Annotated in this window: 50 protein-coding genes (1 of these 50 running past the window's edge); 22 read left to right on the top strand and 28 right to left on the bottom strand. The window is 37.1% G+C overall.

The window, feature by feature from the left end; translation table 11 throughout:
• The first annotated feature begins 674 nt into the window (after positions 1 to 674).
• The 6 genes from IW20_RS07620 to IW20_RS07645 all read left to right on the top strand — a co-directional run bounded on the left by IW20_RS07620 (position 675) and on the right by IW20_RS07645 (position 12,251).
• Positions 675 to 887, top strand: a complete 213-nt coding sequence (locus IW20_RS07620; RefSeq protein ID WP_035620570.1) for a helix-turn-helix domain-containing protein — start codon at positions 675 to 677, stop codon at positions 885 to 887.
• A 71-nt stretch (positions 888 to 958) separates the two neighbouring features.
• Positions 959 to 2,701 carry a DNA phosphorothioation-dependent restriction protein DptF gene (gene dptF / locus IW20_RS07625; protein WP_035620572.1) on the top strand — a complete coding sequence of 581 codons (1,743 nt, stop codon included), beginning with the start codon at positions 959 to 961 and terminating at the stop codon, positions 2,699 to 2,701.
• A complete protein-coding gene (gene dptG / locus IW20_RS07630; RefSeq protein WP_035620574.1) occupies positions 2,698 to 4,170 on the top strand; it encodes a DNA phosphorothioation-dependent restriction protein DptG in 1,473 nt (490 codons plus the stop codon). Before dptF ends, dptG begins: the two co-directional genes overlap by 4 nt.
• On the top strand, positions 4,142 to 9,310 hold the full coding sequence (dptH, locus tag IW20_RS26575; RefSeq protein WP_035620577.1) for a DNA phosphorothioation-dependent restriction protein DptH: 5,169 nt from the start codon (positions 4,142 to 4,144) through the stop codon (positions 9,308 to 9,310). Before dptG ends, dptH begins: the two co-directional genes overlap by 29 nt.
• 41 nt (positions 9,311 to 9,351) lie before the next feature.
• Complete coding sequence (locus tag IW20_RS07640; protein ID WP_051885634.1) at positions 9,352 to 11,163, top strand: DUF262 domain-containing protein; 1,812 nt, start codon at positions 9,352 to 9,354, stop codon at positions 11,161 to 11,163.
• A complete protein-coding gene (locus tag IW20_RS07645) occupies positions 11,163 to 12,251 on the top strand; it encodes an HNH endonuclease domain-containing protein (RefSeq protein ID WP_035620579.1) in 1,089 nt (362 codons plus the stop codon). The genes IW20_RS07640 and IW20_RS07645 overlap by 1 nt, the downstream gene beginning before the upstream one ends.
• Here the strand turns inward: IW20_RS07645 and IW20_RS07650 are convergent.
• Genes IW20_RS07650 through dndC form a run of 3 tightly spaced genes read right to left on the bottom strand, consistent with a single transcriptional unit; the run spans position 12,223 to position 16,062 of the window.
• Positions 12,223 to 12,618: a DndE family protein gene (locus tag IW20_RS07650; RefSeq protein ID WP_035620581.1), complete on the bottom strand. Its 396-nt coding sequence runs from the start codon at positions 12,616 to 12,618 to the stop codon at positions 12,223 to 12,225. The genes IW20_RS07645 and IW20_RS07650 overlap by 29 nt on opposite strands.
• Positions 12,602 to 14,701 (bottom strand): DNA sulfur modification protein DndD, encoded by a 2,100-nt coding sequence (gene dndD, locus IW20_RS07655; protein WP_051885635.1) that lies wholly within the window; start codon positions 14,699 to 14,701, stop codon positions 12,602 to 12,604. Before dndD ends, IW20_RS07650 begins: the two co-directional genes overlap by 17 nt.
• Entirely contained in the window at positions 14,698 to 16,062 is a 1,365-nt protein-coding gene (gene dndC, locus IW20_RS07660) for a DNA phosphorothioation system sulfurtransferase DndC (RefSeq protein WP_205625904.1), read from the bottom strand. The genes dndD and dndC overlap by 4 nt, the downstream gene beginning before the upstream one ends.
• Positions 16,063 to 16,769: 707 nt before the next feature.
• Between dndC and IW20_RS07665 the strand changes: the two genes are divergently transcribed.
• The 9 genes from IW20_RS07665 to IW20_RS07705 are packed head-to-tail and all read left to right on the top strand — an operon-like array spanning position 16,770 to position 22,296.
• The gene (locus IW20_RS07665; protein ID WP_035620826.1) at positions 16,770 to 17,147 is read left to right on the top strand and encodes a single-stranded DNA-binding protein; all 378 of its coding nucleotides are present in this window, start codon (positions 16,770 to 16,772) and stop codon (positions 17,145 to 17,147) included.
• A gap of 44 nt (positions 17,148 to 17,191) precedes the next feature.
• Positions 17,192 to 18,265, top strand: a complete 1,074-nt coding sequence (locus IW20_RS07670) for a DUF932 domain-containing protein (RefSeq protein ID WP_035620582.1) — start codon at positions 17,192 to 17,194, stop codon at positions 18,263 to 18,265.
• A 53-nt stretch (positions 18,266 to 18,318) separates the two neighbouring features.
• Entirely contained in the window at positions 18,319 to 18,516 is a 198-nt protein-coding gene (locus tag IW20_RS07675; RefSeq protein ID WP_035620584.1) for a hypothetical protein, read from the top strand.
• 11 nt (positions 18,517 to 18,527) lie between these two features.
• Positions 18,528 to 18,722: a hypothetical protein gene (locus IW20_RS07680; RefSeq protein ID WP_035620587.1), complete on the top strand. Its 195-nt coding sequence runs from the start codon at positions 18,528 to 18,530 to the stop codon at positions 18,720 to 18,722.
• A 12-nt stretch (positions 18,723 to 18,734) separates the two neighbouring features.
• Positions 18,735 to 19,334 (top strand): PRTRC system protein E, encoded by a 600-nt coding sequence (locus IW20_RS07685; RefSeq protein ID WP_035620588.1) that lies wholly within the window; start codon positions 18,735 to 18,737, stop codon positions 19,332 to 19,334.
• Positions 19,335 to 19,359: 25 nt separating this feature from the next.
• The gene (locus IW20_RS07690; protein ID WP_008464599.1) at positions 19,360 to 19,578 is read left to right on the top strand and encodes a PRTRC system protein C; all 219 of its coding nucleotides are present in this window, start codon (positions 19,360 to 19,362) and stop codon (positions 19,576 to 19,578) included.
• A 17-nt stretch (positions 19,579 to 19,595) separates the two neighbouring features.
• Entirely contained in the window at positions 19,596 to 20,771 is a 1,176-nt protein-coding gene (locus tag IW20_RS07695) for a hypothetical protein (RefSeq protein WP_035620590.1), read from the top strand.
• Positions 20,768 to 21,493, top strand: coding sequence for a PRTRC system protein B (locus IW20_RS07700; protein WP_035620591.1), 726 nt, complete (start codon positions 20,768 to 20,770; stop codon positions 21,491 to 21,493). The genes IW20_RS07695 and IW20_RS07700 overlap by 4 nt, the downstream gene beginning before the upstream one ends.
• Positions 21,490 to 22,296, top strand: a complete 807-nt coding sequence (locus IW20_RS07705; protein WP_035620593.1) for a PRTRC system ThiF family protein — start codon at positions 21,490 to 21,492, stop codon at positions 22,294 to 22,296. The genes IW20_RS07700 and IW20_RS07705 overlap by 4 nt, the downstream gene beginning before the upstream one ends.
• Positions 22,297 to 22,545: 249 nt before the next feature.
• On the opposite strand, the gene IW20_RS07710 is transcribed toward IW20_RS07705, so the two are convergent.
• The 18 genes from IW20_RS07710 to IW20_RS07795 form a co-directional block, all read right to left on the bottom strand.
• A complete protein-coding gene (locus IW20_RS07710; RefSeq protein ID WP_035620595.1) occupies positions 22,546 to 23,052 on the bottom strand; it encodes a sigma factor-like helix-turn-helix DNA-binding protein in 507 nt (168 codons plus the stop codon).
• 125 nt (positions 23,053 to 23,177) lie between these two features.
• Positions 23,178 to 23,630 (bottom strand): response regulator, encoded by a 453-nt coding sequence (locus IW20_RS07715; RefSeq protein ID WP_051885638.1) that lies wholly within the window; start codon positions 23,628 to 23,630, stop codon positions 23,178 to 23,180.
• A 522-nt stretch (positions 23,631 to 24,152) separates the two neighbouring features.
• Complete coding sequence (locus IW20_RS07720; protein ID WP_035620596.1) at positions 24,153 to 24,593, bottom strand: DUF3872 domain-containing protein; 441 nt, start codon at positions 24,591 to 24,593, stop codon at positions 24,153 to 24,155.
• 11 nt (positions 24,594 to 24,604) lie between these two features.
• On the bottom strand, positions 24,605 to 25,165 hold the full coding sequence (locus IW20_RS07725; protein WP_035620597.1) for a conjugal transfer protein TraO: 561 nt from the start codon (positions 25,163 to 25,165) through the stop codon (positions 24,605 to 24,607).
• Positions 25,166 to 25,186: 21 nt separating this feature from the next.
• Entirely contained in the window at positions 25,187 to 26,080 is an 894-nt protein-coding gene (traN, locus tag IW20_RS07730) for a conjugative transposon protein TraN (RefSeq protein ID WP_035620599.1), read from the bottom strand.
• Between the two features lie 23 nt (positions 26,081 to 26,103).
• A complete protein-coding gene (gene traM, locus IW20_RS07735; RefSeq protein WP_035620601.1) occupies positions 26,104 to 27,426 on the bottom strand; it encodes a conjugative transposon protein TraM in 1,323 nt (440 codons plus the stop codon).
• Positions 27,413 to 27,697: a hypothetical protein gene (locus tag IW20_RS07740; RefSeq protein WP_035620603.1), complete on the bottom strand. Its 285-nt coding sequence runs from the start codon at positions 27,695 to 27,697 to the stop codon at positions 27,413 to 27,415. Before IW20_RS07740 ends, traM begins: the two co-directional genes overlap by 14 nt.
• A 20-nt stretch (positions 27,698 to 27,717) precedes the next feature.
• A complete protein-coding gene (locus IW20_RS07745) occupies positions 27,718 to 28,155 on the bottom strand; it encodes a hypothetical protein (protein ID WP_035620605.1) in 438 nt (145 codons plus the stop codon).
• A gap of 12 nt (positions 28,156 to 28,167) precedes the next feature.
• Positions 28,168 to 28,791, bottom strand: a complete 624-nt coding sequence (gene traK, locus IW20_RS07750; protein WP_035620608.1) for a conjugative transposon protein TraK — start codon at positions 28,789 to 28,791, stop codon at positions 28,168 to 28,170.
• A 21-nt stretch (positions 28,792 to 28,812) separates the two neighbouring features.
• Positions 28,813 to 29,808, bottom strand: a complete 996-nt coding sequence (gene traJ, locus IW20_RS07755) for a conjugative transposon protein TraJ (protein ID WP_035620610.1) — start codon at positions 29,806 to 29,808, stop codon at positions 28,813 to 28,815.
• 3 nt (positions 29,809 to 29,811) lie between these two features.
• Positions 29,812 to 30,444, bottom strand: a complete 633-nt coding sequence (locus IW20_RS07760) for a DUF4141 domain-containing protein (RefSeq protein ID WP_035620613.1) — start codon at positions 30,442 to 30,444, stop codon at positions 29,812 to 29,814.
• A 29-nt stretch (positions 30,445 to 30,473) separates the two neighbouring features.
• A complete protein-coding gene (locus IW20_RS07765; protein WP_035620616.1) occupies positions 30,474 to 32,978 on the bottom strand; it encodes a TraG family conjugative transposon ATPase in 2,505 nt (834 codons plus the stop codon).
• Positions 32,975 to 33,307 carry a DUF4133 domain-containing protein gene (locus IW20_RS07770; protein ID WP_035620618.1) on the bottom strand — a complete coding sequence of 111 codons (333 nt, stop codon included), beginning with the start codon at positions 33,305 to 33,307 and terminating at the stop codon, positions 32,975 to 32,977. The genes IW20_RS07765 and IW20_RS07770 overlap by 4 nt, the downstream gene beginning before the upstream one ends.
• Before the next feature lie 12 nt (positions 33,308 to 33,319).
• Positions 33,320 to 33,625, bottom strand: coding sequence for a DUF4134 domain-containing protein (locus IW20_RS07775; RefSeq protein ID WP_035620828.1), 306 nt, complete (start codon positions 33,623 to 33,625; stop codon positions 33,320 to 33,322).
• Between the two features lie 197 nt (positions 33,626 to 33,822).
• The gene (locus IW20_RS07780; RefSeq protein ID WP_035620621.1) at positions 33,823 to 34,644 is read right to left on the bottom strand and encodes a hypothetical protein; all 822 of its coding nucleotides are present in this window, start codon (positions 34,642 to 34,644) and stop codon (positions 33,823 to 33,825) included.
• Between the two features lie 46 nt (positions 34,645 to 34,690).
• Entirely contained in the window at positions 34,691 to 35,326 is a 636-nt protein-coding gene (locus tag IW20_RS07785) for a hypothetical protein (RefSeq protein WP_035620624.1), read from the bottom strand.
• Between the two features lie 3 nt (positions 35,327 to 35,329).
• The gene (locus IW20_RS07790; RefSeq protein WP_035620627.1) at positions 35,330 to 35,734 is read right to left on the bottom strand and encodes a DUF3408 domain-containing protein; all 405 of its coding nucleotides are present in this window, start codon (positions 35,732 to 35,734) and stop codon (positions 35,330 to 35,332) included.
• An 11-nt stretch (positions 35,735 to 35,745) separates the two neighbouring features.
• On the bottom strand, positions 35,746 to 36,513 hold the full coding sequence (locus tag IW20_RS07795; RefSeq protein ID WP_035620628.1) for a ParA family protein: 768 nt from the start codon (positions 36,511 to 36,513) through the stop codon (positions 35,746 to 35,748).
• Between the two features lie 698 nt (positions 36,514 to 37,211).
• On the opposite strand from IW20_RS07795, the gene mobA reads away from it, so the two are divergent.
• The 7 genes from mobA to IW20_RS07830 all read left to right on the top strand — a co-directional run bounded on the left by mobA (position 37,212) and on the right by IW20_RS07830 (position 45,632).
• Positions 37,212 to 37,649, top strand: a complete 438-nt coding sequence (gene mobA, locus IW20_RS07800; RefSeq protein WP_035620629.1) for a conjugal transfer protein MobA — start codon at positions 37,212 to 37,214, stop codon at positions 37,647 to 37,649.
• 2 nt (positions 37,650 to 37,651) lie between these two features.
• Positions 37,652 to 38,941, top strand: coding sequence for a conjugal transfer protein MobB (gene mobB / locus IW20_RS07805; RefSeq protein WP_035620631.1), 1,290 nt, complete (start codon positions 37,652 to 37,654; stop codon positions 38,939 to 38,941).
• Positions 38,942 to 39,042: 101 nt separating this feature from the next.
• Complete coding sequence (gene mobC / locus IW20_RS07810; RefSeq protein WP_035620632.1) at positions 39,043 to 41,061, top strand: conjugal transfer protein MobC; 2,019 nt, start codon at positions 39,043 to 39,045, stop codon at positions 41,059 to 41,061.
• 215 nt (positions 41,062 to 41,276) lie between these two features.
• Entirely contained in the window at positions 41,277 to 42,431 is a 1,155-nt protein-coding gene (locus IW20_RS07815; protein WP_240478467.1) for a PDDEXK-like family protein, read from the top strand.
• Positions 42,432 to 42,583: 152 nt separating this feature from the next.
• Positions 42,584 to 43,375: a phospholipase D-like domain-containing protein gene (locus IW20_RS25300; protein WP_051885640.1), complete on the top strand. Its 792-nt coding sequence runs from the start codon at positions 42,584 to 42,586 to the stop codon at positions 43,373 to 43,375.
• Between the two features lie 169 nt (positions 43,376 to 43,544).
• Positions 43,545 to 44,723: a hypothetical protein gene (locus tag IW20_RS07825; RefSeq protein ID WP_035620635.1), complete on the top strand. Its 1,179-nt coding sequence runs from the start codon at positions 43,545 to 43,547 to the stop codon at positions 44,721 to 44,723.
• 153 nt (positions 44,724 to 44,876) lie between these two features.
• On the top strand, positions 44,877 to 45,632 hold the full coding sequence (locus tag IW20_RS07830; RefSeq protein ID WP_035620637.1) for a hypothetical protein: 756 nt from the start codon (positions 44,877 to 44,879) through the stop codon (positions 45,630 to 45,632).
• Positions 45,633 to 45,741: 109 nt separating this feature from the next.
• On the opposite strand, the gene IW20_RS07835 is transcribed toward IW20_RS07830, so the two are convergent.
• The 7 genes from IW20_RS07835 to IW20_RS07865 form a co-directional block, all read right to left on the bottom strand.
• The gene (locus IW20_RS07835; RefSeq protein WP_051885641.1) at positions 45,742 to 51,108 is read right to left on the bottom strand and encodes an N-6 DNA methylase; all 5,367 of its coding nucleotides are present in this window, start codon (positions 51,106 to 51,108) and stop codon (positions 45,742 to 45,744) included.
• The gene (locus tag IW20_RS07840) at positions 51,095 to 51,532 is read right to left on the bottom strand and encodes a DUF1896 domain-containing protein (RefSeq protein ID WP_035620639.1); all 438 of its coding nucleotides are present in this window, start codon (positions 51,530 to 51,532) and stop codon (positions 51,095 to 51,097) included. The genes IW20_RS07835 and IW20_RS07840 overlap by 14 nt, the downstream gene beginning before the upstream one ends.
• A gap of 233 nt (positions 51,533 to 51,765) precedes the next feature.
• Positions 51,766 to 53,850: a type IA DNA topoisomerase gene (locus IW20_RS07845; RefSeq protein WP_035620641.1), complete on the bottom strand. Its 2,085-nt coding sequence runs from the start codon at positions 53,848 to 53,850 to the stop codon at positions 51,766 to 51,768.
• A gap of 5 nt (positions 53,851 to 53,855) precedes the next feature.
• Positions 53,856 to 55,310: a DUF3945 domain-containing protein gene (locus IW20_RS07850; RefSeq protein ID WP_035620643.1), complete on the bottom strand. Its 1,455-nt coding sequence runs from the start codon at positions 55,308 to 55,310 to the stop codon at positions 53,856 to 53,858.
• Between the two features lie 76 nt (positions 55,311 to 55,386).
• Positions 55,387 to 55,701 carry a helix-turn-helix domain-containing protein gene (locus IW20_RS07855; RefSeq protein WP_035620645.1) on the bottom strand — a complete coding sequence of 105 codons (315 nt, stop codon included), beginning with the start codon at positions 55,699 to 55,701 and terminating at the stop codon, positions 55,387 to 55,389.
• Between the two features lie 246 nt (positions 55,702 to 55,947).
• Positions 55,948 to 56,790 carry an RteC domain-containing protein gene (locus IW20_RS07860; RefSeq protein WP_035620647.1) on the bottom strand — a complete coding sequence of 281 codons (843 nt, stop codon included), beginning with the start codon at positions 56,788 to 56,790 and terminating at the stop codon, positions 55,948 to 55,950.
• Between the two features lie 172 nt (positions 56,791 to 56,962).
• Positions 56,963 to 57,671 carry the 3' portion of a helix-turn-helix domain-containing protein gene (locus tag IW20_RS07865; RefSeq protein WP_035620649.1) on the bottom strand. It continues 140 nt past the right edge of the window, so the window shows 709 of its 849 coding nt (coding positions 141–849); its start codon lies beyond the right edge, outside the window; its stop codon occupies positions 56,963 to 56,965.

Raw genomic sequence — 57,671 nt, forward strand, 5'->3', positions numbered from 1 at the left:
CGCTATAACTGTTCTCTGATTTTATATTGTAAAGCTAAATAGCTTCATTTTTAGTTTATTGCAAAAAAAAAAAGTCCTTTCAAATAAATGAAAAGACTTTTGTCGGGGTGGCAGGATTCGAGTTTGCGTTCTTCCCGATTTTGAATCGGGACGCTATAACTGTTCTCTGATTTTATATTGTAAAGCTAAATAGCTTTATTTTCAGTTTATTGCAAAAAAAAAGTCTTTTCAAATAAATGAAAAGACTTTTGTCGGGGTGGCAGGACGACCTACCTATTCCTTAATTCGTTGATTTTATTGGTGTTTCCAAGTACTCCTTCCAAAAGGGGTAGCCGAATAGGTCTCATTTATAACAACTTACCTTATGGCGCTTTGTTTCCTTGATCAATTTAATCGCAGTCAGTCAATGTACTTTTATAGATGTAAATATATTAAAAATGCAGTTACGACACATTTAAAAATAGAGTTTTCTCTACTTTGTTTTTAATTTTTCTATTGGAATCCCTAGGTTAAATATAAAAGATGTTTAATTAGCTAATATTTCCTTAATGCATGCAAAACTCAAATCGGCGCTCAAAGTTTTTTTTAAAACAGTATTAATCTACAACATTAATTTATTAGATAGTTGACAGTCGTCTATTGTACAATTGTCTACTAAATCCGATTTTGGCTACATGGAAGATGTTAGAATAAAATTTGGCGCAAAAATCAAAGCATTAAGAATATCAAAAGGTTATTCTCAAGAAAAACTTGCTGAACTCGCTGATTTAGATAGAACTTACATTCCTGGTATAGAAAGCGGAAAGCGCAATGTTTCAATAATTGTAATTGAAAAAATAGCTAAAGCTTTTCAACTTTCCATCTCTGATTTGACAAACAGCATCTAAGCATTAGATCTTATTCTCAAAATTTGGGACTTATTCTACATTATAGCCACTTTTAATCTAATAAAAATTCGATGTCATTAAATCCATTACTAGAAGAATTAAAAAAACTGAGGGATTCATCAAAGTACGCAGTGGCGCAAGGTGCTTATTCAAACTTAAATGAATTTAAAAAGTATCTGCACATTGAGCGAGACGTTGAGAAAAAATTAAAAAAAATCATATCAGGAGCAAGTGTAAAAGATAATGCACAATTATTGCTGGTTTGTGGCAATGTTGGTGATGGAAAATCACATATACTTTCGCATCTCCATGATGAGCTAAAAAGTGTTATCGCACAATTTAAAATTCATAATGACGCGACAGAATCCCATAATCCAAATGAATCCTCCAATGAAACACTTTATAAGTTATTACAGGGATTTAATGATGAAAATATAAATGCTTCAAAAGACAAAATTATTCTAGCTATAAATCTTGGTACTTTAAGTAAGTTTATTGAAGAATTTGGTGAAGAATTTAAAATCTTAAAAAACTATATTTCATCCAGTAAAATATTAGATACAGATTTAATTCATGATGATGAATTTAATAGCGAAAGTAATTTTCATCATGTGAATTTTACTGATTATCACATGTATTCACTAACAGAAAATGGCCCTACCTCTCATGTCATTTCTACTCTCCTTGAAAAAATAGTTGCTGAAAATGAAGAAAACGCTATACACAAAGCATATCTAGAGTATAAAGTTATTAGTTCGGAAAAAGTATACTGTCCAATACTACACAATTATGAATTTCTCTTTAGTGAAAATAATAGAAATATCATATCACAACTCATAGTAAAGTCCATAATTAAAAGTAAAGAAATAGTTTCGATTCGTACTTTATTAAACTTTATATATGATATAATTGTCCCGGTTGATCTTTCTGTTCTTAATGATGTTGATTATTTCAAAGCAATTGAAAGAATGGGTGGTCCTCAATATATATCAAATTTAATTCCCAACTATTTATTTGAGCATCCAGAGCTTTCCAGTTTATTTGAAAAAATTGAAAGTTTAGACCCCTGTATCTATAGAGATGCTGCTACAGATGATGTTTTATTGACCTTGATAAATGCAGAGAATACACTTGATATTTTTTCAAAACATATTGATAAAAAATATTTGGAGAAAATTGAACCAAAACTAGTAAAGGCCACAATTTCAAAACCTGAACTCTCTCGTTTCTTTATGAGGTTAAACTATTTTAGTAATTATTTTGAAAAAAAATATTTAAAGGATGCTGATTATAATGAGTATTTAATTTGGCTCTTCCATTATAATAATCACAATCCTGTTTACATAAAAAAAATATATAACCTTGTTGAAAATGCGGCAAGGAATTGGAATGGAGACCCAAAAGCAGATGACAAAGTAGTTATAAATGTTGGAAAAAAACAGACTCAGTATAGAGTATTTAAAGATTTTGAAGTCCTTCCAGATGTGGATCCATTAAAAGAAAAAAATGATTCCGTCATTAATAAATTCACACAAGAATTTTCTTTATGCTTTAGAATAAATAATGAAAAAGAAACGATAAGAATTCATGTAGATTTCAGTTTGTTTAAAATATTAAAAATGATTTCGCAAGGATATAGGCCTAATAAAAAAGACAACAATAACTATGTCTATTTTGTTAATTCCATCAATACTTTAATCAATCAAAACAACAACAAAGCCGCATTGTATATTGACGAAGTTAATATTGGAAAACCGGTTGATTACAAATTTTCCAAAGACGCTTTTAGTGGTTATAAATTTCAAGTGATATGATGCAAATAGAATTAAATAAAGCCGGAACAAATAGTCTTGAAAAAAGATATTTAAAAAACAAGACCTTTAGTCATGTCACTGGTAATCAAATAAGATTATTGCCATTTAAAACCAATCCTAGCGGCGATACTTTTACTGAAGATTTCAAATCTTTTCAAGGTATAATTGGTGAATTGTTTAGAATTTTGAATAATAAAACTCAAGTTGAGTTAAAGCAAAGTAACAGTTCCTTTAAGATTGAACTTAAAGAAACTATTATACAGCAAGCCATATCTAAAGTCGAAACTCAAAATATTGAGGAATTAAAAAACATGCTTTCCAAAATATTCTTTGATGAAGAAAATGGATTGATAAAATTCAACATTAAGACTCTTTCTTACATGAATTTTATCAATTCTAATAATGCCATTAGAGAGGTTTCGAAATTTATTTTTGATGTTTTTTTAAATGACAATTTTGATCCAAATAGTTTTGATGAGGATACAAATAGCGAAAACATTTTACATCAATTAATGCTACAATGCTTACCTGAACTATCAGTTTTAACTTCTAAACCAAAGGGTCTAACTTATCAAAATTTATTTCCAGAAATAAAGGATAGATTTGTTGAAGACTTTGCATTTTTAGCACATAACAATTCTTTTCTATTAAAGCACGTTGAAGACTTTTTTAAATATTATTATTTTCATTATCTAAGCCAATTAAACCTCCGTTTTAATGATTTTGGAACTGCCAAAGCAAAAATAAAACCTATCTATTACACAATGGATTGGGAAACTATCTCAGAAGCAAGATTATTAAGTCATACTGTTGGTTGGAAACAATTAAATAAATCTTCGGAATCTATTTTTGCACATGTTAACACTTTAGAATTATTGAATTATATCTATGTTGATGGAAAACTGGTTCAAGACTATCAAAACATTAGAAGTATCTGCAATAGCTTTAATTCTGATGAAAAAGAAAAATTTCAAGGTTGTATCAGTGAATTAATAAATTTTTACACAGAAAATATTACCGTTTTTGACACAGGAAAAAATTGGATAGATTGTGATCGTCTATTAGAGCTTGATTTATTTTATAACAATCTTTCAGATAAGATATCTCAAGATATATATTCTCTTTGGTTTAAAATAAAATATCAGTTTGAAAACTCGTCCAGAAGCAAACCTTATAGCGACTATTCTAAGTGGTACTCCCAGTTTGGTAAAGTGAACTACACTAAGTTCAGAGGTAGATTAGGTAACACAACTGTTTTATCACAAGAACTTTTATTGTTCCTAACGAGATTATGCATCGGAAGCGATGATAAGATACGATTAAAAACATTATGGGATAAATTTAAGGACAGGGGAATTGTCTTTGATGAAACGACAAAATTGGAAATTACCAAATTGTATGAAAAAATTAATTTAATAGAGAAAAAAAGTGATAGCGGAGATGCACAATACGTCAAGTCAACTATATAAATATGTTTCAGATTTAATAATCGGATATTTTATTTCACAGAAAATCCAACCTGGTGATCGTTTTAATCTATATCTGGAAGACAAGGAAAATATTGAATTTCTTTATGAGTCGTTGCATCATTCTTCAACGGTAGCTATTGAACCATTTTCATATACTCATCCTGAAGGAGGCGAAGCTTATACTACTTTCTGCTTAGTAATCGATAATACGAAAGTAATCATTGCCTCCAGTACTTTTGCTTCTGAGGATTACTTCACCATGCTCAGAAATAAAGTCGCTGATCAAAATGATATTTTTGAAGGAACTGCCATTCTAATTTTATTTAGTGGAAAATTGGATAGCTTGTTAGGTGGTAGTGGTAGTTTAATTAAGGAAGGAATGCCTTTGCATTATTCAAGATTTAAAAATCAAATTGAATATGATATTGAAAATAATTCTACATTAAAAAAGTACGAGAAACTAATTTTAAAATCAGTATTAGATAGAAAAACAAAAAGTGTTGTTGAAGACAATAACTCTATTTTTGATTATGAACAGGTCATTAATTCACTGCAAAAAGGCACAATTGATTTAAAAGATTATCGGTTTTTAGGACTTTTCCCGCAAGAAGAATTAGGTAGTAAACATGGAGACCTTTCAAAAGATTTGACTAGTAACTTTAGTCTTTATGAAAAATTTGAAAATATTTTTTTAAACGGAAATCCTGCTTCGGATTTAGAGCAAGATTTACCGAGTACAGCTCTTACCAGAATTATAAAAGAGGACTGGCATGACTTTGATTATTCGGAAATAGTTAAATGGATGGATAAGGAGAAAGAAAAAGCTCCGCCAGTCTTTCAAAATATTGAAGGTGACAATTTACTGCAAACCATATGGTACAATACCGACGGTGATTCAGTATCTAAAAAGAGGAATGTAAACCTTATTGTGTTTAATCCTTCATTGGAACTTCCATTCAAAATAAATGTAAAATATGATCAATTTGTAAAAAAGGAAGGTCTTAGCATTAAGCACGGTTCAAAAAACATTAGTGCAACCACTAGCGGATTCAGTATTGTTTTAGAGTTTAAAGAATTCGATGCTCAGAATTTATTTACTTTGATTGAGTACAAAGATTCTGAAACCGATAAAAAGTATGTAATCAAGATATTGCACCTACCATTTAATCCAAATATCTTTTCGCAATTTGAAGGAAACTTTCAATTAAACATACAAAAATCGAACTCTTACCTCCAAATAAAAGAAAGTCCATCATTAGTTTTTAATCCAGATGGTGCAATACTTACTACGGAACTTTTAAGTTTGAATAGAACTTTTGAAATAAAAGAAGAAAATAAATTAATAATAAACAATGATTATTCACTAGCTCAGGAGGACCTAATTCATTTTAAAATAGAATTATTTGATGTTGTAATACCTATTGCTTTTAAGACAGATTTTGAGGCACCAAAACCAATATCAGGGCTTGATGTATGGAAAGAAAAAAGAGTTAATTGCCTTGATTTTAAATACAAAAAGGAAGGAAATATTATAAAATTGTTGTTTAAAAATAATGAAAAAACAGTTAGTGGTGAATTTAGAAATAATTTGATTCAAGAAGAACAGATTATAAACTCTGAAGGATATTCCTGGCTCTTAGGTAATGAAAATAGTATTTCAAATAATGAGTTAGAATTAAGTGATGACGTGAAATTAGCTTTTAATAAACTCAGGGCTTATTATAAAATTAAAGAAACCCAACCTAGTTTAGTATACTTGAATGAAGAATTGAAGCAAATTGCAATTGAATATGTTAGCTGCTTTATAATGCAATTGGAACAGTTAGAGGAAAACAAACCGTTGACGTTTAAACAAAAAAACCTCTTATGGTTAGGTGTGGTCAAGGAAATTGGAGGTGAAGAAAAAATTAAGTTTAGTCCCTTACATCCCCTCAATGTAGCTTATCAACTTCAATTAAATAATGATTTAAAAAATGAAGAAATTTACAATGCTATCTTAAAACGTTTAAGTCCTACTAATTTGATTCCTTATATCGAAGGAAAACCAAATGAAATCTATATACCGATTGAATCGAGTCATTCTCCGGAATGGCTTTATTACACCGTTTATTTAAATTCAGAGCAAGCTGTTCCAAAAAGTTTTGTATCTAATTTAGTTACTGATAAAATTAAAGACTTCACCACAAATTTTGAATTTCTTTTTGATCAATCTAAAAAATCCCCTATAAAAATCAACGTTATAAACCTTGGCGATTGTAGAGAAGTTGTAGATGGGATATTTGAATACTACAGAAAATACTTGAACAGCAACCTAACTAAACGTTTGACTGATTTGCTGCCTATTGAAGTAAGCATTTATGGCTCTGAAAAATTAGTTACTAAATTTGAAGAACTTACTTTTTACGAAAAGGTTGATGATATAGAAAAACATTTGAAAATAGAATTGAAAACGAAAAACTTTGAAAAGGAAGACCTTTTGAATTTCTTTCTCGAACGAGTAAAATTCTATTCTAAAAAGCAGCCGACAAAAGCAGAGAAGTACGAGTACGCCCATATTACTTTCTATCAGTTTGATGTGACTAAAACTGAAAAATCGTATGATGAAATGAGTTTGGTGAAAACAGGTATTTCATTTAATGGCTTAATGGCTGATGTAGCCTCTACTCCAGGACCGGAAAATTACAGGACCGGATTTGGTACTATGGATTTGCCTGAAAATCAAAATGAATTAATAAAACTTACTTCTTTATTTAATTCATTTGTTCGTGTTGCATCTAATAATCACCCGTATGGACGTAATAATGCACTTTGTACCACTATTGATTATGATATTAAAAAGCAATTAGAAAAGTTATATCATGACTCACAATGGGTAACATATATTGATCCTAAGGTTGACTTAGATTTTTTTAAGGAGAATAAGGATTTAGTTATTATTCATTATAGTGACCAATACAATAATTCTAATGGATATGATGCAATAACCGTTAGCCGTAAAACCAGTCAATATGAATTTGTAGTAAAAGAATTTTTAGAGAAACATCAAGTCCAATTTAATCCGGTTACAGATACAATTAATATTATTAATTTTTTCAATGCTATTAATGGCGAATGGCTATTAAAGCTAATACGTCAACATAGCCAGTTTCCACGAGAAAAATTAAGTCTTTTGTCTGGTATTAAAACTTCATTAACTTTTTTACATCATCCTAATATTATTTGGATTCCAATCTCATTGGAAGAAATTTTAAGAGTTTCCGGTAATGCCGGCTTAAATATGGGTGAAGGTTTATTTTCTACTAAAAATCTTGGTGCAATAGGTTCTTTTAGTGATGATTTATTATTTATTGGACTGGAAGAATTAGACAATCAATTACTAATGCATTTATACCCTGTTGAACTAAAAATTGGTGGGTTAGGTATTGTAAAAAAAGGGGTTGATCAAGGAAAACATACCGCTCAGTTACTTTATGAGCACTTAAATAAGGAAGGATTCTTAAGTGAGTTTTACAAAAATTTCTTTGCTAAAATTGCTCTCACTAATGCTGAAAAAATGAAACTTTTCCACGTATGGGATAATCAAAACTGGGATACTATAACCAAAAATTATCGTAATGATTTGTTGAATAATAACTTCAAAATAAGTAATCGATTAAAGAATACTATTGGGGTTTTTGGATTAATACACTTTGGAAATGATGTCTTTAAAAGAAAAATAAGCATTAACGAAGAGTACATGAGGGTAGATTTACAAGAAGCCGATGGTTATAACTTTCTTGTAAAATCAATCGACGATTTAATTCATCTCTTTCATAACACGGAAACTACAATCGAGAAAGACAGCTTGTTAGTAAATGCCTTTCCAAATGCAAATTTAGAAATATTTACACATGTTGCCCCGGTAGTTGATGGACCAATTAGGCAAGACTACCTTAGTACAGATGAGCAGGATATAGAACCTACAGAGAATTTTAAATCAGATGAAGACCCTTTACTTTATAACAGTGGTGAAGGAATCGAGATAGAATTTGGTACTGATTTAAATAGTTTAAAAACTATTTATTGGGAGCCTAATAATACCAACAAAGTAATGCACACTAATACTGGTATTATTGGTACAATGGGGACAGGGAAAACACAATTTACTAAATCGCTGATTACTCAATTAAATTCTGATTCAAATAAAAATATTGGGAATGAAAAGCTAGGGATTTTAATCTTCGACTATAAAGGTGATTATATTAAAGAGGACTTTGTCTCTAAAACTAATGCTACGGTATTAAATCCTTACCATTTGCCATACAATCCATTGGCACTCGACGCTACAGAGTCATCAAAACCTATGTTGCCTCTACATACAGCTAATGATTTAAAGGAGACTATTTCCAACGCTTTTAATTTAGGGAATGTGCAAAAACAAAGATTACGTGACGTTATAGTTGAAGCTTATGAAGAGAAAGGCATACTTAAAGCCAATAAAGACACCTGGACACGTAATCCTCCAACTTTAGGGGACGTCTGTGACATTTATTTGGGAAGTGAAAAAAACTCTCAGGACAGTTTGTATGCTGCAATCTCTAATCTTTCTGAATTTGAAATTTTTGAGCCAGATGTTACTAAAACACAATCGCTTTATTCTTTGATTGAAGGTGTCGTAGTAATTAATTTATCTGGTTATGATGAGTCTATTCAGAACCTAATTGTAGCTATTACCCTAGATGCTTTTTATACTCAAATGCAACGACATGGTCACAGTTTAATAAAAGGAAATAATCGACAGATTAAAAAGATGATTTTGGTAGATGAAGCGGATAATTTCTTGAGCAAGAATTTTAATTCTATTCGAAAAATATTAAAGGAGGGACGAGAATTTGGTGTTGGAACAATACTTTCTACCCAATTTTTAAATCATTTTGCTACCAGTGAAAATGAATACTCAAATTATATTCTGACTTGGGTTATTCACAGAGTAAACGAAATCAAAATGAAAGAGGTGGAATCCCTATTTTCATTAGACAGTAAATTGCAAAAAGAGAATTTAATTAAAACCATCAAAGGTTTAGAGAAGCACCAAAGTATTATTAATCTTGCAGGATCAGATCCTATATTAATTAAGGATAAAGCATTTTGGGAATTATAAAATAATGATTGAATATCAGTAAAATTCTAAAAGTCAAATTTATGAGAGTAGAACCAGAATATGCAGCTGTTGGAACTTTTTTTACAAATAACCCAATGTTTAGAGTGCCAAAGTATCAAAGAAGTTATGCATGGGAAATTTATGAAGTAGATGATTACGTAAAAGATCTATCAACTTGCTATGAAAAAAGAAAGGCTGGTACGCCAATAAATCATTTTTTTGGCGGAATGGTTAGTGTTGAAAAATCTGTTGTTGGAGTTGTTAGACAACACGAGTACGAATTGGTAGATGGTCAACAAAGATTGTCAACATTTGTACTAACAATTGGAGCCTTAATATCTGTTTACAAAGAAATATTAGTAGAAGCAGTAAATCTTGCAGATACTGTTAACGAAACAATTATAAATAGAAGAATAGATAGATTAACAAAAAGATTTATTGAGTTCGAACAAGAAGTAAATAGAGAGACCATAAATGTAGATGCATTAATTATGTCTACAGCGGATGAACAATTTTTCAAAGATATTATAAGACAAAATAATCCGACATCATCAAGAGTGTCCCACGATAGAATTGAATTTGCCTACAAAAAACTTAGAGAAAAAATATTATCAACTATTAGTACAGCTTCAACATTAATAGAAAAAATTGATAATTTGGAAATATTTGAGCATATAATTGATGATGATTTCTCCATGATACATATCATTACTTACGATAAAAAAGAAGCTTATAAATTATTTCAAGTTTTAAATGATCGAGGTAAAAGTTTGACAGAGGGAGATTTATTACGTGCCAAGACTTTAGAAATTTTAGAAAGCTATACCGCAAAGCAAGATTCTGCGGAAAGATTATGGGACGATATTTTAAAGGACCCTCCAAAAATAATTGATAATTATTTGAGGTGGATTTATTCTTCTCATAAAGGATCGAGAGCAGGTAGTAATACATTATTTGATGACTTCCTAAATCAATTTTATCCTCAGCATCTTCTTTCTGTAAACGCAACTAATGCACAAAAAATTTTAGATTCTACTTTATCTATACAAAAAGAAATAATAATATTAAGAAAATTATCCGAAGGTACCTGGCCGTTTCAATCGACAAATCCTATAACAGCTTGGGATAGAAACAGACTTACACTTTTAATTAGAGAATTAGGTTTTACTGTAACTATTCCATTATTACTTTCATGTTATTTATTAGGTGAAAGAAAATTTTCGGATATAGTTCAAATTTTAGAGAAATTTTTATTTAGATATAAAACAGTCTCTAACGAGCACATAGAAGCGGTGGTCACAATCTTTCACGCTCAGTCTGTTTTAATAAGGGCAAACCCTACAACATATAATGTTAATACTTTAAAAATCGCATTACGAGCATTACTTACTTCAAGAGTTAATGATGTTCACTTTAAAAGTTCTTTGGACACTATGTCTTATAAAGAGGGAGGTGGTAACAAGCCTTTAAAATATTTTTTAATGACTTTAGAACATTATAAAAGATGGTATAATGCAGGAGCAACTGGAGTACCTATCTGTAATGACAAAACTAGGGTTTATGATTTCTCAAGTACAACAATAGAACATGTATATCCAAGAAATGCACATGGAGCAGTTATTAATACATCTTTGGAACCATTTAAAAATGAGATTGAAAATTTAACTTTTATGGGGCCTACTGATAATGTAGCTGGTGGAAATGATGATTTTGCTACAAAAAAACCAATCTTTTCAGCTTCATCAGTTAGTTTAAATATTGATATTGGTAATATGACTCAATGGACAAATACTGAACTATCTTCAAGAAAAAATTTATTAAAAGATATGGCTTGTAAAATATTTACAATATAATGAATGAGTTTTCCTTTGAAAAAGAAATTGTAAAAGTTTTTCAAAGTACTACCAATAGTTATAAATATTATTGGTGGTACTCTGTGTTGCAATTAATAAAAAATAAGGAGAGAAAAAATTTTAAATTTGATGAGCTAGCTATACAGATGATTGTACTTGCATGGTATCCAGTAAACTATTACAAATTGTCTTTAGGAAAACAAGATCAATTAGCTAAATATATTATTGAGATTAAAAATAATTTTAGTGAATTAAATGATGATATCAGTGAAGAGGACTTATTATTATTTTTAAGGTACAATAAAGAGCGAAGAATATTAAAAGAAATTCTTAGCAAGTTAATTAAATATGTTCCTTATAGATTTGTTAGGCCTTGGTTTAATGAAACTATTGGAATTGATGATAGTAAGGTCAACAATTTCATTATTTTATTACAAAGTACACCTAATAGACAAGCTCCTTATTTAATCGATACTGAAGCAAATGAGATTGTTTTGAATCCGAAATGGTTTGAGTGGATTTATTCAAATATAAAGATCATACAAAGTTTTACTTTATTTGAGTTGTTCAAATATGTTGAAAAAAATAATCCATACGTAACCAATATATCTTTAAAGCTATTCAAACCCCAAACAAGAAAACTATCAGAACCAACAAAATTGTGGAAAAACTTTATAGAAATAAAAGGATTTGAAAACAAATCAGTTTTTGAAAATAAGCCTCTACTTACTTTGAAAAATTTTTGTATAGATCATTATTTACCCTGGTCTCTAGTTACACATGATAAACTATGGAACTTGCATCCTATAGAAAAAGTAGTAAATAGTTCCAAGAGTAATAAGATTGCAGATAGTAAGTATTTAGGCAATTTTACTGATCTGCAATTCAACTTTATTCATCATATTTCATCTCTAAATCCTAAATACTTAGAAGATTACTTTACTTTGTTTTCAATAAATAAAACAGAACTTTTGAGTATCCCAAGCTTTAGGTTTACAGAATTACTTAGTACAAAAATTGCAGTCGAAATTGAGCTCGCCAACAATCTAGGATATTATACTAAATGGTCATACTTAATCCAAGATTAATCTTTTCTGTTAAAAAATCAAAACCATCAATGTTCGAACGATTATTTACTTCTTCATTTAAAAGTTGTAGCCCTTCATCTACGTGCATTTTGATATAGCGACCTATATCTTTGTCTGTTTTGTATAAGCCATAATGTACACAAAGCAATCCAAGGTAGATATCATAATAATCTCCAAAGAGCACCGATTTAGAATACTCCTTGCCTCCAGCATCTTTTATGTCATTTAAATCTAACTTTTTATCTTGGGAGAGAGAATATGTATAGGCAATTCTTGCTATCACATTTTCGGTTCCTAAACCCAACTTACGAGTCAGTAGCGCAACCACTTCTTTATTTTCTTTACTAGTTTTAATTTGCGTAAACATCTTGCTCTTGTTTTAGGTGTGTAAATAATTGGTCTACTGCAAATGGTTTAAAGCTCGAACCGTTATTGTTGTTTTCGATAACAAAAACCTTATTTACGTTCGGCTTTAAATAGTCATATTCCAATTCAGACAATTCCTTTTCCAAAAGCGGGAATAGTACCACTTGCTCTGATATTGCAGGGTAAAATTCTTTTATAATATTTTTAGAATGGTATTTGTCAAATTTCTGCAATGGACTATCAATGAAAACTGGAAATTTAATTCCGGACTCGTCTACTAATGCCTTCAACAAAGCTGTAGCGTACAACTGTTGTTCTCCTTTAGACAATGAATCCTTATCTATAATTTGATCACTTTTATCCAGCAAATCAATATCCATTACATCATCAATCACATTTACACGAATATTATGAATGAAATCACTTTTATGCATAATTTTTTTCAAACCGAGCATAATGGATTTTTGAAGAGAAAATTTCTTATCTTCTTTTATTTTTAGTATTATCGAATTAATTTTTATTAATAGCTTCTCCGTTACTTCGTGTTTTTTCTGATCAGTATCCACCAATTTGAAATTCTTTTCGTATTCCGATAATACCTTTCTAACCGAGGCTAATCTAGTATGTAAACTTTCGTTTTCTTCAAGTAACTTACCCTTACTTAGTGTTAAAACAGTAATTCTGTCTTCTGCTTCCTTTTTCTCTTCTCGCAACTTTTGGGCTAAAGGATTGTCTTTTCTTGCTTCTGCCTGTTTAATTTGTTGATAAACCTTATTAAGATAAATTCTATTGTTCTTCTCTTCTTGAACTACAGCGGTAAACTGGCTTGAAAACGCTCCTTTTATGTTATTATAAACAGCCTCAAAGTTTCGGAATTGCTCGGTGGTGTAATCTAAAAGTACCTTGTCTGAATTAATGCCTTGTTTCTCAGTTTGCTTCTGCGAAATGGTTTGTTTTAGCGCTTCCTGTACTTTAGATTTAGCACTGCTATCTAAGTTTAAAGCATCTAGTTTTGCCAGTAAAACAATCGAAAATGAGTTCAATTCTTCATCTAAGAAGGTTTTATCAATCAACTTATTGTTTGCACTTTGTTCAGAAACCAATTGTTGTTTTAACTGTACTAATTTTTTTCCTGCAATTACCAATGGTGCAATATCCATTAGTTTTTTTAGCTTATTTTTAATGTCTGCTGATTCATGTTTTAATTTATCTCTCTCTAACTTCATTTTTTGAAGTTCTTCTAAAGTGATTCCATTACCCTCACGAATTAACTTCTCTTGGAGACCATCGCTAATAATTTTATGATTCCCAATTTCACGGTCAATATTTAATTGCTTGTCCTGATTGATTTCAATTAAACCATTTATCTCAGTTTCTGTATCTGTCAACTCAAATAATTTGGTTTGCTGTAGTGGGGAAGCACCGCTTCTACGAAGTTTTGTTAGCAACGTTTCCAAATTCTTTTTCAAGTCCTCATACTTCTTAATCCCTAACACCTCCGAATAGGCTTTACTTAAATTTTTTAGTTCTGATTTAGACTTAGCCTCAGCAAGCGAAACTATTTTTTCTGCATCAAAGAAGAAAAATTTGGCGATTTCACGTGGTAGAATAAAATCGTTAATAAAAACCTCAAAGCCCACCTCTTTAGTTAGCTCATTTTCTAGTCCATCAATGTAGATTTTTAAATCCTCCGAATCTTTCCGCAAGTCATACGATCTTTTGATAACTACAGATTTGCAAGGTATGGAAGGTATTAAAATGTCTTTTAATTCGATTTCAACGGATACGACAGGACTACCTTTTCCAGTGTCTTCAAAGTGGGTTCTTACCTCCCTATTTAAAAGCGTTTTACTAAACTTCTCATAACCTCCGGCATTTTTAATGTCTCTTTTATACTTGTCTTCCACTTCGCTCATCATCTTACCATAAAAAACCCAGATAAGAGATGTTAAAAATGTTGTTTTACCAAATCCATTTTTACCGGCAATTATGCTAATATTCTTAGAAGCGTTTGGAGTAAAAATTATCTCATTTTCATCTTTGTAAATTCTAAAGTTTTGGAATTTTATTTTATTGATTTTCATAGCTCATTTTCATTTACAAAACTTTCAATTCTTTTTTCGACATCATTGTGAAGTCCATATTTAGAAATCATTAGAGTTTTGGTTTCTTGTAAAGAAATCAAATTATCAATTAAATGGTAATAATCTGGTTCATCCTCACATACTTCTCTCAATATTCTTCGCTCAGTGTCATCAAGCGATTTAATATTGTTGGTACTGATTTCTTTATTATAAATTTCTTTATACAAATCTCCTACAGTATGATCAAAATATCCATCCCTATTCCAAGTTACTTGAATAGCAATAAGTTCCTGATTATTAATCAGTGTAATATGAGGTCTTTCCTTTTGAATATCTTTTTGAACCAATAATAAATCTCTCAATATTTGGTATCTGTATTCTGCAGTATAATTACCGTTATAAGTACCGTCGTCCCTTACTGCTTCTTGACCATTTCGTCTAGTATCTGATCTGTTTTCAGAGATATTTCTTCCCTCAACCAACCTATTTCTAAATTCCAACAAAGGGTGCATCCAATTCTGACCATTGTTAACTAAAGACGACATCGATTTGTCATTTTTAACAACTGTACAAGTCCAGCAGCCGAAGCGACTTTGCCCACAGGAAGTGTGCTCTTTATTCACTACTACCGTTGGACATTCATAATCATCAGCACTGGCGTCGGCATATATTTTAAAAAGGATTGAATTATCAAAACCCCAGGGAGTTTTTACAGCATTAATAATATACCATATCTCATCTACAATCATTTCTTTAATTGGAGCGTAAACATATGTATTTGCTGTAGTTTGATGCTTTGATAATCTACTTCCTGTTACCTCATGTTTTCTGATAGATCGCTCTCTGGTTGCACTTTCATCATAACGTGTTCCTAATAAAACAATAGCTTCTCCCTTTTCATCTATCTGCTCTAATAAAAAATTGGAAGTTGGTCTTATTTTTAGTTTATCTGTACACCATCTAAAAGCATTATTTGGTACCGGATATCCTTTACCAATAACATTAGTCCAAAAAGTTTCCTCAAGTTTAGGTGTTGTTTTTTGAACAAATATTGGCAGATCTTGATCTCTTGCAGCTTCAGTAATTTTTACTAAAACATCTTCCACATAGTTTGCAATAATTGGGTTTTCAACCATTGTATCGTTGCATACTACATAAATCTTTCTTTTTAACTGAAAAGGAAATGGCAAGTCCTCTCGTATTCTTTGTAGTGCAATCCAAACAAGCATTAGTAAAACAGTTGAATCTTTACCACCACTAAATCCAATTATCCACGGTCTGTCTGATTGATCTGCATAAGCATATTGATCAATAATTTCGGCTATTATTCCCTCAACTTTTTTATTTTTTATGGGTGTCATTAGAAGTATTTAAGTCTCTTTAAAAGTAGAGAATTGTAGACATATTTTTCTGCAAATCTACTCTTATTTATAAACATTTATTTTACTTTAAGAATATTTTATTTTCCCCCTTTAGCCTATGATTTTACTCATATTGTAAATAGGCAATTCAAGTATACTGTTGAAAACCCTAGTTGAAATCGATAACTTATTGGTAATGATGGCAGTTAAGGGGAAATGCCAGATTTCAAAAATGATGCTACGATACTTATCCAAATAATAAAGTAGACTTAAATATTTCTGTAAGATTTAACTCTATTTTCATAAGTAAGGTTTGTTATTTAGTCACACCTAAATTTATCTACTATAAACCTTATTGCTTCCCTTCATTTTTTTTATCAAGAAACCAGTATGCTTTTGTCTCATTTCAGCAGCAAAGGTATTTCCGTGTCCTTAACGCAACAGCAAGGCCAGGCCCTTCAGGTTTGATAAAAAATCTCCACCCATCCGGGTTGTATTTTTTGTCAAAACCTTGCTATTGCTAAACACTAACCTTTTTATGCTCCTGAAACGAAACATAGCATACTCCGGCTCTTTAGACGAATAAAAAAAATGTCAGCAATGAGAAATAAAATATTAAAAATGGATTTGATGAAACAAAACAGCACCTCCTCTCATTGCCGAATAAAATTTCAAAAAAAAAAGAATCACTAAAAATCGTAGAAATTATGAACATCACAGGAAGAGTGACAGCGGATGCGCAGGTACGCAACGTGTCGAACAGTAAAACAGTAGTAAACTTTTCGGTAGCCATCAACGACAGCTACAAAAACAAAGCGGGCGAACGCATAGAGCAGACAACGTATTTCGACTGCGCCTATTGGCTTAGTCCAAAAGTAGCGCAGATACTCACAAAAGGCACGGTGGTAGAACTTACTGGCAAAGTGAGCGCAAGGGCTTGGACAGGCAGTGACGGACAACCGCACGCAGGACTGAACTTCAATACCTCGCAAATCAAACTGCACGGGGGCGGTAAAAAATCCGAAGCGGTACAGGCTCCTACAGGAAACAATACTGAGGATACAAAGGACGACCTACCATTTTAACAACTAGAACCTAAGTAATTTAAACAATTTAAAATTTTAAAATCATGGCACATAATATCAATTTTAACAGCGAAACAGGACGTTATTCATTCTTTAGTGTAAAGGAAAAAGCGTGGCACGGACTAGGGCAAATTGTAGAGCAATACCCAACAAGCGAGGAAGCTATCAAATTTGCAGGGTTAGATTACGAAGTCGTTAAAAGTCCGCTATTTACCAAAGGTTCGGGTATTATTCAAACGGCTGACAGTATCGAGATTGGCAGTAACGAATTGGAAGTCCCTAACTATTTTGCCAATATACGCACGGATAACAATGCAGTATTGGGTGTGGTAGGCAAAGACTATCATATCGTGCAGAACCGTGAAGCATTTAATTTCTTTGATGCAATTGTAGGCGGTGGAGAGGGAATACTATATGAAACCGCAGGAGCGCTGGGTAATGGGGAACGCATATTTATCACAGCCAAACTGCCCGACTATATCCGAGTTGGAAATGGCGATGATGTAACCGAAAAATTCATTTTCCTGACCACTTCGCACGATGGTAGCGGAAGTATCACAGCCGCTTTTACGCCTATTCGTATCGTATGCCAAAACACGCTTAACGCCTCCTTACGCAGTATGACTAATGTAGTGCGTATCAAACACACTTCGGGAGCAAAACAGCGTATTGAGAACGCTCACAAGATTATGGGTTTAGCCAACACCTTGAGCATCCAGTTAGAGAATATTTTCAATGAATGGGCAAAAGTAAAGGTAACAGACAAGGAAGTGAGAAAGCTAATCCAATTGGCACTTTGTCCCAATAAAGAAACTTTCGATTTACTAAAAAAAGGTGCGGAAGATGAAATTTCCACCATATTCAAAAATACCGTTGAGGATGCCTTTGCGTATGCTATGACAAGCGACACACAGCAGATGGACACTACCAAAGGCACATTGTTCGGAGCATATAACGCTGTTACAGGCTACTATCAGAATGTACGCAAATACAAAGATGATGAAGCCAAGTTACAGAGCATTGTTTTGGGCGGTACTGCTCAACTCAAATCACAAAAGGCATTTGAATTGTGTACAGGCTTTGCCTTGGATGGTGCAGAAGTCTTAAACTTTAATTAGATAACCAATGGCTACCGCTTTAATCGGTGGTAGCCTGTTATAAATTAACTGATATGAAAGCAAAATCAATAGACGAAGCTAAAAGTATGGCTAAATCACAAAGCCTTGAAACGAAGTACAAAGACGAGGCTGTATATATCATTTATTGCAATAGAACGGAGTATTTCTATATAGATAATAATTGCATTTTAAGGAATTGGGAACAGCTTACAGGCTATTATGAGAACGGAGTTTTTACCGCTGAAAACTGAATGACAAAGTTATGAAGATAACAGATTTGAACGGTTGCCCTATTGAGGTGACCAACCTGAAAGAAGCTATTACAATGGCAGGACAGTACAAGGAATACCGCCACGAGGATACAAGTTTCTCCGAGTTCGATAAAAGGCAGAAAACCTATTGGACAGATATGTACGAGAAATTGAGAGCCATTAAAAAACAATTAGACGACAATTAAAATTTTAGAACGATGAATGCAAATTTTTTCCATCAGATAGCACAGTTGCAGATTACAGGTGATTTGCAGCTTACCATAGCAAAAGGAGCAGAAAACAGCCTAATCGTATCGGTTATGCTTCAAAACGAAAAATGCGGAGATAACGCAAAAAACATTATACCACCCCTTAATCTTCGGGGAACAGCCGAGGAACTCGACAACGGTTTTTTCGAGAAGATAACCACACCCATACAAACCGCTTCAGGCTTAATGGTGGATATGGAAAGCTTTATGAAACAGTTGGAAGAAACCAAAAAACAGTCGGCAATGGAAAAAGATAAAGCCGACAGGCAGAAGAAAGCACAGGAAGCCAATGAAAAGAAGTTTAAAGACGCAATGGCAAAAGCGGATGAACTTGAGAAAGAAGGAAAGCACCGTGAGGCGTGGGTAAAAGTACCCGAAATAACGGAGTTTCCTGAAAAGGCTGACGAGATACGCAAACGTAAAAGAGAACTCTCCGACAAGTTTTCTGCGCCAAGTCTTTTTGGAGCTATCGAGGAAGAAAAACCCGAACCTGCAAAAGCAGAAGAAGTAACTGCAGATTACTCAGCAGAAACTCCGGAGGAAAACTAAATGTAATAACTTAAATTTCATAATCATGTTATTAGCAACCCAATTGGAAAGAGTGTTTATACTTAAAGATAAAGGACACGATATTATATTGACCGATCCCGAACCACGTTGGAGCGTGGAAGCAGTACTGAATTTTTATGCCAGCAGATATCCCATTTTGACAACCGCCAAAATATCTGCACCCGCAATAAAGGATGATGCAGTAGAATACCGATTTGAGAGCGTAATGGGAACTAAAGGATAATCTAAAATTATAAAGAAATGGACTATGCACAAACATATCATATCGGGAACAATAAAGCCACCCGAAGAAAAACGACAGAGGCAGTTGTACAAACAGCTCAGCGAGTTCAACCAATGGATGCAAAAAACCAAAGATGCGAGCGAGGTTCAAAAAGACAAACGCAGGTCAGTCCCTGTGGAAATGTTGCCAATGGTTTTCTAAAGACTGCATTCCTGCCCAGACTGAAAGAAACGCAAACTGTACAGGCTTGTAAGGAAACAGTAAAAACAGAAAGTGATTTTTACAAGTCGCTGTCATTACTTGCAGAGCATTATAATATTGAACCTATGCAAACCAACCAATTTGACTATCCTTACAATATGGCATTGGCTATATGGGATATGGAAGAAAAGTTAAAGCAAAGCGTACTGAATTGGCAGGAAATACGTTTGGTGCAGGACTGTAAGAAAACCTATTTCATCAGTGAGGAAAAATACAACACAGGTACAACCCTGTATTATATACCGATTGAACCGCTGTATCAGATGCTCCACGACCCCAAGCGCAAAAGAAACGCCCAACTGCTTATTTCTGTTTGCTCTTACCTGTACCATATTGCCGACATTCCCTATTTCAGACAGGAAAGCAGTTATCTGTATTGGATGTATGAAATGCACAAAGAATGGGTGGAACAGGGCGATGAAACTGAAGAAGACGAAGCATATAAACTTGAGTTTGAAAAAGTGGAATTCTTTGGAGATTGTATCGAGCAAAAGATTTTTAACCCGACAAGTTTGCAGGTATTTGGACAGCGTTTAGAAACTTTTAAAAGAAGTGATTCATTCGACACCGATTGTTGGCAGATAGCTTGTAATGCCTTTGCATTATATACAGAATATCCAAAGGCAAGCATTTTCCGAAATGCTCCAATGCCCGAACAAGACCCTGATAATGACGACGACGACAATGAAACCATTGGTATGGAAAAGTATATTTCCTTTATATCGCACACAAAAGGATGGCTTTACGAGAACCTTGCTGAGAGCATCAATAACGAATTCAACGAATACGTAGCAATGCAGGAACCGATCATCTGCAAACGTTTTGACAAAAAAGAGATAACGAAAAACAGTCTTGATTTTGAGAACGGATTATTTGCCCTATTGGACGATATGTGCAGTTTACTTTATAACTATAAAACAACAAGAAAATGAAAAATACAACCGATATAACAGAAAGCTTTGGTACACTGTACCATCCTAAATCCGCACTTGTTTTCTATGAAAACAAAGGAGCTAACAGCGATGTATATGTGGAGTATTTCGATATGGACAAAAACGGTACTCCTATTAATGCCCACCCACTCACAGAACGGGAAGCAAAAGCATTGGCAAGGGCATTGATAACAGAAAAGAACAAGGATAAAGCCTTTTTAAAATCGAGTGGAATACTGCCGACAAACATACTACAAATCAATGCGAACAAAGATAAAGGTGTGGTGCTATGGTATACCAAAGCACAGCAGAGGCAGATGTACTTTGTGGACAATCTGGGCATACCAAGCGGAAAGACGCAAGTACCTGCAATGCTTTGGTTAGCAAGCAAAAGTAATCTTACGGTATTTGCTTTGGCAACCGACAGAAGACCAACCGAGCAAACGCCTTTGCATTACGCACCTTTCTTCAATATTTACGAAAAGGGTAATGTCTGTATGGGAACAGTTAATATTGAAATTACAAATTCTGCTTCGGTGGAAGAATTTACCCGCGCGTGGGAACACTATTTTTTTAATTCCTACTTCAGTCATTCATTGTGCGAAAACCTGATAAGAAAAAACATTGTTAATCTTTGGAAAGACCTTATCCAAACGGGAAACCCTTTTCCTAAAGAAGTGTTGAAAAAGAATAACAAAACCCTTAAAAACCTATTATCATGAATACTGAGAAAACAAAAATACATTTTACGGATAACTATCTCATAAATCCGACCAACCCTATTACCGTAAACGTAATCGGTGCAGGCGGTACAGGTTCAAAAGTACTCACCGCTTTAATGGAAATGAACCACAGCCTTATTGAACTCGGACACGCAGGATTAACCGTTCGCCTTTGGGATGACGATGTTATCACGACTGCCAATTTAGGCAGACAGCGTTTTGCAGAGTGCGAGGTTGGGTTATATAAATCCGTTACCCTGATAAACCGAGCCAATCGTTTTATGGGAACTTATTGGAAAGCGGAAACGGTGAAATTCGAGAAAGATAGTTTGGGAAGACTGCCCCAAAATGCACAGGCAACTATCTATATTACTTGTGTGGATAATGTACAGGCGAGATTTGGCGTTGCCGAAATACTAAAAGAGTTAAGTAACGGTAGAAATTACAGAGATACACCCAAATATTGGTTGGACTTTGGCAATAGCCAACATACAGGACAGGTCATATTATCCACTATTGATGAAATTAAGCAACCCAACTCTGAAAAATATGAAACGGTGGCAAGCCTGCCATTTGTTACCGAAGAATTTGGGGAATTATTAAGACAATCAGAACAGCAGGACGATACGCCAAGCTGCTCTTTAGCAGAAGCCTTGGAAAAACAGGAATTGTTTATCAATTCTGCCTTGGCACAAATGGGATGTTCGCTGTTGTGGAGTTTGTTCCGCTACGGCATGACCGAGTACAGGGGTTTTTTCCTTAATCTTGGAAACTTTCAGTCACAGCCCCTAAAAGTCGCCTGACCCGAAAATCGGGCGGCAAAAAGACACACCCTCCCGAAGGTCGGGGCAGTCTTTTTGCGTTTAAGCGGTGCAGCCACTTTAATAAAAATGCACAATGCGCCATTTTATCAAACAGGCTGCGAAAATTTTATAAGGGATATGCAGTATCCCTTTTGTTATTTTAGAGGACTTCTTTTCTTTCCGTAAAAGCGGCCAAAGAAAAGAAGCAAAAGAACGCCGCAATTCGGACAGCTTTTTATAATTGTTATCCTATTTAACTGCAACCGTTTTCCAAACAGAAAAGCCCTTAAAAAGATGCTCAATGTGTTCAAACTCAATAAAAGCGATCAGTTCATTTTTACACTTCCCTTTAAATCCCCTGAAACACTGAAAATCCTTGAGGGGGATATTTGCAAGTTCTCCTATGGTAGTAATCCCTAAAGCCTCGATTATACTGAACATTCTCTTGCTGAAAGGAAAATGGGTATCATATAGCAATTTATTCAGGTCAGTTTCAGCTTTACTTCTTCTTTTTTTTATCCGCCCTGTTTCGTATTCAAAGTCCTCTTTTAACTGCTCTAATTTCTGTTTGTAGTAGTCTATGTCGCCAAGCAGCTCAGTAATACACTTCACTTTTTCAAATGTCCTTTCGTACTGTCTACGGACACTCTCTCCAGTAATGCCGTAAATTTCACCAACTTCCTTGAGGGTCATTTTATCTATCAAAAGTTTCTTGAGTATATCATATTCCTTTTCAGAAAGTACCTTTCTCGACATTTCGATGTAAAATTTATTGGTGCGGTCTATCAGAGTATTAGTTAACATGATTCGTAAGATTGTAGTTAGGTGTCGTCACAATGTATCTAGTGCCGAGCATTAAATTTGCAAAGAGTACCATTCAATTATTGGGAATTGCGGTTTTCAGCAATATAGCTTAATGCAGTTTTAGTTATTGTCTCGCTAAAATAATAACCTCCTTGATCCAGCTTTATTAGAGCTGTTTTAAGTTTTTCAGGAGCAGAACCTTTCAGTACATAGCCCCGAACGCCAAGCCTAAGCATTTCGATTATACTTTTCTTATTGTCAAGACTGCTGAAAACCAATATCTTGATCTCTGGGTATCTTTCTGCCATCTGCTTGGCTGTCTGGTAACCATCCATAACAGGCATGCTGATATCAAGAATACAAATGTCTGGCAGTACTTCCTGCATCTGCAAACCCTCCATTGCTTCCCGACCATTAGCAGCATGAAGCACCACTTTAAAATTACTATATTCCAAAAAATTTTGAAGGGATATTCTAAGCCCTTCATGGTCATCAATTAAGGCAATCGTAATCTGATTCTCTTTTTCCATTATTCCTTATTTAATGTTGAACAAATTATAGAAAAAAATGACCCATAAATTTGTCGCCATAGGACTTTCGTCCTATACTGAAAAACACTTTATAAATACTTCAGCGTAAAATAAAGGTCTTTATAAATTACTTGCCTATACTCCAAATAGGTTCCTGCTTAATTAAGTAGCCTTAAGCACCGTTATATAAAAAAACATGGCGCAGACCACTACACTTATCGGAACTGAGGCACTGGTATACCCGACCACGAATAAGCGAGCGCCCACGCCAATGGCATGAGCGTCCTTACTTATTTGTCTCGCGGTCGTTAAAAATTACCAGTTTTCAGTTACCGAGCCCTAAGCAAAAACACTATAATGAGTTTTCTATATTTTGTCCAAAGATAGTAACGTTTATCAAGTTATCAAATGTTTCTCTAACTGAATCAATGGACAACTGACAATAAAACAACCCGAAGATTATCTTCGGGTTGTTCTTAAAATGCGAAATATTACTGCTTGTCATAAACTGATGCGGTACTGCTAATCGCTACTGTTAAATTCAAAACTCAATTGTTTTTCATTCCCAAAGTTATCTGAAATCCACACTTCAAAAGACTGGGAAACGGTGGAGTTTGAAGTGTAATACAGTCTGAACTGCTCTGTTGGTATCGAATATAAATCATTTGGCTGGTAAGGCGGTTCATTGTAATAACGTAATGTGCCCTGTCCATCAAATTGAAAGTAGCGAATAAAATAGTGCGTGCCAGTATAATGACCTGCAGGCTGTATTGTTAACCTTATTTCTACGGTATCTCCATTAGCAACGTCCTTGGGTACGGGCATGACATTTACCTCAAATGGGAACTCATGCTGTATTTCCAGTTCTTCCTTATTGCAGGATAAGAGTGTGGCTGTACTTATCAGGACTGCCAGCAATACCGGCATTAATCCTATTCTCAACTTATTAAAAAATGCTGTCATCGTTTTTCGTTTTAAAAATTAAATCTTAATCCCACACCTGCGGATGGGCGGAACTGCTTCAGGTCAGTACCCCACAAAACTTTTGTACGCCCTTGCAGGACTAATACAAAATGATCGGACAGGTATGTTTCAAAAGACAGCCGTCCGCCAGCACCGTAAATGAAATTGTCTTCACTTATTATTTTCGCCCCGTCAAATAAAAGCTCTTCGCCTCGATTGATACTTTCATACCCAACTACACCTGTTATGGCTGCATTGAATGTAATGTTCTTACGGGCATCACCCAGCAGTAAGAAACTGTAGCCGCCTTCTGCGGTATAGGTCTCCTGCGGAATTCGGAGGTCTTTATATTGATAATATTGGTGTGCATACTCTAAAGCCCAAAGCTGGTAATTCCCGTTTTTACCATTTACGGTCATAGTCGTATTAATGTAATAATCAATGCCGATTTTGTCATTGGATAATACACCTGCATTTACTTCCAGTCCTTTTTGTTTAGGCAGCATACGTTGTGCCTGTGCAATTGTGATACTCATCAAAACGAGCATTACTGTATAGATATACTTTTTCATTTTCTATTGCTTAATGGATTACTAAAACTTCAGATGCATGTCGCTAATTAATCGGGCTTTTATCAAATCCGAATTTTCCACCTGAAGCGTCTGATGCCTTCCACCGTTCTTCTCAAAAATCTCAATCAGCAATACCTTATCATCGGCGATGGTAAACTGGTCCAAAAGGAATACGTTTTGTTCGACTTCTTTACCGCCAATCACACCCAGTGACTTGTAACTGCGAAGCGGTATCATCGGTCTTTCCTGTATCACGGTGCGTTTAGCTATTTTCTTATCTACCACCTTGAAATTCATAAATTCAATCTGGAAAGGAACATTCGTGCGATTATCCAGTTCCGTATGGAAATAGTATTTACCGTTGTGGATGTAAATTCCTTTGAGAATAATTTGAATACCGAAACTTTTTGCCCCAATATGTTTTACAAAACGTTTATCCTTTTTATAGATCGTTTCTAGTATCAAACCTGCCAGGGATGGCGAGTTGTTCCCTAGCTCTTCAAATAGCACATCTTGTCCGGCGGATCTATCCACCACCTTTTGCATTGCCAGAAGATTGTAACTTAATGTAGATGGGCAGGCACTATAAAAGGCGTTGAAGCTGTAAAAACGACCGTCGTCGGTAATCACCGAAAAATTAGTTTCAGGCTCAAAGTCCTTTACCGAGGCTTTTACGCGAAGCACATTTTCTGCGTCTTCTGCTTTTCCTGCAATTATGTACTCACTTCCCAGATCCACGTAACGTATTGCGCTTGGGAAAATCAGATGAGAAGTCTTGTCGTAAGTAACCTGCATTTCGTACGATTCTATCCTGCCCAGGGCAAGCGAAGTTTTTGCAGTTATCTGCGCAAAAGAGGCGGCGGAAAAGCCGATCATAAGGGCAGCTGCCCAAAAGGTTTTTAAATAATTTTTCATTGTTAATTTATTTTAGTTTATTATTATTTTTTAGAGACAAGAAATACCTGATAGCCCGCTTTCAGGGTAACTTTTGGCGTTTTTACTTTTTTGGAGAAATAGCCCGAAATGCCCTGTACAACGCCTCTGCTCAAATCTGCCGCAACCTGCTGTCCTGCTGATTGGGTCAGCATCAGGCTCGTTCCTGAAGTCTGGCTCATATTACCTGCCATCTCAGTAAGGGCATTCATTTCAGGAGAATACGGAACGTACAAACCCTGCTGGCCGTCAAGGTCATAAATGGTTATGTCTACAGGGATAATATTACCATCGAGTTCTATGGAAGTAATTTTCATCTGTAAACGGCCGCCCTGGAATTTAGCGATTGCCGTTAAGAGCGTTCCCTTCGGGATGGTACGTTTAGGGGTTTGGGCAGGTTCCAATAAACGAAGGCGCACTCCGCTTTCACCAATAATGGTCTGTGTTTCCTGTATGCAGGCTTTCACACTGTTTTTCGGCTGTGCAATCTGCTGTACAGATCCAGGAGTATAAAAATTCCTGTTTTTGTTTACGCTCCAATCCGCTAAAAAAGTACTATCTGAAGGCTCTCTGTACAAAGCCGAAACAGCTTTCTTTCCTACAGGGGCGAATGCCACAAAATATTCCTTTTGCGTACTGGCAGAAGCTGTACTGCCTTTGTTGGGGGAAGCTTCACCATTATTTGTGCCTGTCGGAAGATATTTTGCAACCATCTGATAGGACTTTTCCATGAGTGCCAGCTGGTCATCTACTGTCACGCTTTTGGGAACGTCTTTATCAGCCAGCTTTTCTTTCAGCTCATCAAGCTGTCTGCGGAGTTCTTGCGTTTCATTATTGTCATCCTTATAAAAGGAGCCTAGCGCACTTTGAGAATTGCGGTAACTGTTTAATGCCGGATTACCTGATTTTCTCGAATTATTACCGTAACCCATGCTTTGATCTTCCTGGTCAGTGAGTGTATCCTGATTGTCTTTAGATATACTGTCCTCATTCCAGTAATCGGACAGCGTGGTCAGGGCATTACGTTTTTCCTGGTCTTTCTGTTCCAGCATTTCCTGTTCATATGCTTTCTGTTTGTCAGCCTGCATCCCGGCTTCGCTGGCCTGCGGGACGGCATCGTTAAGCCCGATATTGTCGATTTCCTTCTTGTCTGGAGATGGTTTAAATATCAGGTACATACATCCGAGAAAAACGATTCCCATAAGTATAAATATTACCGGTTTTTTAAGCTGTTCTTTGCCGCTCTTTTTATCATCGGGCAGATTGGATGCTCTGGATTGGTCAGCTTCTTCAACCAGAACGCTGACCCTTTTTTCATTTTCTTTCATAAATCTTTTCTTTTAATTTTGTTGATAATGTGTCCAATTGGGAGGCAGGACTTTCTTTTTTACGGACAGGGTTGTCAATATGCTCGATGACCATCCTGTTATCAGATTTTGCCGTGTCGTAGCACACTTTTAAAATAACCACGGCGGTAAGCAGCAGGTACACTAAAAAAAGGCAGAGCGTATATCTTCGCTGTCTGTCTAAGGATAAGGCCCGCCAGCTTTTGTCCTGTTTGTCGAACCACTTGTCTATATTTATTCTTATTGTTTTCATACTTTAAAGATTATGGGTTATCACATTCTAAACCCTCTTTTTCGCGGAGCAATCTCTTCCTTAGGTTTTTCTGACACTTGGGCAATAGCCTCCTTTATTGTCGGAACCGGACTTGCTGGAAGGTTTGTCAGTTTAGATTCCTTCATTAAATGCCCGTAGCGGTCTGTTCTTTTTAAATACATTTCTGTATCCCCTAAATCGAATTTCCCGTTCTCGTATCTTACCCGCATATTGCACTCAACCTTTGGCCTGTCTTCGCCATTCCATTCGAGGTAGGTAGATAAATGCAGATAATTCGTTGATGATGGAGCATTAGTACCATTTTCCCAAGTATGTAAAAATCCACTGATGCTATCCTTTAGTTTTCCTGGATAACAGCCCTCCGTATGGAAATAACCGTCATACCCCTTATCAGTCAAGGTTTTTACCAGTGCGTCCAAATCAAGTAAAAGTTTCATATCCCTTAATTTTTAGCGTTCAATGACTTCTATGTCCTTATTTTCCACCACGGAAAATTTTTCGATATTGAAGCCCTGCGGGTTATTATCCGAGCGGACGGAGTTAACCAGAAAACAGGACGTAACAAGGTTACGTTTTGTCACATTGCTCGAACGGATGATAAACTGTTTGGCATAGGTGTGCACAGCATACGGATACTTTTCAAAATTGCAGGCGACGCTGTCAATTTCGATACGCTGCTGTACATTGCCCGATATGATACGGTTGTAATATCCTTTTTCCGAAAGGTCTTTGTAATAATCAAAGGCACTTTTATCGGCAAGATTAAATGCCCTTTTCATGTTACTCTCAATGGCATTTTTATCCGGAGCGAGCGTAAAGAACAGTTCGTGGAAGCGCCTTACGTGTTCCCTTGCTTCCACAGGACGGTTGATTGACGCATCTTGCGCCAGTGCCAGCATGAGTGATTTGCCATTGTCCAGCACATATATTTTTTGTCGCTGCTGTTCAGCAAAACTGTAAGATTTCCACACGGCATATCCTGCAATGCCTGTGCAGAGCACGGCAAACACAATAGCATATAATCTTATCTGCCTGAAACTGTTTTCGATATTTCTTAGCGTTTTAAATTCCATTTTCTTAAATAATTAGTTAATTTATTTGCTCATCAGCCTGCCGCCGATATTTCCTGCTGCTGAACCGGCTCCCGCTCCGGTAACATTTCCTACTTTCATCGCTGTCTGATTTACATTTCGGGTAAAGTTCCCAGCTCCGCCGGCCTGGATAATCCAGCCTGTTACTGTTGGAATAGTGAAGTAACCCACAATTCCTATAATCATAAATATGATATACACGGTATTTGAAGTGTCGGGAATGAATGTCGGATCAGACAGCATTTCAATGTCACGTTCTAGTATCAGGGATTGAATCCTGGCCAGCATCGAGCTAAAGAGGTCCGCTACAGGAAGCCAGAGGTAGACACTTATATATCGTGTGAACCACTGATTAAGCGTAGACTGAAAACCATCCCACACGGAAATAGCAAATGCAATCGGGCCAAGTATGGAAAGGACGATAAGAAAAAATGTCCTGATGGTATCGATCACCAATGCCGCCGCCTGAAACAATACTTCCAAAAGATTACGGAACCATTCTTTCATGGCTTTCTCAATCTTATACTCCTGACGATCCATGTACATACCTGCCATTGTCCCAATGTCTGAGGGCGACCAGCCGAGTTCATCCAGCTTCTTGTCGAACTCTTCATCTGAAACCATATAGGCAGTTTCGGGATTTCGTACCATTGCTTCGTATTCCAATTGGTCTTTCTGCTGCTGTAGTTTGTTCAGGTCAAGCACCTGGTCTTCGAGTATAGCATGCGTTCCTGTAACTATTGGGCTTAATACCGCATTTACGGTTCCAAGGACAATCGTGGGAAAAAACATGATACATAATCCCAAGGCAAAAGGGCGCAGCAGTGGAAACATATCGATAGGTTCAGCACGGCTTAACGCCTGCCAGACCTTTAATGCTACATAGAACAGCGCGCCCAGTCCGGCCAGACCTTTAGCTACCGCTGCCATATCACCTGCAAGCGGCATCATGTCATCGTAGAGCGAACGCAGGACTTCGTGAAGATTATTCCATTCCATCCTTTACCAGTATTTTTGATTGGAAGTCCCATAGAGTTCAAGTACGCGCTTAGCGTCATTTTTCTTTTTTGCTCTCAGGTAGCTGACAGAAATATTCTTGCTGGTATAGTAGCGTACAAGACTGTGATACTCTTTGACTTCTTTATAAACTCGGTCGATAACGTCCATGCGCTCTTTGTCATTTAGAGAAAGATTCGATGCGGTTACTATCTGCTTGAGTTCCTTCAGAAGTTCAGTACTCTCATTGAGCAGTGCAGAATAACCGTTTCCAATAGCCGCAAGTTCCTGCGGTGTAAAATTGGGATCGTTCATCATTTTGCCGAAATTGGTAACATACATCTCCGATACGTCCCCAACCAAAAGCACGGTCTGCTGCACTTTACGGGCATCTTTCACAAGGTTGCTTACGGCTTTGAGTTTGTCGTAATACTCTTTTCCCTGATTGTACACTTTCTCCACCTCCTTGAAATTTTTAACAACATTGGATACCGTAGATGAAGTCTGTACGATTTCATTAGCGCTGTTGAGGATACCTGAAGCCAGGTTCGTAGGATCTGTAACCACCCACTGGGCTTTTACCGAGGGCGCTGCGGCAAGCATAATTGCTGCATACACCATGAAAATTAGTTTTTTCATTTTTCTTAAATTTAAATTGTTAATTATTATTACTGATTTGCTTTCTCGCGCCTCTGCATAGCAATATGCTTGATGGCGAGTTCCATATTGCCGTCCAATTCTGATGCGAGCTGCATCACTTCCATTTTTTCTGTTTCTTCCGTGGTATAGGCGAGATATTCCTCAAGGCTCACTTCTGTTGCATACACCGCTGAATCCGTACCACCGAGGCCTATCCATACTTCCTTGTAAAGGCGCGAAGCATCATTATTCATATTGATAGAAAGTACCTGTGCCTTTTCCTTATCGGTTAGACCGAGCATCGCCTGAATGTCATCGAACTTGTTCATGTACTTGCGCTGGTCCAGCAGGATTTTGCAGTCGGAGTTGTTGATAATACTTTCTTTTACAATAGGAGATTGGATGATATCATCCACTTCCTGCGTAACGACTATTGCCTCGCCAAAGAATTTCCTAACCGTCTTAAAAAGATACTTTATGTATTCCGCCATTCCTTCCTTGGCAATGGCTTTCCAGGCCTCTTCAATGAGGATGAGCTTACGGATACCTTTGAGCCTTCTCATCTTATTTATAAAGACCTCCATAATGATGATGGTCACGATGGGAAAAAGAATTTTGTGGTCTTTAATGGCATCAATCTCAAAAACGATGAATCGCTTGGAAAGCAGGTCTAACTGCTTATCGGAATTGAGCAGGTAATCGTACTCTCCGCCTTTGTAATAAGGTTCCAGAACATTGAGGAAATTGGCAATATCAAAATCTTTTTCCCTAACTTGTTTTTCCTGAAGTACTCGGCGGTAATGGCCCTGAACATATTCATAAAAGCCATTGAAAGACGGATATACCTCATCATGTTTAATGCGTTCGATATAGCCGCTGACGGCATTGGACAAAGCCACTTCTTCAGATCTTGTGGGTGGCTCGTCATCCCGTTTCCAAAGGGTAAGAATGAGTGTTTTGACACTTTCCCTTTTTTCAATGTCAAATACTCCATCATCTGTGTAGAAAGGGTTAAAGGCAATGGGATTGTCCTCTGTATAGGTAAAATATACCCCGTCTTCTCCTTTGGTTTTGCCTTTTATCAGCTCACATAGTCCTTGATAGGAATTACCTGTATCGACCAGCAACACGTGTGCGCCCTGCTCGTAATATTGCCTGACCATATGGTTAGTGAAAAAAGATTTACCGCTTCCTGACGGACCCAAAATAAATTTGTTTCGGTTGGTGATAATCCCACGCTTCATCGGCAAATCAGAAATATCCAGATGAATGGGTTTGCCTGTAAGCCGATCTGCCATTTTAATACCGAACGGTGATGGCGAATTGTGGTAATTCGTTTCTTCGGTAAAGAAACAGAGCGCAGGTTCAATGAATGTGTAAAAACTTTCCTCGCTTGGAAAATCACCTGCATTTCCAGGCATTCCAGCCCAATACAGCGTAGCCACATCGGTGGTATTGTGTCGTGGCTTGCATTCCATTAGCGCCAGTGCACTCCCGCTATCATTTTTTAGCTGTTTCAGTTCTGCCGGATCATCCGACCATGCCATAATGTTGAAGTGTGCCCTAATAGAAGAAAGACCAAATGAATGTGCTTCGTTCAGGTATTTTTCTATCCACTCTTTGTTGATCTGGTTGGCACGGCTGTAACGGGCCAGAGAGTGCATATTTCTCGCTGATTTTTCAAACTTCTGAAGGCTCTCTTCGCTGTTATCCAAAAACAGATATTGGTTGTAAATGTGATTGCAGCTCAGCAAGAGTCCAACAGGTGCAGCAAATGACAGTCTGCAGTCGCTTCGGTCTGTAGAAAGTTTTTCATAACGGGTATCTGCCGAAACGGTTCCGGGCAGGTCATCCGTATCGGACAAGGTATGCAGGCACAGCCTTTTGTTTCCGATACGAACCTCTTCAGCGCCCAATACAATATCCTGCATCGGTGTCGCGGCTTCTCTGGAAAGCGTTAGGTATTGTTCTAGTAATCCCTGCTTTTCATCTGTACCAACAATGTCTTCTTCGCTCAGGCGGTTCAGCTTGATAAGTCCGCTGTCGTTAATGATACGCTCAAACTGTGCGACGGCTTCCATAAAACGATGAATCGCTTCCTTGTCCCTGATTTCCTTTGGTATGAGCGAACCTTTGCATAGCGAGGAGAAATTGCTCTGCATCCGCATCCTTTCCTTAGTGGTCTTGGTCAGAAAGAGGTAGCAGTAATGATTCAGGAACGGACGCTCATTAAAATGACGCTGGTAGGATTTCGCCAAAAAACTTTGGTCATCCTTTGCCAAATCAGGGGCATAGTTTTCCTTGATATACCAATCCTGTTTGTGGATTACCGTAAAATCAGGCAAAGTCTTGATAGCCTTGTGCCAAGCGGAATGAATGGCTTCATATTCCGCAGACGCAACTGTAAAGAGTTCCGGCAAACGCACCTCAAAGCAAGCCGTAATATCTGCATCTTTTGACAGGATGCAGTTGTTCTCTACTGCCAGCAATGGAAATTTATTTTCCAGCGTTGTTGTCTTTGCTGTGTTTCTCATAAGGCATCGGGTTTAGAAGTGATTCTTAGGTAGCGATGTACAGGCTTGCGGCAGATGATGTAGCGGGGATGCCTTTTTTTTGCGCCCACTTTCATAAGTCCGTGCTCACCGTACTTTTTATTCAGGGAGAAAGTCTGCCACACAATAAGAGAGGCGCCACCGCCTCCGAGAAACAGGCAGATGAAGGAGTTAACTCCGGCCATGTATAGTACCATGACCAGGATAAGAGTTCCGAGCAGTCCGCCGGCAAAAATGAAAAGGTATTGTGCTTTTAGGCCCTTAAACTCTACGGTTCTCCCAATGCCCTTGTTGATGTTATAATTACTCATAAGACTGTGGGATTAAAGGAAGAATGAGCGAAGGATGGTTGCAGCTACTATTAGGAAGATACACGCACCGAACCAGCTTGCTGCGGTTTTGCTTGTATCGGGATCGCCGCTGCTGAATTTGTTATATACCTTAACACCTCCGATAAGGCCTACCACGGCTCCGATGGCATAAATAAGCTGCGTGGCGGGATCGAAATACGAGGTTACCATCTGCGTGGCTTCATTGATACCCGCCGTACCATTTCCCTGTGCCAGAGCACCTAAACCTGTCAGCATTGCCACTGCTGCCAACAGGATTTTTTTTGTTTGTTTTTCCATGATTAAAAACTTTAATTGTTTCTGATTTCCCACACTTTGCGGGCGTTCAGTACAAAGATGTTATGGAAATCAAGGCGTCATAACAATATGGCAGTCAGTGGAATTACTTGGCTAACTTTGGCATTATTGAAGATATTTAAGCATAAAAAAACGCCAGACTTTTTTACAGTCTGGCGTTTTGTTCTCGGAGTTCCGACTTACATTTTTCGTCCTTTAGGTTTGCTTATATCCGGTTGTGCAAGCAGCTGTTTTTCGTTGGCTTTTTGGTGGTTCTTTTCGGTTTTGAGGTTGCTTTCAATCAAATCAGGAAGAAAGGTTTTTTTCCACGGAATAGGCTTCGCCCTAAACTTTAATTTCAAACCGTGCTTTGCAAGTCCTTGCGTAAGTTCAAATCCGTGTTGCCTGTTCCATCCAATTCTGTCAAGCAATCTTTCAGAGGGAAACCGCACAGCTATTAAATCTTTGGGAAGCTCCTTGATATTCTGATAGTCGGGCTCTTCGAATTCGTGGGTGTTAGGATTATAAGGTATGGTATAGGTTCTTTTGTCTTCATCGTAGTAGTTTTCGATATCCGAGAGCACAATACCTTTAGAAAGGAAATCATCTTTTGGTCGGAGCATATCCATTCGGATATCAACGTAGAATGTATGTCCTGCAATATCCATCGTTGGCAATATTCCTTTATTTACACGCATATCAAAAGTTTTTTGATCTACCATTAGCTCAAAATCAGATTTACCCTTTACCTCTTCTTGTGCATAATTATATTGGGCAGCCATTCCTTGCGGATCAAGTGCCACAAATTCAGAAATCTTAACTGTTATACATTCACGGTCAAACATAGATGGAAGATTTTTATTTTTCAGGCTGTAGTCAAAAGTATAACCATCTCCGACATCACGCATATTTTCAAATGCAATGATATTTGTCGGGTCAGCCTTTTCCCTGAGTTCAAGTTTGGATACATCTACAATAAAGTCGGTACCTTCAATATTTATGACTGGCAGCTCTCTTTCCATGATATTCTGTGTTTTTTATTAAACAATAAAGGGGAGTATTGCCCTTTCAAACAAACTCCCCAATATCAAAATCACCCAAATCATTTTTCCGCAAAGTGGAAGAACCGGAATCAGCTTCAGAGAGACTGCTGTCCAACAGCATGGCTATTTTTCTTGAAGCACCCTCTATGGAATTTTCCAGAAGGCTGAATAATTCAGTACCCTGTAATTTTTGAACTATTGCAATTGCCGTTTCTTTTTGGGCTTGCTCCAATTTTTCTTTTTGGAGTAACACCCCTACGGAGCTTAGTTCATCATAGGTAACCCCTTGGGCAAGACTGTCATCACCTGAGGATATTCCGTACCTGTTCCATTCTTCTTCTTCCTGTTCAAAATCAGGCATATTACTGAAAACTTCGTCCAGCTCTTCCTGCGGAATTTGAATACCTACGTTTTCATTTTTGTCGTATTCAATGTCTAAATTATAGGGATTTATCTCTGTTTCCTCAATTTGGCTCTCAGTGGCATTGTTTGGAATTGAAAGGCTTCTTACAGGCTTGGGCTGACCCATAATATCCGGCAGGTTTGGGTTAACTTTTTCCTGTTTCGGCTGCTGTTGCTCCGACCTTTTCTTAATGACAATCTTGTCCTGCAAAAGCAGGACAATGACTATCAGCAGGCATATCACAATTACATTTTCCATAGCTTATAAAATGGGTTTAAAACGTTCGTTGAAATAATCAGTAATATCATCCCCAAACTCCTTAAAGTGATGTTCAAGGATGTTGTCAATATATGAGTACAGTGTTGTCTTTTCTTCCCTCGTTAATTGCACAATGCGGATTAACCTTTCGTGATATTCGGGACGTATATAAACAACTTTTCCATTACGACCTGAAGGAAACCGGTTGACCATAAATATCTCCTCATAATCCACCTTCTTTGAAGAAGCAGTGCGGACTTTTTCTTTTGGCTTTGGTTCCTTTTGTATTTCTTTTTGATGATTAGCTTCGGGTACAGTAGAAGACTTATTACCACTCATGATGTTCATGATTAACTCCTCATCAACAGCAGGTTTATCAAAGTCTTTTCTTCTTTTATCTATGGACATCCTTAAGTGTTTTAGAGATTAACAATTTTTAAAAACTCATCGACAAACAAATCTATTCTAGTTGCTTTCATAAGCTGTGGTTCGGCAGGTAGCAAACTTGACCGAAATACACTGTTGAGTGTATCATCCGTTTCTTTCCTAAAACGTTTACTATCCATTATTTTTGAGGTCATTACAGATAAATCAAGCTCGTTAATAACACTTTGATAAGCCTCGTATATTCCTGTCTTTTCTCGACCATCTACCTGGTTCCAAAACATCCACATTTTTTGATCCTTATTACTCTCATCTGTTTCGGGTAAACCAAGGAATGCTTTAGTAAAGCTCAATGTACTTTCCATAACTAGACGGTCAGCACTGATTGGAGAAAAAATAAAATCCATTCTTCTTAGGGTAGTAAGCACACCTTTTGTATTGGCTGTACCAGGAAGGTCAAAAAAAATTATATCAGGCTCTATTGCAGATTCATTTACGTATTCCAAAGCCTTTGACAAGGCATCCTCCGCTTTACAACTGATAATCGGATATGCCTTTTTATTGATACTTTGATACAACTTCATTGCAGCTCTTTTATGGTAGTTATTCTGCATAATCGTTTTCAAATCTCTTTCTCTCATATTGGCTAAACTGTGTTGTGGAAAATCACAATCTATTACAACTACATTAAATCCTAAACGATAATGCAATACACTTGAAAGTAGTGCAGTCATAGTAGATTTTCCAACACCGCCCTTAGGCGTTGAAAAACTGATTTTTAAGGTTTTCATTTTTCTTTCCATTTTTTAAATATTTATTGTTACACATTTTATTTGTTTGGTAGGTTTAAATATTGGTGTATTTGAATAGTACCTATTTTACATATGCCGGTATTCCCTTTTTGAAAATTTCCTTGATTGTTGTTTGCTTTCATTACAGCTTGGTGAGGAATAATTTTTAGCAAATGGTAAACGTTGCAATCGGTAAAATGCTTTACCACTTTTATGCTTTTACATTTTTAAAGTTCTACGCTTTTAAAACCTTATGCTTTTATTCCAAAATATCTGTATCCAAATACTCCTTTCTTATTTACCTGTACACATTTTTTATAACCTGCATTAAAACCATAAAGCAAATAAAGCGATTGAATTAGCTCCTTATTGCTGTGTGGCAGTGTTTGGCACTCAAAGGCAGAGTTTGTCTGGCGATTACATTACAATACTCTTGCAGACAGACCTTTACTTTGTAAAATGATTTTTATTAACAGATTTATGCGAAGCATCTCGACAGAATGGAAACTAAACAGAACGGTCTTCAGCCGTTTTTCCCCGTTACATTTAATCCGTCCCGAAGGGCGGATCTTTGTGTTCACCAGAACACGGCAAGTTGTGTTTTGAGGCACTCTAAACCGGGTTCGTGCCTCAAAACAACTTGCCCTGCCGGGAGCTGAAAAACACCTTCCGAAGTCAGGGTTTTGTGTAAGGATTAAAATGGACAGGTTATGGACGAAAAAAATAACAACAAACGCAATAAGGGTGGACGTTCGCCAAAAGACGACCCAAGCATCCACCGCCACGTATTTCGATTGACGGAGGCGGAAAATGCCAAACTAGTATCGCTTTTTGAAGCATCGGGAATGCCTAATAAAGCAAAATTTATCATTTCGCTGCTTTTCAGCAAGGAGATGAGATCGGTTAAAATTGACAAAGGAACAGTTGATTTTTATATGCGATTGACTTCTTTTCACAGCCAATTTCGTTCGGTAGGCGTGAATTATAACCAGATTGTAAAGCTGTTGTACCGTCATTTTTCAGAGAAAAAGGCGGCAGCTTTTCTCTATAAATTGGAAAAACAGACCGCTGAAATGGCGGTACTATGCCAAAAAATCATTCAGATAACCGAAGAATTTGAAGCAAAATACCTCAAAAAAAAGCCTTAGAAATGATAGCAAAAATAGGAAGAAGCGGAAAATTATACGGAGCATTGGCGTACAATCAGCTCAAAGTGGAGAATGAAAACGGGCAGATTTTGTTTGGCAATAAGATGATTGAAACCGCGAGCGGTCACTATTCCGTCGCAAAGTTAGCCCAGTCTTTTGCCCCTTATCTCATTGCCAACCGCAATACGGAGAAACATACGTTGCATATTTCGCTCAATCCCGATCCGAAAGATAAGGTAAGCGATGACATGTACAAGGAGATGGCAGAAGCATATATGCAGGAGATGGGTTATGGCCAGCAGCCTTATGTGGTGTTCAAACATACTGATATTGACCGAAGCCATATTCATATTGTATCGGTTTGCGTGGATGAACAGGGCAAAAAGATTTCGGACAAGTTCGAGAAAATGCGTTCTATGAATGTGTGCCGTGAGCTGGAAAGGAAATATGGATTGGTACCCGCAACAGATAAAGAGCATAAACAGAACGACAAGGTTTTCCGTCCGGTAGATTATCGGGCAGGTGATGTAAAAAGTCAGATAGCTTCAATAGTACGTCACCTGCCGAATTATTATAAATACCAAACTTTGGGAGAATACAATGCCTTGCTTTCCCTCTTTAATGTTACCACCGAAAAAGTTGGAGGGGAATTACAAGGAGAGATGCGACAGGGTTTACTATACATTCCTTTAAATGAAAAAGGCGAAAGAGCCGGACATCCGTTCAAAGCTTCTTTATTCGGAAAGAATGCCGGACTGCCGACTTTGGAATTGCACTACGCGAAATCCAAAAAAACTTTAAAAGACCACCCGGCAAAGCCAACCATTAAAGCTGCAGTTACCATTGCTTTACAATCAACAAGTGATGAGCTGGCTTTTAAAAAACAGTTAGGCGAACAGGGAATTAACGTAGTAGTACACAGAAATGATACAGGACGTATTTACGGAATCACCTTTATAGACCATAATTCTAAAACAGTATGGAACGGTTCACGATTGGGAAAAGAGCTTTCTGCCAATACCTTTAATGATTACTGGAACAATAATATCAAACCGGAAATTATAGAGCCTGTGGAAGTGCAGTCAAAAATGACAAAATCAAAAGATGCAGATCTTCCTGAAGAGGAACCTCATCATTTATTCGACTTCCTGAATACCGCTGAAAAACACGAAGACGGTTTGATTGAAGCACTAGGCGGTTTGCTCCCTGAAGCACAGGGCGAAGATTCCCAGGAACAGGATTTTGCCTACAGAATGAAGAAGAAAAGAAATCGCCAAAGAGGTCAGAAATAAAAATCAGCCAAACACTGCCCCGCAACGCCATTGACTTCCACATTCTTATAGTCAACCTGCACAGCTTTTAAATTCACGCCCGAACATTAAAAATTAAAATAATGCAGGGAGAAGATGATTTAAGAGGATTAGCCAAAATTATGGCTTTTATGCGGGCAGTAAGTATCTTATTGGTACTGATGCACCTTTATTGGTTTTGCTACGGTTACTTTATAGATCGCGGATGGACTTTAGGGCTAATTAACAAAATATTAGGCAATTTTCAGCGTACCGCGGGATTGTTTTCGCATACTTTATATACCAAAGTATTTGCCCTGGTATTATTGGCACTAAGCTGTTTGGGTTCAAAGGGAGTCAAACACCAGAAGATAACCTGGACCAAAATTTATACTGCTTTGGCGATTGGGTTTGCATTTTTTTTTCTGAATACACCTTTATTAAAGCTATCAGTAACTACCGCCACAATTCTTTATATCCTTACCACTGGTGTAGGATATATTGCTTTAATGGTTGCCGGAGTCTGGATGAGCCGATTCCTTCGTAACAATCTCATGGACGATGTTTTCAACAACGAGAACGAAAGTTTTATGCAGGAAACTACATTGATGGAAAACGAATATTCTGTCAATCTTCCCACGAAATTTTATTACAAAGGAAAATGGAACAACGGCTGGATTAACATCGTCAATCCTTTTCGGGCAACTATTGTGTTAGGTACGCCCGGTTCGGGTAAATCATATGCAATCGTAAACAATTACATAAAACAGCAGATTGAGAAAGGTTTTAGTATGTATATCTACGATTTCAAATTTGATGATCTTTCTACCATTGCCTACAATCATTTAATGAAACATCGGGATAAGTACAAAGTGCAGCCCAAATTCTATGTTATCAACTTTGACGACCCACGCAAGAGCCACCGTTGCAATCCCCTTAATCCTGATTTCATGACAGATATCTCAGATGCTTACGAAGCAGCTTATACAATTATGCTGAACCTCAACAGGTCGTGGATACAGAAGCAAGGCGATTTCTTCGTCGAGAGCCCCATAATCCTTTTGGCGGCCATAATATGGTATCTGAAAATCTATGATGATGGTAGGTATTGTACCTTCCCACACGCTATTGAACTCCTGAATAAAAAATATTCTGACGTATTTACCATTTTAACCTCATATCCCGATTTGGAAAACTATCTGTCGCCTTTTATGGATGCATGGCAGGGAGGCGCACAAGATCAATTACAGGGACAGATTGCATCTGCAAAAATTCCTCTCTCAAGAATGATTTCGCCACAACTCTATTGGGTTATGACAGGTGATGATTTTTCATTGGACATCAACAATCCTAAACAACCTAAAATATTATGTGTAGGCAATAATCCCGACCGCCAAAATATCTATTCTGCTGCACTGGGATTGTACAATTCACGTATCGTAAAACTCATTAACAAAAAGGGTCAATTGAAGAGTTCGGTTATCATAGACGAGCTGCCCACCATCTACTTTAGAGGATTGGATAACCTTATTGCAACTGCAAGAAGTAATAAGGTCGCAGTATGTTTGGGATTTCAGGATTATTCACAGCTGACAAGAGATTATGGCGACAAAGAGAGCAAGGTAATTCAGAACACCGTAGGTAATATTTTTAGCGGTCAGGTTGTCGGAGAAACAGCCAAAAGCCTTTCGGAGCGATTCGGGAAAGTATTACAGAAAAGGCAAAGTATGAGCATCAACCGCAACGACACATCTACCTCAATCTCTACCCAATTAGACAGTCTGATACCAGCTTCCAAAATATCTACCTTGACGCAAGGTTTTTTTGTTGGATCTGTATCGGACAATTTTGATGAACGTATCGAGCAGAAAATCTTCCATGCTGAAATTGTCGTGGATAATGAAAAGGTTGCTTCCGAAACTGAAGGGTATCAAAAAATACCGGAAATCTTATCTTTTGTTGACGAAAACGGTAAAGACAATATGAAGCAGGCAATCGAGGACAATTACAGGCAGATAAAAACGGATATTGTACTGGTTATCGAAACCGAATTGGAACGTATAAAGAATGATCCCAATTTAAAGCATTTAGTGCCAAAGGATAGCCCTAAAGGGGATAAATAAACCATATCCTCCATAGTTTATGACCTGGCTAAGCAATCTTCTTAAATTAAAATATCTCTCTATTATTTATAAAAAGTATATTTACCACTAAAATAAACTAAAAACTTATTACACAAATCCAACACGAACTAGTTGTATTGTGACATTAGTAAACATACATAAAAGTTGTGCGACACCAACTTATACAGTCCCGCATATGGGACAGTAAATTTTACATGAAAAAAGATAATTCTATGGATATAGTAAACTTGCTAAATCAAGTCACGATTATAAACAAAAAAAATACAGAAATTTTAGACGCAACTGGTGGTCGATTTAATATGTTTCGGATATGTGGCGTTAATCATTATGAAAACACTCATTCTGCAATTATTTCTGAGTTTTTAAACCCAGTTGGGACACATGGATTAAAATCGAATTTATTAAAATGTTTTATTGAATCACTTGGCGATTTTTTTGCAGTCAAAAATTTTAACGTTGAAAGCGCAAGAATTCGTACCGAACACTCAACACGACATGGACGCATCGACATTCTAATAGAGGATAATCAGCATAATGCGATAATCATAGAAAATAAAATTTATGCAAAAGATCAGCCTGAACAATTAAAAAGATATGACAAGTATGCTAAGATATATCGAAATGGCTACCAAATACTCTATCTGACACTATTCGGGGATCAAGCTTCTTTGCAAAGTGGAGAAGGAATATCTTATTTATCAATCTCATATAAAGATCATATAATTAAATGGCTTGAAGAATGTGTAGCAATTTCGTCGCGTTATCCTATTGTAAGAGAAACAATAATTCAATATATAAATCATTTAAAGCAGCTAACACACCAAGATATGAGTATAAAAAACCAAACTGAAATTACTGAAGTTCTATCTAAAATAGAAAATTTACGTGCTGCTAAAGTAATTTCACAAAATTACTCTGCAACTTACAATTACCTTTCTGAAAAGTATTTTAATCCTAAAATGGAAGAATTTGCATCGCAAAAAGGATTTGAATACCACTTTGAATATAGCGAGGAATCATATATAAAATTTCATATAACAAAGTCGAGTTGGCAAGGAAGATATTGGATAGGATTTACTTTTGAAGCTAACAGGTGCTTCTACGGTCTATGTAATAATCCTAATGTTTATAGGATTCCCGACGAAACTAGAAAGAAAATTCACGAAGAGTTGGAAAGTTTAAATGTTGGCTCTTATAAAGAAAGTAATTGGTGGCCCTTTTACTCTTACTTTACAAATCTAACTCTCGATGTTTGGGAAAACGACATTATTAAGGACGACTATTTCTTCGATGATTGTAAAGAAAAAATTAAGCAGCTACTTATAGTAATTGAAAAAATAGGAATGTAATTTCAATAGGCGATCGCTTACGTCTCTAACCAAAATAGCCGATTTTAGGTGATCGGAAATTACATTTACACTTAGAACTTCCATCTTGGTCGAGAGAATTCAGTCCACTTGCATCGCCGACTTCGGTTAGGCCAAACGCTAACTACAATTTTATGACAACAGCACTCTTTAAAAACATCAAAAAAAACATTGAATCGAATATTTATTCGGCGAAAGAATCAATTGTGGTTTCTGTTGCATGGTTTACTAACAAAGATCTTTTAGGGCAATTAAGCGACAAACTCGAAAGTGGCTGCTCAGTTGAAATAATAATCAGTGATCATTTTGAAAATACAAGATTGTCATTTGAAAATTTTATTAAAAAAGGCGGTAAAGTTTTTATTTTACAAACGCGAAGTGGAAAATTTTTACATGATAAATTTGCTGTTTTTGATGGGGTCAAATTAATTGCTGGCTCTTATAATTGGACATATTCTGCGGAGCATTATAATCATGAATTTGTTATTCAAAGCGATGATTTACAACTTTTAAAGCAATTTTCTATTCGCTTCCGAAACCTTAAAGAAATCGTTACTAATTACGACAAATTAATTTTGAGTACTCAGGACGCGCTCTTTTCAGAAACAAAAGAAGATTCTTTTTTAATGTTAGAGAATGAATTGCATGACGAACTAATTGCTTCTGTGGATTTATCAATAAAAGCTGGTGCAAAAATTAATAGATCAATTATCCTAAATCAGATTTACGATTATGGGGCTATAGGCGCCGCAAATCGTCTAATACAAGAAGGCACAGAAAAATTACATTCAGGATTAATAAAGATGTTTCATATTAACAGACTCGATCTCACAATTGAAAGTATTATTCAAAAGGATAAATATAGAGTTTTATTTACTGACGAAATACTTTTAAAAGCCAAGCAAAGATTGGCACAATTACAATAATTACAGTAGCTGGTAACACACGATATACGAACATTGCCAAGGTTTATTGTAAGTTCGAGTTTCCACTCACGCAGAAATTAGAATCTACACCGCAAATAAATAGGCAAGCGATATTCGGCAACTTCGCCAAGGGCGAAACTATTAGTGGCTATTTTATAAAAATCGATCAATGAAAGACGTAATAATTATATCAGTATTTTTATTTTTAATAAACTTTATTTGCTTAGGTCAAACGAGAAATACAAAGTTTCAATTAGACGATGATGATAGATTAACAATAACTTTAAATGGCAACGTCAGAAGTGCTAAAGTAAAAAATGAAACTTTAGTCGGTAAGTTTTCTGATTCATTAGCCTATTTTTTTAATGAAAAAGGATTCCCAGATAAAATTATCTATTATGGTTTGGGCTTAGATGTAGTTTTGGCAAAAAAACTCGTAAATGAAGAAGTTCATTACACCTTTAAAGAAGGCAAATTACTTTCTAAACTGAATAAACTCAGTTTTGGCAATGACGGCGACATTTATGAATATGATGAAAACTGGAATCTGACCTTATTAAAAGAATATTATACAAATATTCTCGTTAAAGAAACTTCTTTCAAGTATGATGATAAAAATAGAGTGACTGAAAAAACAGAATACCTTTTTGGAGGATTCAGTGATTATAATCCCAAAACTCAAGAAGGAAAATCAAACTACCTGCGCGGAATGGAGAAATATGAATATAACAATCATGACAAAGTGGTTTTAAAACTTACTTATAAATTCTGGGAAAACAAAACAGTTGAGATGACTCAATATAAATATGATGAACATAACAATTTGATTGAAGAAGGTAATTGTTTAAGTTACGGAGATCCTAATTGTACAATCAAGCCATTGTTTGCATATGAGTATAATTCGAAGAATTTACTCGCTAGAAAATATCAATTAGCAAAGTTCTCTCCGAATAATACTGACGAATATTATTTTTATGACGATAAAGGAAACGAAGTTGAAGTTAAGGGTAATTACATTTACCCCGATAAAGAACCATTTGTAGGTTATAATTATAAATCTGAATATGACAAGTTTGGTAACAAAATAAAAGAGCAGGAAATTACAGGAAATTATAGAAGTATTAGATTTGAGAAATATAAAACACAAATTACTCAATATGATAATTTTCAAAACATGACTTTAGATGAATTTATAGCTTCAGATGGTTCATATATTAAAACAGTAAAGAAAGTTTACAATTATGATAAGAAAGGTAATTGGATAAATATGGAAACTTACGAAGGCAAAAATCAAAATGATTTAAAACTAGTGGAAATTTCTAGACGAGAAATAAAATACTTTAATTAAAAATAGCCACTTAACGGTACTAACTAAAACGGCTGATTTTGTACATCTTGAACGTTTGTTCAAACTAAGAAAGTTATATCTTAGCAGAGAACTCTGCGTCTTTTCTACAACTGAAATATGCAGGCAAAACTTTAGCCGTAATTTGATCTGCCTATGAAACATTATTGGACATTTTTTGTAATATTCATATCGAATTTTGTATTCTCTCAATGCGATAATATTGAGAAGCTAAAATTAGGTGGAACATATATGTCTAAAACAAATAATTATATTCCGTTCGAGGTAAAATATAAAGACAGTATTTATCATGATAGTGTCAGCTATCCAAATGATATAAATAAAATCAAAAAATATTCAGATTTCATTCTTTCCAAAGCAGAAAATTATATTGTGACGCGTGCCAATCGAAGTTTTTATAATAAATTGAAACTTTATGGAGTTGAGGTTAATTATCCTGAATCGAACAGAATAAAGACTTATGATGATCAATCTTTATATAAACTTTCTAATTTTGAAGTTACATACTGGATTATTTATACTTATGAAAAAGATAAATTTCGATATGCTTTTGGTTTGGAATTCAATAAAGATGGAAAAATGATTTCTGAAAACAAATTTCCTGATTACGCTAAAAATAAAGATTTTGAAAATTTGATGAATCCATGTAACGCTTTACAGTTGGTAGAGAACAAAAAGCGTTTTAAAAACAAAAAAGTAGATTTCATCGAATTGAGTTATTTAGACGAAAAAAATTCATTTTGTTGGCTCATCCAGGAGAAATTTGAAATTGAAAAACTTGGCGTTTCAAAATACTCTCTTGATATGTATTATATAAATGCAAATAATAACAAACTGGAAACCATTAAAAAGAAAAAGGGAAGTGTGATTGCATGTGGCATTAAGTATTAAACTCGGTTTTATTATTTTGTACTACGCTAAGCTAATTAACAAGTTTTAAAAATGCCATTACTTAACAGCGACTACCGTAATCATTTCATCCGATGTTAATTGGCTGTTTTCAAGCCTTTAAGGGTGCAACAGACTTTTCCTGCATCTGAATACCATTATTTTCAATTGTTTCTTCCTGCTGTGTATTTTCCGGAGTAATAGATAATTGTAACTTCCTCTCAACTGCGGCAAGTTCCGTTTTGAGTTCACTCAAGCGGCTTTCCTTTGACCACCCATCGTTTATCACTTCCTGAAGAACAGGCAGGTCTTTTTGTATTTCTGTGATCTTCTTTTTTTCCTGTTCGATATAACCAGGTAATTTCTCCAGTGCATTAAGGAAGTTCATAGCTGCCAGCTTTTCATCTTTAGCGATTAAACCGTTGTTATAGGTATATTTAATATTGCCCTCACCTTGTATCATAAATCGGTTTACCCGCATATCTACGCCCTCTTTTTCGGACATTTCTGTTTTGACCAAAAGCGTAAATCCGTATAACGTACCGATTTCTTCATATTGACCTCCGGTACGTGCTTTCTCTGCAAACTCGTTAAGCTTTGTACCTATTTGTTTAATATCAGCATTGAACGGTAAACTGTCCAATCTCAAAGGATTTTCGATAGTACCGTCCGGACATTTTTGTATGCGTTGCTGTAAGTTTTCCCAATCAAGGCTCATTCGGTTAAAACGGGATTGAGCGCTTTCAAGTAATTCCGTAAAATCTTGCAGCTTGTATTTGGCACTGAACTTAGAACGGTTAAACGCCTGTTTTTCGCTTTCCAATCCGGCAATCTGTTTTTCCAGTTTGGCTTTATCCAAAAGGTCGGTATTTCCCGAAAGTATAGCCACATATTCTGAAAAGTTCATTCCCGATTTTTCGTCCATACTGCCTTCGTCAATAGTCCGTTTGCCCAGATTGTTGTTTTTTAACTGGTCTATGAAAAGTTGCTTATTGTATAACAGGTTAAACTTGTAGCTATCCAGTGATTTTTCCACTGCATAAATAATTACATCCACTTTATTACCGGCGAAGAATTTGGCAATTTCATTGCCCTTGCGCACTGCCCGTCCGTCGCGCTGTGCCAAATCACTTGGTCGCCACGGCGTATCCAAATGGTGAACGGCTACAGCTCTCTTTTGTGCATTTACACCCGTCCCTAACATGCTTGTAGAACCAAACAGCACACGGATTTTACCCTCGTTCATGTCCTTGATAAGCTCCTTACGCTGCTTATCGGTCTTGGCTTCCTGTATAAACCGGACTTCGTGTGCAGGTATACTGTGGTCTTCCACGAGCTTGCGTTTGATTTCGGAGTACACATTCCATTCGCCCGGCTTGTAGGTTCCCAGATCGGAGAAAACGAACTGCGTTCCTTTCTGTGCGTTGTATTGGTTGTAATATTTGGAAATGCTGGTCGCACAATGCGAAGCCTTGTTATCAGGGTGGTCATCATACCTACCGCTTACCATTCGCATATCAAGCGACATCTTACGGGCATAATCCGTAGCGATGAGCATTTTCGCTTTTTCTTCGCTTGCACTTAGCTTTGGTCTTCCCAACAGTTCGGCATTTCCTGTTTTGGCAAATTCCATTAGCTTTCTGATAAAATTTTCCTGGTCTGGAGTTGGCGGTATATTATACAATACCTCATTCTTATTGGGACGGTCAATGCCTATATCTTTTGCCGTCCGATAATCCGTGATTTCTGAATAGAATTGGGCAAGTTCCGGCACTTTGATAAAGTATCGGAAACGTTCCTTCGCCACAATATTGTTAGCCACCGAAAATTCATAATCAGTTGTTTTTCTTGCATATATAGCCGCCCACGCATCAAAAGAGTGAATGCCTTGTTTTTCCATTGCTCGTGGTCGCAGGTATTTGAAAAGCAGGTAGAGCTCAGTTAATGAATTGCTGATAGTTGTACCCGAAAGAAAGGTTGCCCCCATATCAGCATTAATGCGTTCCTGAATAGTGCGGATAGCAAACAAAAGGTTCATTGCTTTTTGGCTTCCGTCCACGTTACCCAATCCGGCAACCCTTGTATGTCTTGTGTTAAACATCAGGTTTTTAAATTGGTGGCTTTCATCCACGAACAAATGGTCAATGCCCATCATCTTGAAGTCCACCACATCATCCTTTCGGTTTTCAATATCGTGCTGCAGTGTTTTAAGCTTGACTTCAAGGTTTTCTTTCCGCTTGATTACTCCGGCAAGCATACCCCTGGTTACTTCCTTGCCCTGCGATTGCAAAGCATCGAGGTTACGCTCTACGCTATCCAATTCTATTTCGAGTATTTCCTTTTGTATTTCGGGAGATTGCGGTATCATCCCGAATTGGTCGTGTGTGAGGATTACACAATCCCAATCGTTATTTTTGATATCCCCAAAAATTCGCAGGCGTTTTTGGGGTGTAAAATCTTCCTTGCCCGGAAATAGGATTTTAGCGTGTGGATAGGCAGTGCGATAAGCTTCTGCAATTTCGTGAACATTGCTTTTTAGCCCGATAATCATTGGCTTGTTGGCTAACCCCAAACGCTTCATCTCTTGTGCAGCCGTACACATTACGAGCGTCTTGCCTGCGCCTACTTCATGGTCGCAGATCGCACCATTGTTAAGCTTTATCATCCACACGGTGTCCTTTTGGCTGGAATACAGGTCCTCGATACCCAATGCTTTACGGTCCAGTCCCGGAAAATCCTGATGGCTACCGTCATAGTTTGGTCGGACGAAACAATTAAAAGTGTCGTTGTATTGGTCGGTCAGCCTGATTTTAAACTCATCGTTTTGGGCGTGAAGCCAGTCGGTAAAAGCAGTGCGGATTTCATCGATCTTGGTGTTGGCCATCTGTATGGCTTCCATATCCCGTACCTTGACCTCCTGGTCGCCAACCATTATTTTTTTGGTAATGTCCGGTGTGGTATTGACAAGGGCGTGTTTGAGAAGGGCAATACCATCAAACGTGCGGCTTTCTGCCTTGACAGCATATTTTTCCCATATATGCAAATTCCCCTGATGGCACTTTACCGAAAAGTCATCGGAACTTTCCGAATAATTTATAAGTACATCTGCATCGAAAAGATGTGAAGCAAAACGGGCATAAAGGCCTGTGGGTATCCATCGTTCACCCAAATTAAAATCGAGTTCCTCAAATTCGATACGTCTTGGTCGGGCTTGATCCAAAACGGTGAGGCTTACTTTAGCTTGGCTGTCTTCAGGATTGTTTTCGAGGTAGGTTTTGACCTCTAGGGCTTTTTCAACTACGTTGCCTGCAATCCAACGTTCGGATATTTCATATCCCTTTTGCAGGGGATTGAAGTAAATACGACCGTGTAATGCTTCTTTCAGGGCATCGCCCGTCATACTGCTAATCTCGGTCATAAAGTCCAAATCCACCCACCCGTATTTGTTCAGCGATGCCGCTAATGCTTCATCGGGATTGTCAGTTGCAATGGTTGTGGTTGAAAAACTTACAGGATGACTGAATATATCGGCTTTGCGTACAACGCCACCAACGACACGTTCCAAATAAGGGATTTCCTTACCCGAGCTATCCGTTTTAATGAGCTTGATATTATCGGCACTATTAAGGCTGCCATACCTTTTGACAAAGGCATCGTATAATCGGTTAAGGTTTTCCCTCTCTTCTTTTTGTTCAGTCTGAAACGTTGCCTCTTTATTGTAGAGCTGTTGGTAAACGTCACGTATATTGATGTACGCTTCTGCTCTGGCTTTCTGTAAGGTCGGCAACTGCAAAGGATGGAAAACTGCTGTACCGCCTGATGCATCTACATCTTGCAGGTGACCGACCCAGCCATTATCTACAGCAAGGCAGTCGTTGCGATGGAACGATTGCATTTCGCCACTATACCGAGCAGGTTGGGGAATAACTGGCGTAACAGCATGACTATTCCCTGTGGCAGTCGAAAACAGGTCGTCGATAGATTCCTGTTTTTTATTTTCGGTTGAGGTATTTGCACTTTTAAGTGCCGGTGTATAGGGTTGCTGCATCGAAGTGAACAGGTTGGTTTGCAGACCTATCGCACGGCTATTCTTTTTAGTGGTTTGTCTTTTAGCTTTGGGCGTTCCTTTGGGCGGATCAGTCAAAATCGCAGGTTCGCCCATATTTTCAAGCAGGTCAAAAATGCTTAACTGTTTTAATTCCTGCGGACTTTCCCGATTGGTTACAGGAGTTGGAATAGGTACCTTTTGCTGAATGGGTATATGTTCAACAACCGCAGGTGTAGCTGTTGTTTCAATCGGGATTTGTATTATAGGTTCTTGGTTTCGTTCGCCTTTGTACAAACTTACATCCAGGTACTTTCCAAAATCTTCTGAAAGCATTTGTTTCAAGTCTTTGGCAATTCCCTCAAGGCCTTCCTTATGCGTATAGACTAATGCAGGCTGCCCATAGGCATCGGTATCTAATTTACGGTCGGTATGTACAATCCTTGTACTGTCCTGAAAGAGTGCATTTCCCGGTGTGTTGTACTCCGTTCGACTGCTTTGGCAAAACAGATTTTCTCTTTCGGTCAAACTTTGTTTTGCTTTGTTCTTTTGAAGGATAATTAAATCACTGCCAACTGCTGTTCCGGCATAATCCGTAAACAGGTTGTTGGGCAAGCGAACAACTGACACCAGATTATTATTCTGCATGAGCGCCCTACGTATCGGCTCATTGTTTGGGCTGTTGAGAATGCCCTGCGAGGTAATGTAAGCCAGAAGACCACCTTCATGGAGCATATCAGTACCTTTCAGCAAAAAGTAGTTGTGAATGCTTCGCGCTGCCTGTACTTTTACACTGTCTTTGCTTCTGGAATAGGAAAGATCGAAAACGGAAGTGTCACCAAAAGGTATGTTACTGGCTACAACATCATAGCTGTTTTGTTCCTTTTCAGGGATTTCTTCAAAACCGGAAATACGGATATTGCTTTGAGGATAAAGCTGTTTTAAAATCTTGCCCGTGAGCAAATCCTTTTCGTAAGCAGTAACATTGGCTTTTTGATTTTCTGAAAAGGATTGTATAAATGAGCCGACACCGGCAGAGGGTTCAAGGAATTTATCAATGTTCAGACCGCTTTCACGCAAGGTTACGGAAATCGCATTTATGACCTGTGGCGGAGTATAAAAAGCCGTCAGAACGGAGCTTTTCATACTATCAATATATCTGCGGTATTGCTTTTCGTCTTCTGAATTTTCTTTGAGTAGTTGGTGGAGTTCGCGGGTGATCGGGAAAAGGTCGTGTTCGGGTTTTCTCCAATTATTGATGTCAATTTCATTCGCTATAGGGTTCAACACGAATTTAAGACCGCCAAATCCGCTGTATTGCATCATTAGCAGTCTTTCGCCTACGGTGGCTTGTCGTTTCTCCTTTTCCAGTTTAAAAGCAATTCGCAGGGCATCAATGTTCTGTTGGAGATGCTGCTTTTTACTGAAGCCCATGTTTCTGTATCCATATTGCGATGGTTCCGGTTATTTCGGTATAGAGCAGGGCAAACTCATAACTGTATGCAAAGTCATCGGTTAGCTCGTATCTGGAAAACACAGGTGTGCAGACAGGAAACATTTTAAGGGCAAATGGTCTCAGTTCCTCGTCTGCCATAATGGTATCAAACTCATTACAGACAACCTGAAAAACAGTGTCAAACCTGGAGAAATACAGGTTTTCAAAGAGGATATAATTTGCTATTTCATTGCATTGCACAATGGTATTTCCCGAACTAAATGCGCCATGGTAAGCATTAACTGCCCATGAGGAACGCTGTTCAATAAACTTTTGGTCGTTTGCTTTTTCGGGAAAGCTGGTATTTAATAGTTCCTGAAGTCGTAATCTGAAATACGATAGGTCTTTTTCCTGTGTGTTCATAGTATAATTTTGTTTAGAATTGGCATGAAACCTAAAATTATAGCACTAGATAAGAGCCTTTGCTGAAGTTGAATGCTTTGTCTTTGTGAGGCAGGATTTGACGTGATGGACAATAAAAAAACCTCTGAGTATTTAGAGGTTTTTAAGGACTATTTAAAATTATGGCTTTCTTTACCGTATGGTATAAATGTGGCCCATGATTTCTATTGTGCTACTGGTAGGCTTACTGTCCATTACTTTTTATAGCTTTTATTATTGGCAAACTCAAAGGAAGTTTCGGCATTATTGTTCAGTACGATGTACGCATCAAACATCTTTCCTACTTTGCTTTTCATCCCCTTGATGAGTGAAGTCTTACCCTTTCTGACAAGGCTTTCAATATTGTCTATACCGATTTCCACGCCGCAGACATTGCGGAACTGTACCCAGCTGCAAGCTTCCTCAGGACACTTCACAATTTTGTCACGTATAATGAGCTGTTGGCTTTTACATTTCGGACAAATGATTTTTTGCAGGTTGTTTTGGGCAATGGAAGTTTGCAACAATTCATGAGTAATAGATGAAGCGTAATTTTCCATTTCCTTTTGAAATGTTCCGGCATCTGATTCACTGTTTTCGATTTTCTGCAATGCAAGTTCCCACTGGGCGGTCATTGCCACATCTGCTATTTTTTGGTCTTTGACCAATTCATATACCTGCAGTCCTTTTTCTGTTGGTATCAAGGATTTCTTATCCCTTTGGATATAATTGCGTGTAAAAAGCGTTTCAATTATCGCAGCTCTTGTCGCCGGGGTGCCGATACCAATATTTTGCAAGACTTTCCGTTCGTCTACATTTTCAATTTCTTTTCCGGCACTTTCCATAGCCGACAAAAGGCCTGCTTCGGTATAAAGTACAGGCGGTTTGGTTTTCTTTTCCAAAACGCAAGCTTCTTTTATTTTGAGATCATCGCCTTTTTTCAACTGGGGCAAATCCTGTACCGGTTCTGTATCATCATCGGAGAAACTACCTTTAATGGAACGCCATCCCGCTTCTATGATCTTACAGCCTTTTGTGGTAAAATCATAATGCAATACCTGTAAACTGACATCCGTTAACTCTTTGATGCAGGCTCCGGAAATGGCTTCGAGTAATCGAAAGGCAATCATATCATAAACCGCATTTTCCTTTGCATTCAACGCTGACGGGATTTTATCAGTAATCAATAATCCATGATGGTCCGTAACTCGCAAATCGTTTACGATACGTTTATTAAAACGACCCCATTTCACTTGAGATACAGCTCTTTTAATGTTTTCCCTGTTTTGCAAAGCTCTTACAAGGCTGGGGATTTCTGCCCACATATCCTCAGGAATGTATTTGCTTCCGGTACGCGGGTATGTGATAAACTTTTGTTCGTAAAGGCTTTGAGAAATATTGAGTGTTTCTTCGGCAGAAAGATTCAATTTTTTGTTGGCTTCTTTCTGCAAGCCAGTAAGGTCGAACAATAAAGGCGGTTGCTCCGTAACGCTTTTGGTTTCTGCCGATGTAACTATTGCCGTTTCACTTCGCTGAATGGCTTTCAGCGCATCACCGGCAAGTTTACGGTCTTCCCATTTGATTTTTGAGATACTTTTAAAATCTATCAGCTCTTTGTTATGTGACAACTGTATCTGCCAATAATTCTTTATTGAGAAACACCTGTTTTCCAAATAGCGTTTGCATACTAAAGCCAGTGTAGGTGTCTGCACTCTTCCGAGTGAATAAACCCCATTGGCTGCTGCAATGGAGAGTGCTTGTGTAGCATTGATACCTACGAGCCAGTCGGCACGGCTTCTGCCTTTTGCTGCCTTATATAATCCGTCAAATGCTGCCCCGTCTTTGAGATTATCAAAACCTTGTTTAATGGCTTTTTCAGTAAGCGAGCTTATCCAGAGCCTTTCAAAGGGTTTGCTACATTTTAGGTATTCATAAATGTACCTGAAAATAAGTTCGCCCTCACGTCCTGCATCGGTGGCTACGATAATGCTATTGCTGTTGTTAAAGAGCTGTTCAATGATTTTCAGTTGTTTTAATGCACCTGTATCGGCCGTATAGGCTTTATCTTTTTTGACCTTTCGGACGGTCAGTAAAAAAGGGTTTGGGAGTATGGGCAGTGATGCTTTATCAAATCCCGTGATCCCGTAATCTTCGGGCATTCCCAAACCTATAAGATGGCCCAGTGCCCAGGTAACAAAATAGCCGTTACCTGTCAGGTAGCCTTCCTTTTTCTCGAATGCGCCCAACAAGCTGGCTATTTCCCTGGCTACGCTTGGTTTTTCTGCAATTATTGTTTTCATACCTTTTACATTTTACGTCCTTTCGATTTAGCAGGTGCGTCGGGTGTTTCCTGTTGTTCCTGTTGCTTTCTGTTGTTGGGATTTGTTTGACCAGATTCCAGGGGCTCTTTGATTTTCTTGGTTGCCTCATTGGTTTTGCCTTCTGAATTGACCGCAGTCTGCGTTTTATGTGCTTCAGTAGGTGTGGCCTGTTCCTTAATCTTGTTCGGATTTTGGAAAGAGAAATCGGTTTTATTGGTTTGCTTGTTGAAAGTGATATAACCATTATATTCCTTTCCGTTCTTATCAACCAAGCCACTTACATAAACGGTTTGTCCGTCTTTGAACTTTTGGTATTGCTCTTTATCCAGCTCTTTGTCTCTGAAAGTTTTCGGAACTTCTTGCGATTGGTTTTGCTGGGTGTCCTGCGTCTGTTTGTTGGAGTTGTTCCTGTCGAACTGGAACTCTACAAAACGCTTGTCGGCATTGAATTGTACGGTTGCATCGAACTGAGTTCCTTTCTTGGAAGTCATTCCTTCTAAATAAAGTGGCTTGCCCTCCATTAAGGTTTGCTTCTGCTCATCATTAAGTTTTACACCTTTGAGCTCATCAGGGATTTTGATATATTCAGTACGTAATGCCACCAGTTCATTGGTAAGCCTGTCCACACTGATAATGGAGGGAATGGTCTCGTTTGGATTTTTTATATTGACCAGATTAACAACACGCCCCATATTTCCTGTTTCTAGCAGGTTGTTCTTGTCTGCCTGACTGAAGCTATGCCCGAAAAACTCAAAGTTCAGGTTGGGCTCTTTTCGAATTCCGTGAATGGCAACTACTACCTGTCCGTCGTCATTCGATTGCAGCGATAATCTGGCGTCCATTCTCGTAACGGCGGTACCCAGGTTTAGGCTTACGGGTACAAGCTCATTTGTCTTGTAACCTTTAAGCAGTGGATCGAGCAGGTTCATTTTTTCAAGTTTCTCCTTACTTAATCCCAAGTTGTTCATGGTTTCCCAATCAATCTGTTCCGGTTTGTATTTATACTCACTTGTATCCGGTGTGCTCTGCGTTGTTTCCATATTATTTTTATTTTCTTGTTTATGATTCTCTACTGGTTCTGTCTTCACTTCGTGCTGCTTCATCAACTTATCACCTTCTGGGGTTGGTTGATCTACCTGTTTTTGCATTTCTTTTGCAGTATTAATAGCCAATGGTGATGGAACATTGAAGAATGAAAAATTTGTAGGGTTCTTCAGCTGGCTGAAAAAATTGGAAAAGAAGTTGGAAAATAAATCTCCTTGCTTATCCACCCGCATGAACTGGTTCTGGTTTTTCTTTGTAGGTTCAACGGTTTCCAGTTTTCCATTTTCATCAATGCCTTTTACAGCCATAATTTTCATTTTCTCTTTATTCAGCACCAATAATATCTCCGATAGTTGTTCAGGAGACTCTGTTTTTTCTGAAATTTTTTCGCTCATAGTTTAAATTTTTTAAATTCAATCCCGAAAGTAAATGAGGTCTTTGTTGCCTGGTGTTAACTGGTATCAGCTGGCGCTATTTGTCATTTATTGGCTTTTTTTTAGGCACAGGGGCGATAAAGCTTTCCCTGATCAACTGATGTATATCTGAGAGCTTATAATAAATTTTTCCGCTGATTGTATAATATGGGAGCTTGCCTGACGAGCGGTATCTTTGGAGTGATCGTGCACTTATCTTGAGCATCTGAAGGACATCCTGACTGTCCAGCAGCTCTTCTCCATCAACAGCAGTATGCTGATTCTTACCTGTGTTTACCACCTCCATAAGGATGTCGAATCTCTCCATAATTCGCTCCATCCACGCTGTGAATTCCATTCTATCGATATTCATAACCAGTAATTTTGGTTTAACGCCACAAAATTGACAAATGGAAAACTTATTGCTTGCCAAGTCCTACCCATTGGCATGGAAGATTTTTTCTGCAAATCGTTCTACAAAATGGTGGAATATCGAAGGCTTGGATTGAGTGATCATTACGATAAGTAGGGGCTTTGCCTTTTGCCAATGGGCAGACATGGGCAATAAAAAAGCAGTGCTGTCGGCACTGCTTTAAGAAAAAAGTTTCTATTATAAAAGCTACAGCTCTTTATCCATATATTGTTCCAATGACAATTTAAGATGGTCAAGAAATGATGTTCTAGTTCCCGCTCTGTCTTTCATCCGGTGAAAAGAGTGATGCACATCGCCGAGCGGTACGCGGAAAAGAATTTGAAATACAAGAGTAATTTTACGGATACCAATCTTCCCATGTGATATCACTCCCGAAGCATAAAGCGCATAAATGAGTTCAATGAGCGCACTTTTAGAATCGGTCCAAAAAACATCCTTAGTTGTCTCAGGGTTATTAAGTAATAAGCCTGAATGCTCTTCGGGATTAATTTTTGTTAGGAGATAAGTATAAATTAATTCATTGGCCATAATCCGAGCAACTTTAGAATCGTAATAGGTAGAAAATTGGTTATCTATTTCAAAAACGTAACTGTTGAGCCCATCCCTGTAATTTATCTTTCCTCTCATGAAATATTCCTCATCACGGTCAGTTCTTCCCGACCTGTAATAGCGATAAAAATGAGAACCGAAGATATGCTCTTTAAATTCCTGTTTAAGCTGCCCAAGCTGGCTTGTGAAAAATTTCTGATACATTTTGCCGTCCTTTACAGGGCAGACCGTCTCGATTCGAAATATTTTATTATAGTAAATCAATTGTCCTAAAATCTGGGGCTTGATATCACGGAAAAACTCTATTTCTTCTGCCGGACTTTTAAATCCTTCCTTTAGAATGTATTCCCGAGTGGTATTGAGCAGTTCTTTGAGATAGAGTGTCATTTGGTAAGCCTCATCGATGAGATGGGAAGTTTCCCGCGAAACTTGATCTTCCTTAATACGGATTTCGGAAATGATTGCATTCAGTGATTTCATAGCTCATTGGTTTTAATGTAATATCTTTCAAAAAAACTTATGGACTATATAAACATTACTGTGCTTACTGTACAAATACATGCTATACGACTAAGGTGGGGCTATTCACAAGCAAATCAATTATGAAAAGGATATTACGGTTCAGTAGATTCAGTTGTATTGTAGGGACGGATTAAAATTTTAGATTAAGGCGATATTGGGTTGGAGTTAATTTGGTGTGTTTTTTAAAAAAATTGCTGAAAGATTGGGGATTTCTAAAATTTAAATGCTCACCTATCTGATTAATAGTAAGATTATCGTCTGCGAGCAATGCGTATGCTTCCGATACGATAGCCATCTCAATATAGTGTTTAAGAGGCATACCGATAACCTTTTGGACAGCCTTGCCGAGGTAGCCCCTGCTGATAAATAAAGAATCAGCATAAAAACTTACTTCATGGTGTACTCTACAATGCTGCTGGACCAGTGTCATAAAGCCCGTAACGATTTTTTCCCTGCGGCTGTGCACAGCAATTGTATTTTCGTTGTGTTTATAACATAACCCGCTAAATTCATAGAGGATAAGGTTTACGTAGAGCAGCACCATTTCTTCCTGAAAAATGCTGTCCTTGCTGGAAATCTTTTTCTTAAGAAATCCAAAGACCTGTGTCAGATAATTTGTTTCGGTCTGCGTAAGTGATATTACAAAAGGCGAATATCCGGTCAGGACTCCTATATAACCGATCCCGGATCTTGAAAACCTGCTGGTAATGGCAAAATCCCTTTTACAAGACATAAGGCAGACAGTCAGGGAATGTGTGAGTTTAATTACTTCAGCAGTTCTGGGAACTGCATACATATCTCCTTCGGAAAGACGGACCGTTGACGAGCCGTCCATAAAA

Source organism: Flavobacterium hydatis (assembly GCF_000737695.1).
Lineage (GTDB): Bacteria > Bacteroidota > Bacteroidia > Flavobacteriales > Flavobacteriaceae > Flavobacterium > Flavobacterium hydatis.

Coding starts and splice junctions, on each gene's coding strand:
- IW20_RS07700 (WP_035620591.1), top strand. CDS start 20,768: ATGAAAAATACAACCGATATAACAGAAAGCTTTGGTACACTGTACCAT.
- IW20_RS07760 (WP_035620613.1), bottom strand. CDS start 30,444: ATGAAAAAACTAATTTTCATGGTGTATGCAGCAATTATGCTTGCCGCA.
- traK (WP_035620608.1), bottom strand. CDS start 28,791: ATGGAATTTAAAACGCTAAGAAATATCGAAAACAGTTTCAGGCAGATA.
- IW20_RS07765 (WP_035620616.1), bottom strand. CDS start 32,978: ATGAGAAACACAGCAAAGACAACAACGCTGGAAAATAAATTTCCATTG.
- dptF (WP_035620572.1), top strand. CDS start 959: ATGTCATTAAATCCATTACTAGAAGAATTAAAAAAACTGAGGGATTCA.
- dptH (WP_035620577.1), top strand. CDS start 4,142: ATGCACAATACGTCAAGTCAACTATATAAATATGTTTCAGATTTAATA.
- dndC (WP_205625904.1), bottom strand. CDS start 16,062: ATGACACCCATAAAAAATAAAAAAGTTGAGGGAATAATAGCCGAAATT.
- IW20_RS07675 (WP_035620584.1), top strand. CDS start 18,319: ATGAAAGCAAAATCAATAGACGAAGCTAAAAGTATGGCTAAATCACAA.
- IW20_RS07715 (WP_051885638.1), bottom strand. CDS start 23,630: ATGGAAAAAGAGAATCAGATTACGATTGCCTTAATTGATGACCATGAA.
- mobB (WP_035620631.1), top strand. CDS start 37,652: ATGATAGCAAAAATAGGAAGAAGCGGAAAATTATACGGAGCATTGGCG.
- IW20_RS07640 (WP_051885634.1), top strand. CDS start 9,352: ATGAGAGTAGAACCAGAATATGCAGCTGTTGGAACTTTTTTTACAAAT.
- IW20_RS07650 (WP_035620581.1), bottom strand. CDS start 12,618: ATGTTTACGCAAATTAAAACTAGTAAAGAAAATAAAGAAGTGGTTGCG.
- IW20_RS07795 (WP_035620628.1), bottom strand. CDS start 36,513: ATGGAAAGAAAAATGAAAACCTTAAAAATCAGTTTTTCAACGCCTAAG.
- IW20_RS07670 (WP_035620582.1), top strand. CDS start 17,192: ATGGCACATAATATCAATTTTAACAGCGAAACAGGACGTTATTCATTC.
- IW20_RS07830 (WP_035620637.1), top strand. CDS start 44,877: ATGAAACATTATTGGACATTTTTTGTAATATTCATATCGAATTTTGTA.
- IW20_RS07725 (WP_035620597.1), bottom strand. CDS start 25,165: ATGAAAAAGTATATCTATACAGTAATGCTCGTTTTGATGAGTATCACA.
- IW20_RS25300 (WP_051885640.1), top strand. CDS start 42,584: ATGACAACAGCACTCTTTAAAAACATCAAAAAAAACATTGAATCGAAT.
- IW20_RS07695 (WP_035620590.1), top strand. CDS start 19,596: ATGGACTATGCACAAACATATCATATCGGGAACAATAAAGCCACCCGA.
- IW20_RS07685 (WP_035620588.1), top strand. CDS start 18,735: ATGAATGCAAATTTTTTCCATCAGATAGCACAGTTGCAGATTACAGGT.
- mobC (WP_035620632.1), top strand. CDS start 39,043: ATGCAGGGAGAAGATGATTTAAGAGGATTAGCCAAAATTATGGCTTTT.
- traJ (WP_035620610.1), bottom strand. CDS start 29,808: ATGGAATGGAATAATCTTCACGAAGTCCTGCGTTCGCTCTACGATGAC.
- IW20_RS07720 (WP_035620596.1), bottom strand. CDS start 24,593: ATGACAGCATTTTTTAATAAGTTGAGAATAGGATTAATGCCGGTATTG.
- IW20_RS07815 (WP_240478467.1), top strand. CDS start 41,277: ATGAAAAAAGATAATTCTATGGATATAGTAAACTTGCTAAATCAAGTC.
- IW20_RS07620 (WP_035620570.1), top strand. CDS start 675: ATGGAAGATGTTAGAATAAAATTTGGCGCAAAAATCAAAGCATTAAGA.
- IW20_RS07775 (WP_035620828.1), bottom strand. CDS start 33,625: ATGGAAAAACAAACAAAAAAAATCCTGTTGGCAGCAGTGGCAATGCTG.
- dptG (WP_035620574.1), top strand. CDS start 2,698: ATGATGCAAATAGAATTAAATAAAGCCGGAACAAATAGTCTTGAAAAA.
- IW20_RS07855 (WP_035620645.1), bottom strand. CDS start 55,701: ATGAATATCGATAGAATGGAATTCACAGCGTGGATGGAGCGAATTATG.
- traN (WP_035620599.1), bottom strand. CDS start 26,080: ATGAAAAATTATTTAAAAACCTTTTGGGCAGCTGCCCTTATGATCGGC.
- IW20_RS07740 (WP_035620603.1), bottom strand. CDS start 27,697: ATGAAAACAATAAGAATAAATATAGACAAGTGGTTCGACAAACAGGAC.
- IW20_RS07845 (WP_035620641.1), bottom strand. CDS start 53,850: ATGAAAACAATAATTGCAGAAAAACCAAGCGTAGCCAGGGAAATAGCC.
- dndD (WP_051885635.1), bottom strand. CDS start 14,701: ATGAAAATCAATAAAATAAAATTCCAAAACTTTAGAATTTACAAAGAT.
- IW20_RS07850 (WP_035620643.1), bottom strand. CDS start 55,310: ATGAGCGAAAAAATTTCAGAAAAAACAGAGTCTCCTGAACAACTATCG.
- IW20_RS07645 (WP_035620579.1), top strand. CDS start 11,163: ATGAATGAGTTTTCCTTTGAAAAAGAAATTGTAAAAGTTTTTCAAAGT.
- mobA (WP_035620629.1), top strand. CDS start 37,212: ATGGACGAAAAAAATAACAACAAACGCAATAAGGGTGGACGTTCGCCA.
- IW20_RS07790 (WP_035620627.1), bottom strand. CDS start 35,734: ATGTCCATAGATAAAAGAAGAAAAGACTTTGATAAACCTGCTGTTGAT.
- traM (WP_035620601.1), bottom strand. CDS start 27,426: ATGAAAGAAAATGAAAAAAGGGTCAGCGTTCTGGTTGAAGAAGCTGAC.
- IW20_RS07745 (WP_035620605.1), bottom strand. CDS start 28,155: ATGAAACTTTTACTTGATTTGGACGCACTGGTAAAAACCTTGACTGAT.
- IW20_RS07770 (WP_035620618.1), bottom strand. CDS start 33,307: ATGAGTAATTATAACATCAACAAGGGCATTGGGAGAACCGTAGAGTTT.
- IW20_RS07705 (WP_035620593.1), top strand. CDS start 21,490: ATGAATACTGAGAAAACAAAAATACATTTTACGGATAACTATCTCATA.
- IW20_RS07860 (WP_035620647.1), bottom strand. CDS start 56,790: ATGAAATCACTGAATGCAATCATTTCCGAAATCCGTATTAAGGAAGAT.
- IW20_RS07785 (WP_035620624.1), bottom strand. CDS start 35,326: ATGGAAAATGTAATTGTGATATGCCTGCTGATAGTCATTGTCCTGCTT.
- IW20_RS07680 (WP_035620587.1), top strand. CDS start 18,528: ATGAAGATAACAGATTTGAACGGTTGCCCTATTGAGGTGACCAACCTG.
- IW20_RS07840 (WP_035620639.1), bottom strand. CDS start 51,532: ATGAACACACAGGAAAAAGACCTATCGTATTTCAGATTACGACTTCAG.
- IW20_RS07780 (WP_035620621.1), bottom strand. CDS start 34,644: ATGGAAAGAGAGCTGCCAGTCATAAATATTGAAGGTACCGACTTTATT.
- IW20_RS07835 (WP_051885641.1), bottom strand. CDS start 51,108: ATGGGCTTCAGTAAAAAGCAGCATCTCCAACAGAACATTGATGCCCTG.
- IW20_RS07710 (WP_035620595.1), bottom strand. CDS start 23,052: ATGTCGAGAAAGGTACTTTCTGAAAAGGAATATGATATACTCAAGAAA.
- IW20_RS07825 (WP_035620635.1), top strand. CDS start 43,545: ATGAAAGACGTAATAATTATATCAGTATTTTTATTTTTAATAAACTTT.
- IW20_RS07665 (WP_035620826.1), top strand. CDS start 16,770: ATGAACATCACAGGAAGAGTGACAGCGGATGCGCAGGTACGCAACGTG.
- IW20_RS07690 (WP_008464599.1), top strand. CDS start 19,360: ATGTTATTAGCAACCCAATTGGAAAGAGTGTTTATACTTAAAGATAAA.